This is a genomic window from Streptomyces sp. NPDC051976, from assembly GCF_040680795.1.
Taxonomy (GTDB): Bacteria; Actinomycetota; Actinomycetes; order Streptomycetales; family Streptomycetaceae; genus Actinacidiphila.
Genome location: NZ_JBFAXL010000014.1, coordinates 112,228 through 168,717, shown reverse-complemented (window position 1 = coordinate 168,717; position 56,490 = coordinate 112,228). Strand labels below are relative to the sequence as shown.

General features: G+C 73.5%; 51 protein-coding genes (1 of these 51 only partly in view). 38 read left to right on the top strand and 13 right to left on the bottom strand.

The window, feature by feature from the left end; all coding sequences use genetic code 11:
• Positions 1-914 carry the 5' portion of a sugar diacid recognition domain-containing protein gene (locus AB0M29_RS17455; RefSeq protein ID WP_365383378.1) on the bottom strand. The gene continues 271 nt to the left of window position 1, outside the view, so 914 of the gene's 1,185 nt are visible here — the first part of the coding sequence; the start codon lies at positions 912-914; its stop codon lies off the left edge, out of view.
• A gap of 271 nt (positions 915-1,185) precedes the next feature.
• On the opposite strand from AB0M29_RS17455, the gene AB0M29_RS17450 reads away from it, so the two are divergent.
• The 8 genes from AB0M29_RS17450 to AB0M29_RS17415 all read left to right on the top strand — a co-directional run bounded on the left by AB0M29_RS17450 (position 1,186) and on the right by AB0M29_RS17415 (position 12,992).
• Positions 1,186-2,133 (top strand): transporter substrate-binding domain-containing protein, encoded by a 948-nt coding sequence (locus AB0M29_RS17450; protein ID WP_365383376.1) that lies wholly within the window; start codon positions 1,186-1,188, stop codon positions 2,131-2,133.
• A 33-nt stretch (positions 2,134-2,166) separates the two neighbouring features.
• Entirely contained in the window at positions 2,167-2,895 is a 729-nt protein-coding gene (locus AB0M29_RS17445; protein ID WP_365383374.1) for an amino acid ABC transporter permease, read from the top strand.
• Positions 2,892-3,701: an amino acid ABC transporter ATP-binding protein gene (locus AB0M29_RS17440; protein ID WP_365383372.1), complete on the top strand. Its 810-nt coding sequence runs from the start codon at positions 2,892-2,894 to the stop codon at positions 3,699-3,701. The genes AB0M29_RS17445 and AB0M29_RS17440 overlap by 4 nt, the downstream gene beginning before the upstream one ends.
• 11 nt (positions 3,702-3,712) lie before the next feature.
• Positions 3,713-5,020, top strand: coding sequence for an FAD-dependent oxidoreductase (locus tag AB0M29_RS17435; RefSeq protein WP_365383370.1), 1,308 nt, complete (start codon positions 3,713-3,715; stop codon positions 5,018-5,020).
• A 25-nt stretch (positions 5,021-5,045) separates the two neighbouring features.
• The gene (locus AB0M29_RS17430; protein WP_365383368.1) at positions 5,046-5,279 is read left to right on the top strand and encodes a hypothetical protein; all 234 of its coding nucleotides are present in this window, start codon (positions 5,046-5,048) and stop codon (positions 5,277-5,279) included.
• Positions 5,280-5,627: 348 nt separating this feature from the next.
• Positions 5,628-7,640 carry a fatty acyl-AMP ligase gene (locus tag AB0M29_RS17425; protein ID WP_365383366.1) on the top strand — a complete coding sequence of 671 codons (2,013 nt, stop codon included), beginning with the start codon at positions 5,628-5,630 and terminating at the stop codon, positions 7,638-7,640.
• Positions 7,637-11,935 (top strand): beta-ketoacyl synthase N-terminal-like domain-containing protein, encoded by a 4,299-nt coding sequence (locus AB0M29_RS17420; protein ID WP_365383364.1) that lies wholly within the window; start codon positions 7,637-7,639, stop codon positions 11,933-11,935. The genes AB0M29_RS17425 and AB0M29_RS17420 overlap by 4 nt, the downstream gene beginning before the upstream one ends.
• Positions 11,936-11,948: 13 nt before the next feature.
• Positions 11,949-12,992, top strand: coding sequence for an alpha/beta hydrolase-fold protein (locus tag AB0M29_RS17415; RefSeq protein ID WP_365383362.1), 1,044 nt, complete (start codon positions 11,949-11,951; stop codon positions 12,990-12,992).
• A 40-nt stretch (positions 12,993-13,032) separates the two neighbouring features.
• On the opposite strand, the gene AB0M29_RS17410 is transcribed toward AB0M29_RS17415, so the two are convergent.
• The 4 genes from AB0M29_RS17410 to AB0M29_RS17395 all read right to left on the bottom strand — a co-directional run bounded on the left by AB0M29_RS17410 (position 13,033) and on the right by AB0M29_RS17395 (position 15,878).
• Positions 13,033-13,692 (bottom strand): alpha-ketoglutarate-dependent dioxygenase AlkB, encoded by a 660-nt coding sequence (locus AB0M29_RS17410; RefSeq protein WP_365383360.1) that lies wholly within the window; start codon positions 13,690-13,692, stop codon positions 13,033-13,035.
• Entirely contained in the window at positions 13,689-14,186 is a 498-nt protein-coding gene (locus AB0M29_RS17405) for a methylated-DNA--[protein]-cysteine S-methyltransferase (protein ID WP_365383394.1), read from the bottom strand. Before AB0M29_RS17405 ends, AB0M29_RS17410 begins: the two co-directional genes overlap by 4 nt.
• Before the next feature lie 100 nt (positions 14,187-14,286).
• Positions 14,287-14,994 carry an FCD domain-containing protein gene (locus tag AB0M29_RS17400; RefSeq protein ID WP_365383358.1) on the bottom strand — a complete coding sequence of 236 codons (708 nt, stop codon included), beginning with the start codon at positions 14,992-14,994 and terminating at the stop codon, positions 14,287-14,289.
• A gap of 71 nt (positions 14,995-15,065) precedes the next feature.
• The gene (locus AB0M29_RS17395) at positions 15,066-15,878 is read right to left on the bottom strand and encodes a polysaccharide deacetylase family protein (RefSeq protein ID WP_365383357.1); all 813 of its coding nucleotides are present in this window, start codon (positions 15,876-15,878) and stop codon (positions 15,066-15,068) included.
• Positions 15,879-16,324: 446 nt separating this feature from the next.
• On the opposite strand from AB0M29_RS17395, the gene AB0M29_RS17390 reads away from it, so the two are divergent.
• From AB0M29_RS17390 to AB0M29_RS17365, 6 genes are all read left to right on the top strand, one after another.
• Positions 16,325-17,917, top strand: coding sequence for an ATP-binding protein (locus AB0M29_RS17390; RefSeq protein WP_365383355.1), 1,593 nt, complete (start codon positions 16,325-16,327; stop codon positions 17,915-17,917).
• Positions 17,914-18,336 carry a roadblock/LC7 domain-containing protein gene (locus tag AB0M29_RS17385; protein WP_365383353.1) on the top strand — a complete coding sequence of 141 codons (423 nt, stop codon included), beginning with the start codon at positions 17,914-17,916 and terminating at the stop codon, positions 18,334-18,336. The genes AB0M29_RS17390 and AB0M29_RS17385 overlap by 4 nt, the downstream gene beginning before the upstream one ends.
• Positions 18,333-18,692 carry a DUF742 domain-containing protein gene (locus AB0M29_RS17380; RefSeq protein WP_365383351.1) on the top strand — a complete coding sequence of 120 codons (360 nt, stop codon included), beginning with the start codon at positions 18,333-18,335 and terminating at the stop codon, positions 18,690-18,692. The genes AB0M29_RS17385 and AB0M29_RS17380 overlap by 4 nt, the downstream gene beginning before the upstream one ends.
• Entirely contained in the window at positions 18,667-19,278 is a 612-nt protein-coding gene (locus AB0M29_RS17375) for an ATP/GTP-binding protein (protein ID WP_365383349.1), read from the top strand. Before AB0M29_RS17380 ends, AB0M29_RS17375 begins: the two co-directional genes overlap by 26 nt.
• 109 nt (positions 19,279-19,387) lie before the next feature.
• Positions 19,388-20,590 (top strand): cytochrome P450, encoded by a 1,203-nt coding sequence (locus AB0M29_RS17370; RefSeq protein WP_365383392.1) that lies wholly within the window; start codon positions 19,388-19,390, stop codon positions 20,588-20,590.
• Complete coding sequence (locus tag AB0M29_RS17365; protein ID WP_365383348.1) at positions 20,587-21,831, top strand: cytochrome P450; 1,245 nt, start codon at positions 20,587-20,589, stop codon at positions 21,829-21,831. Before AB0M29_RS17370 ends, AB0M29_RS17365 begins: the two co-directional genes overlap by 4 nt.
• 82 nt (positions 21,832-21,913) lie before the next feature.
• Here the strand turns inward: AB0M29_RS17365 and AB0M29_RS17360 are convergent, their stop codons facing one another.
• A complete protein-coding gene (locus AB0M29_RS17360) occupies positions 21,914-22,402 on the bottom strand; it encodes a helix-turn-helix domain-containing protein (RefSeq protein WP_365383346.1) in 489 nt (162 codons plus the stop codon).
• A 112-nt stretch (positions 22,403-22,514) separates the two neighbouring features.
• Between AB0M29_RS17360 and AB0M29_RS17355 the strand changes: the two genes are divergently transcribed.
• Positions 22,515-24,107 (top strand): MFS transporter, encoded by a 1,593-nt coding sequence (locus AB0M29_RS17355; protein ID WP_365383344.1) that lies wholly within the window; start codon positions 22,515-22,517, stop codon positions 24,105-24,107.
• Here the strand turns inward: AB0M29_RS17355 and AB0M29_RS17350 are convergent.
• A complete protein-coding gene (locus AB0M29_RS17350; RefSeq protein ID WP_365383342.1) occupies positions 24,027-24,908 on the bottom strand; it encodes a helix-turn-helix transcriptional regulator in 882 nt (293 codons plus the stop codon). The two genes, AB0M29_RS17355 and AB0M29_RS17350, sit on opposite strands and share 81 nt — an antisense overlap.
• A 170-nt stretch (positions 24,909-25,078) precedes the next feature.
• On the opposite strand from AB0M29_RS17350, the gene AB0M29_RS17345 reads away from it, so the two are divergent.
• Positions 25,079-26,059 carry an SDR family NAD(P)-dependent oxidoreductase gene (locus AB0M29_RS17345; RefSeq protein ID WP_365383341.1) on the top strand — a complete coding sequence of 327 codons (981 nt, stop codon included), beginning with the start codon at positions 25,079-25,081 and terminating at the stop codon, positions 26,057-26,059.
• A 13-nt stretch (positions 26,060-26,072) separates the two neighbouring features.
• On the opposite strand, the gene AB0M29_RS17340 is transcribed toward AB0M29_RS17345, so the two are convergent.
• Complete coding sequence (locus tag AB0M29_RS17340; RefSeq protein WP_365383390.1) at positions 26,073-26,987, bottom strand: 5'-3' exonuclease H3TH domain-containing protein; 915 nt, start codon at positions 26,985-26,987, stop codon at positions 26,073-26,075.
• A gap of 105 nt (positions 26,988-27,092) precedes the next feature.
• On the opposite strand from AB0M29_RS17340, the gene AB0M29_RS17335 reads away from it, so the two are divergent.
• On the top strand, positions 27,093-27,836 hold the full coding sequence (locus tag AB0M29_RS17335; protein WP_365383339.1) for a helical backbone metal receptor: 744 nt from the start codon (positions 27,093-27,095) through the stop codon (positions 27,834-27,836).
• Here AB0M29_RS17335 and AB0M29_RS17330 read toward each other — a convergent pair.
• Entirely contained in the window at positions 27,802-28,956 is a 1,155-nt protein-coding gene (locus AB0M29_RS17330) for a TDT family transporter (RefSeq protein WP_365383337.1), read from the bottom strand. The two genes, AB0M29_RS17335 and AB0M29_RS17330, sit on opposite strands and share 35 nt — an antisense overlap.
• Positions 28,957-29,026: 70 nt before the next feature.
• On the opposite strand from AB0M29_RS17330, the gene AB0M29_RS17325 reads away from it, so the two are divergent.
• Positions 29,027-29,965, top strand: a complete 939-nt coding sequence (locus AB0M29_RS17325) for a LysR family transcriptional regulator (RefSeq protein ID WP_365383336.1) — start codon at positions 29,027-29,029, stop codon at positions 29,963-29,965.
• Between the two features lie 435 nt (positions 29,966-30,400).
• Positions 30,401-31,354, top strand: a complete 954-nt coding sequence (locus AB0M29_RS17320) for a DUF2510 domain-containing protein (RefSeq protein WP_365383334.1) — start codon at positions 30,401-30,403, stop codon at positions 31,352-31,354.
• Between the two features lie 67 nt (positions 31,355-31,421).
• Here AB0M29_RS17320 and AB0M29_RS17315 read toward each other — a convergent pair whose 3' ends face one another.
• A complete protein-coding gene (locus AB0M29_RS17315; protein ID WP_365383332.1) occupies positions 31,422-32,624 on the bottom strand; it encodes an amino acid deaminase/aldolase in 1,203 nt (400 codons plus the stop codon).
• 562 nt (positions 32,625-33,186) lie between these two features.
• Here AB0M29_RS17315 and AB0M29_RS17310 point away from each other — a divergent pair.
• The 4 genes from AB0M29_RS17310 to AB0M29_RS17295 all read left to right on the top strand — a co-directional run bounded on the left by AB0M29_RS17310 (position 33,187) and on the right by AB0M29_RS17295 (position 37,346).
• Positions 33,187-34,200 (top strand): hypothetical protein, encoded by a 1,014-nt coding sequence (locus AB0M29_RS17310; RefSeq protein ID WP_365383330.1) that lies wholly within the window; start codon positions 33,187-33,189, stop codon positions 34,198-34,200.
• A complete protein-coding gene (gene mycP, locus AB0M29_RS17305) occupies positions 34,197-35,423 on the top strand; it encodes a type VII secretion-associated serine protease mycosin (protein WP_365383328.1) in 1,227 nt (408 codons plus the stop codon). The genes AB0M29_RS17310 and mycP overlap by 4 nt, the downstream gene beginning before the upstream one ends.
• A gap of 292 nt (positions 35,424-35,715) precedes the next feature.
• On the top strand, positions 35,716-36,450 hold the full coding sequence (locus AB0M29_RS17300; RefSeq protein WP_365383326.1) for an SseB family protein: 735 nt from the start codon (positions 35,716-35,718) through the stop codon (positions 36,448-36,450).
• 149 nt (positions 36,451-36,599) lie between these two features.
• Entirely contained in the window at positions 36,600-37,346 is a 747-nt protein-coding gene (locus AB0M29_RS17295) for an aquaporin (RefSeq protein ID WP_365383324.1), read from the top strand.
• Positions 37,347-37,375: 29 nt separating this feature from the next.
• Here the strand turns inward: AB0M29_RS17295 and AB0M29_RS17290 are convergent, their stop codons facing one another.
• Positions 37,376-37,783 (bottom strand): DUF1844 domain-containing protein, encoded by a 408-nt coding sequence (locus tag AB0M29_RS17290; RefSeq protein WP_365383322.1) that lies wholly within the window; start codon positions 37,781-37,783, stop codon positions 37,376-37,378.
• Positions 37,784-38,139: 356 nt separating this feature from the next.
• On the opposite strand from AB0M29_RS17290, the gene infC reads away from it, so the two are divergent.
• The 9 genes from infC to AB0M29_RS17245 all read left to right on the top strand — a co-directional run bounded on the left by infC (position 38,140) and on the right by AB0M29_RS17245 (position 47,915).
• The gene (infC, locus tag AB0M29_RS17285) at positions 38,140-38,799 is read left to right on the top strand and encodes a translation initiation factor IF-3 (protein ID WP_365383388.1); all 660 of its coding nucleotides are present in this window, start codon (positions 38,140-38,142) and stop codon (positions 38,797-38,799) included.
• 108 nt (positions 38,800-38,907) lie between these two features.
• Positions 38,908-39,102 (top strand): 50S ribosomal protein L35, encoded by a 195-nt coding sequence (gene rpmI, locus AB0M29_RS17280; RefSeq protein ID WP_093712998.1) that lies wholly within the window; start codon positions 38,908-38,910, stop codon positions 39,100-39,102.
• 98 nt (positions 39,103-39,200) lie between these two features.
• Positions 39,201-39,584, top strand: a complete 384-nt coding sequence (gene rplT / locus AB0M29_RS17275) for a 50S ribosomal protein L20 (RefSeq protein ID WP_018564305.1) — start codon at positions 39,201-39,203, stop codon at positions 39,582-39,584.
• A gap of 106 nt (positions 39,585-39,690) precedes the next feature.
• Complete coding sequence (locus tag AB0M29_RS17270; protein WP_365383319.1) at positions 39,691-40,512, top strand: RNA methyltransferase; 822 nt, start codon at positions 39,691-39,693, stop codon at positions 40,510-40,512.
• Positions 40,513-40,634: 122 nt separating this feature from the next.
• Positions 40,635-41,786, top strand: coding sequence for an ATP-binding protein (locus AB0M29_RS17265; protein WP_365383317.1), 1,152 nt, complete (start codon positions 40,635-40,637; stop codon positions 41,784-41,786).
• A gap of 197 nt (positions 41,787-41,983) precedes the next feature.
• Positions 41,984-43,105 (top strand): phenylalanine--tRNA ligase subunit alpha, encoded by a 1,122-nt coding sequence (gene pheS, locus AB0M29_RS17260; RefSeq protein ID WP_365383315.1) that lies wholly within the window; start codon positions 41,984-41,986, stop codon positions 43,103-43,105.
• Complete coding sequence (pheT, locus tag AB0M29_RS17255) at positions 43,105-45,630, top strand: phenylalanine--tRNA ligase subunit beta (protein ID WP_365383313.1); 2,526 nt, start codon at positions 43,105-43,107, stop codon at positions 45,628-45,630. The genes pheS and pheT overlap by 1 nt, the downstream gene beginning before the upstream one ends.
• 232 nt (positions 45,631-45,862) lie before the next feature.
• Complete coding sequence (locus tag AB0M29_RS17250; RefSeq protein WP_365383311.1) at positions 45,863-47,050, top strand: PP2C family protein-serine/threonine phosphatase; 1,188 nt, start codon at positions 45,863-45,865, stop codon at positions 47,048-47,050.
• A 58-nt stretch (positions 47,051-47,108) separates the two neighbouring features.
• Complete coding sequence (locus AB0M29_RS17245) at positions 47,109-47,915, top strand: hypothetical protein (RefSeq protein ID WP_365383310.1); 807 nt, start codon at positions 47,109-47,111, stop codon at positions 47,913-47,915.
• Between the two features lie 96 nt (positions 47,916-48,011).
• On the opposite strand, the gene AB0M29_RS17240 is transcribed toward AB0M29_RS17245, so the two are convergent.
• Positions 48,012-48,638 (bottom strand): TetR/AcrR family transcriptional regulator, encoded by a 627-nt coding sequence (locus AB0M29_RS17240; protein WP_365383308.1) that lies wholly within the window; start codon positions 48,636-48,638, stop codon positions 48,012-48,014.
• A 195-nt stretch (positions 48,639-48,833) separates the two neighbouring features.
• Here AB0M29_RS17240 and AB0M29_RS17235 point away from each other — a divergent pair, with 195 nt between their 5' ends.
• Both AB0M29_RS17235 and AB0M29_RS17230 read left to right on the top strand, forming a co-directional pair.
• Positions 48,834-49,760 carry an ABC transporter permease gene (locus AB0M29_RS17235; RefSeq protein WP_365383306.1) on the top strand — a complete coding sequence of 309 codons (927 nt, stop codon included), beginning with the start codon at positions 48,834-48,836 and terminating at the stop codon, positions 49,758-49,760.
• Positions 49,761-49,827: 67 nt separating this feature from the next.
• Complete coding sequence (locus tag AB0M29_RS17230) at positions 49,828-50,598, top strand: ABC transporter ATP-binding protein (RefSeq protein ID WP_365383386.1); 771 nt, start codon at positions 49,828-49,830, stop codon at positions 50,596-50,598.
• 30 nt (positions 50,599-50,628) lie between these two features.
• Here AB0M29_RS17230 and AB0M29_RS17225 read toward each other — a convergent pair whose 3' ends face one another.
• Positions 50,629-51,492, bottom strand: a complete 864-nt coding sequence (locus AB0M29_RS17225) for a 3-hydroxybutyryl-CoA dehydrogenase (protein ID WP_365383304.1) — start codon at positions 51,490-51,492, stop codon at positions 50,629-50,631.
• A gap of 302 nt (positions 51,493-51,794) precedes the next feature.
• On the opposite strand from AB0M29_RS17225, the gene AB0M29_RS17220 reads away from it, so the two are divergent.
• From AB0M29_RS17220 to AB0M29_RS17205, 4 genes are all read left to right on the top strand, one after another.
• Entirely contained in the window at positions 51,795-53,111 is a 1,317-nt protein-coding gene (locus AB0M29_RS17220) for a family 10 glycosylhydrolase (protein ID WP_365383302.1), read from the top strand.
• Positions 53,112-53,485: 374 nt separating this feature from the next.
• Positions 53,486-54,664, top strand: coding sequence for a N(5)-(carboxyethyl)ornithine synthase (locus AB0M29_RS17215; RefSeq protein WP_365383300.1), 1,179 nt, complete (start codon positions 53,486-53,488; stop codon positions 54,662-54,664).
• Between the two features lie 74 nt (positions 54,665-54,738).
• Positions 54,739-55,446 carry a DUF4230 domain-containing protein gene (locus AB0M29_RS17210; RefSeq protein ID WP_365383298.1) on the top strand — a complete coding sequence of 236 codons (708 nt, stop codon included), beginning with the start codon at positions 54,739-54,741 and terminating at the stop codon, positions 55,444-55,446.
• A gap of 112 nt (positions 55,447-55,558) precedes the next feature.
• Positions 55,559-56,293 (top strand): hypothetical protein, encoded by a 735-nt coding sequence (locus AB0M29_RS17205; protein ID WP_365383296.1) that lies wholly within the window; start codon positions 55,559-55,561, stop codon positions 56,291-56,293.
• Positions 56,294-56,490: the final 197 nt, after the last annotated feature.

Genomic DNA, 56,490 nt, shown 5'->3' with positions numbered 1-56,490 from the left:
CTGGCTGACGCCAGCATCTGATGCGCCCTCAGATCGCTGATGGCGTGGACGCTTTCCTCCGGGGCGACGCGCCGTCCCAGCCGCAACGCGTCACAGGCGTCGTGGTAGGCGTCGTGCAGGGCGCCCAGCGAGTCGGCGGGTCCGGTGAGCGCCGCATGAGCGGTCAGCCCGAGGTGCAGCCGCAGTACCTCGACGAGCCGCCGGCAGCGGGCGTCCAGCGCCGTCTCCGCCTCGTACGCGGCCAGGCCCTGCGGGACGTGGTGGAGCACCGCGAACCGCCCGGAGGCCACCATGCTGGTGGCCATGTCCTGCGGGTCCCCGAACACCTCGCGGATGATGCGCAGGATCTCCGGGCGCAGGACGGGGATCTCCTGGGTGAGCGGGCCGCCCGCCGTCGGCCCCTGCAGTTCGAGGACGACGACGGCGCGTCGCAGGGTGAGGTCGCAGCCGAGTTCCGCGCCCCGGAACAGCACCAGGTCGGGCTCGACGAGGTCGGCGTCGTATGACGCGACGTCAGCGAGCAGATCCTCCAGGGCACGCTCGCGCAGGACCCGGGAGCGCAGCGTGACGGACTCGCGCAGCAGGATCTCGATCTGCCGTTTGACGACCAGTCCGAAACGGCGCACCTCGCCGGGGGAGCCGGTGATCCCCACGGTGCCCACCCCCTGGCCGTCGAGGATCAGCGGCAGGGTCACGCCGGGCCGCACACCGCGCAGCGCGGCCGCCTGCGCCGCGTTGTGCACCGTGGGCTCCTGGTCGCGGATCACGGCGACCGACGCCTCGTGGAAGCTGTCGATGCGTGAGGTGTCGCCGCTTCCGATGACGACGCCCTCACTGTCGGTGATCAGGACGTTGTGCCCGATGACGGCGGTCGTGTCCCGGGCGATCTCCTGTGCGAGCGATGGCGAGAGCATGGTCCCCAACCCCTTGATCGTTGTGCATATTGTACGAGCATCCCACGTCGATTGAGGGCAGAGCCGTGCATCATGCCCAATGACCAGCCCTCCCGGCGGATCTACGATGAAGCACAGGAAAACCCCCGGGGACGGCTCCCTCCCCGGACCCGTTCCCGGGGTTGCCCTGCTCGCACACGCCCTCGGCGCCACAAGCGATCATCCGGCGAATCGGCAGCCGCACATCCGGCATACCACGCGAACCTCTCCCTTCGTCCCGGAAGGCTCCACGATGTTCCGCTCACACTCCGTCACCAGCCGTCGCTCCAGATCGCGCGTCCGCCCCTGGATGGGCGTGCTCGCCGCGGGGATGCTCGCCCTCGCGGCCTGCGGCACCGCCAAGAGCCAGGAAACCGCGGCGTCGAAGTCCGCCCCGGGACTGGACACGATCAAGCCCGGTGTACTGAAGGTCGCGATCCAGCCCTACGCCCCGTACACGTCGGTGAAGAACGGCAAGATCGTCGGCCTCGACGCCGACATCCTGAACACCGCGGCCGCCAAGCTCGGCCTCACCGTCGAGCCGGTCGTCACGGACTTCGCCGGCATGCTCGCCTCGGTCCAGTCCCACCGGGTGGACGTCGCCATCGGCGGCATCGCCTGGACCGCGGAGCGGCAGAAGCAGGGGCTGTTCACCGACCCGCCGTACTACTCGCCCCCCGCCATGGCGGTGGCCCCGGGCAAGAAGTTCGAGACCGTCGACGACCTGCGCAACCAGCCGCTCGGCACGGTCGAGGGCTACGTCTGGGCCAAGTCGATCCAGGCGGTGCCGGGAGCCAAGCTCCACGCCTACCCCGACGCCACCGGGGTCTTCGACGACCTGTCAGCCGGCCGGATCAGCGCCGGCTTCCTGGACCCGCTGATCATCATCGACGCGCAGCAGCACGGCCAGAAGATCAACACCCAGTACCTGACCCCGCCGACCGAGGCGCAGGTCAAGGCACACCCGTCGTACTCCTACTTCGAGCCGTACCAGACCGGCTTCTACCTGCCCAAGCAGGAAGCCAAGGTGGAGGCGGCCCTCTCGCGGCAGATCCGCGCGCTGTACCAGAACGGCAAGATGACGTGGCTGATCGCCAAGTACGGCGGCGACCCCCAGCAGTTCCTCAAGCCCGACCCGAGTGTCGCCACCTCCCGCCGCGGCGTCGACCGGCCCGCCGACTGGACGCCTCCCGCGATCTAGCCGCGCACCGGACCCAAGAGAGGAGAAGCGGCGATGAGCGCCATCGAAGTTCCCTGGTCGGACTATCTCCCCGCGTTGTCCGACGCCCTGCAGAAAACCCTGGAGTACACGGTCGTCAGCTTCGCCGGAGCGACCGTCCTCGGCCTCGGCGTCGCCCTGCTCCGGCTGAGTCCCACCCGGCTGCTGCGGTTGCCCGCGGCCGTGTACACCGAGATCTTCAAGAACATCCCCCTGCTGGCGATCATCTTCCTCACCTACTTCGGCCTGGCGTCCGTCAATGTGCGGCTCGACGTCTTCCAGGCCGGCTGCCTGAGCCTGATCGTCTTCTACGCGGCGTACCTGTCGGAGATCTTCCGGGCCGCCATCTCCGGTGTGCACGACGGGCAGCGGGAGGCCGGGGCGGCGCTCGGGATGAGCCGGACCGCCGTCTACACCCGGGTGATCCTGCCCCAGGCCCTGCGGCTGGCGCTGCCCGGCACCAACACCATGCTCGTCGACCTGCTGAAGTCCACCTCGCTGCTGGTCACCATCTCCGCCGCGGAACTCATGTCCGAGGCCCGGCTGATCACCTCGGAGACCTTCCGGGCGCTGGAGGTCTACCTGGTGATCTCCGCCGTGTACTTCGCCCTGTGCTATCCGCTGTCGCAGCTCCTGCTCTGGCTGGAGCGGCGGATCCACGCCGGCAAACCCCTCACCCCCCACCGGCGGCGCCGACTCGCGGCAGCGCGCGCCCTGCTGACCGTGAAGGAGCCCGTCTCATGACTACGGAGGCACGAGACCCCGACATGGACACCGTGAACCCCGGCGTGCACCCGGCGGACCCGCCCGTGGTCCGTATCGAGAACCTCACCAAGTCCTTCGACGGGCGCCCGGTCCTGCGCGGCGTCGACCTGGCGGTGGGCCACGGCTCCATCCTCAGCATCATCGGCCAGAGCGGCGGGGGCAAGACCACCCTGCTGCGCTGCATGAACCTGCTGGAACGGCCCGACGCGGGAACCCTCACCATCGCCGGGCAGACCGTCTTCCGTGACGGCCGGGTGGTCTGCGAGGACCTGGCGTCCCTGCGGCAGCGCGTCGGCATGGTCTTCCAGCGGTTCAACCTCTTCCCCCACCTGACGGCGATCGAGAACGTCATGCTCGCCCAGCGCACCGCCAAGGTCTCCGAGCGCGAGGCGCTGGAGCGCGCCGCGGCACTGCTCAAGCAGGTCGGCCTGGCCCACCGGGGCCTGGCCTTCCCGGACCAGATGTCCGGCGGCGAGCAGCAGCGCGTCGCGATCGCCCGTGCGCTGGCCCTGCGGCCCGAGGTGCTGCTGTTCGACGAACCGACCTCCTCCCTCGACCCGGAGGCCACCCGCGAGGTGCTGCGCGTGATGCGGCGGCTGGCCGCGGGCGGAATGACGATGGTCCTGGTCACCCATGAGATCTCGTTCGCCCGGGACGTCTCCGACTGGGCCGTCTATGTCGACGACGGCCGCATCGTCGAACAGGGACCGCCGGCCGAGGTGCTCGTCCGGCCCAAGCACCCGCGCACCCGCCAGTTCCTGGCGTCCTTCGACACGCTCGACTAGGGAGAGCCGTGGTGAACAACGTATCGTCCGCGGCGCCCGCGGGACCGCGCCGCCGCGACAACCCCGTGGTGGTCGTGGGCGGCGGCGTCATAGGACTGTGCACCGCCTACTACCTGGCCGCCGAAGGCGTACCGGTGGAGATCGTGGAGCGGCGGAGCATCGGCTCCGGTGCTTCCTGGGGCAACGCCGGCTGGGTGTGCCTGAGCCACTCCGCGCCGGTGCCCTCCCCGGGCGTCATCGGCTACGCCGCCCGCTCCCTGGGCCGTCCCGACTCGCCGCTCTACCTGCGGCCGCGTCCCGACGGGCAGTTCCTGGCCTGGCTGTGGCGCTTCTGGCGCAGCAGCAGTCCGCACCGGTTCCGCGACGGGTACCAGGCGGTGGCCGATCTCAACCGCCCCACGTTCCAGCTCTTCGAGGAGATGGCCGAGGCCGGGATCGAGACCACCCTGCACCGCCCCGGCATGGTGCACGCCTTCCTCACCGCGGGCGCGGCCGGCCATCACCTCGACATCCAGCGGCAGATGGCCGCCGGCCGGTACGAGGTGCCGGAGGAGCCCGTGGTCGGTCCCTCCGCGCACGCGTGCGACCCCGCGCTGTCCCCGGCCGTGAAGGCGGCCTACCTCGTCGAGGGCGAGGGCGTCGTCGATCCGGCCGCGTTCGTGCGGGCGCTGCACGCGGCCCTGGGCCAGGCCGGAGTCAAGGTGCACGAGAACGTAGAGGTCACCGGCTTCGCCGGGTCGTCCGGCCCGGTCGAGGCGGTACTGACCAGCCAGGGCGAGATCGCGTGCTCGGGCGTGGTCGTGGCCGCCGGGATGCGATCGGTGAACCTGCTCGGCGCCATGGGACTGCGGCTGCCGCTGCAGGCGGGCAAGGGCTACAGCTTCACCGTCGACCTCGACCCCGCACCACTGCACTGCCTGTACTTCGGCGAACGCCGCGTCGTCGCGTCCCCCATGGGCGGCGCCACCCGTATCGCCGGAACCATGGAACTGAGCGGCAACAACAACCGCCTGGACTGGCGCCGCATCGTCGCCATCGCCCGCGCCAGCCGCCGCTACCTGGGCCCGTGGTTCGACGAGCCCGACGACCTGATGTCCCTCATCCGCGACCCGTGGGTCGGCGGCAGGCCGTTCCTCCCCGACGGCCTGCCGGTGATCGACCGCGTCCCGGGACGCGAGAACGCCTACGTCGCCAGCGGCCACGGCATGCTCGGCGTCACCCTGGGCCCCGCCACCGGCAGACGGCTCACGGAGTACGTCCTCACCGGCCGCCGCCCGCAGGCCCTCACCCCCTTCCGCTTCGACCGGCTCACGTCCTGACCGTGTTCCCACCCTGGAGGCCGTCATGATCTGGTGGATCGTCACCGCCCACACCGTCCGCGTCGAGGACGGCCAACCGATCCGCGGTACCCACACCTGGTGGATCAAGGCGCGCTTCCCCATCGACGCCGAGCGGCAGGTCCGCAGCCACGCCGGCACCGACACCGCCGTACGGCACCGCCGCGGGGCCGACCTCGACACCGCGGACCTCACCACCACACCACGGCCGACCCCCGGCCTTCTCCTGGGGGGCACATGAGGGGCCGCGCTCACGGACCCCCCGTCCCCCGTGACACCGGCGCACCCGTGCAGGACAAGCGCCCGAGGATATTCGCAACCGGCTGACAATGCGCCGAAAAGGCGTTGTCACTTCACTGACAATGCTATTCGCTGTGATGCACGCCTCAGCGGAAATTGGCCGAGCGATGGGCTCCAATTGCTGGTCACAGGCCCTATGGTGCTGCGCAAGGCGTGAATCCGCGATGTCGCCAATTCCCCCCGACCGGCGGCATCGTGTCACGTCCGACCGCGTCGCGCCGGACCGGAATTCGGCCACTCGCCGTATTCCACCGCGCCAGGATTTCCGCGCCCCGTCATTGGAGCCGCCATGCCCCCCACGCACGCGAGTACGCCCGATTCCCCGCCGCCCGGCGGGGACGTCCCGCTGACCGCGTACCTACGGCACTGGGCGGCGGACCGCGGGCAGCAACGCGCCTTCAGCTTCGTCGACTTCCCCCAGCCGGGATCGCCGGGGCGGCACCGATCGGTCACCTGGGAGCGCCTGCATCTGCGGGCCCTCGCCCTGGCCGGACGGCTCGCGGCCACGGCGGGCCCCGGCGACCGCGCCGCGCTGCTGCTGCCGCAGGGCCTCGACTACGTGACCGCGTTCCTGGGCTGCCTGTACGCCCGGGTGATCGCCGTCCCGCTCTTCGCGCCCGGACTGCCGGGCCACGCGGGCCGGTTACGGGCCGTCCTCGACGACTGCGAGCCCGCGTGCGTCCTCACCGACAGCGCGAACGCCGCCGCCGTCGAGGAGTTCACCGGCGGGTACGGTACGGCCGCGGCGCCGGTGCTGTGCGTCGACCGCCCCGGGACCGCCGAGGAGAGCGCGCCGGTCGGTGAACTCCCCGTGGACCCGGGGGACATCGCGTATCTGCAGTACACCTCGGGCTCCACCCGGACCCCGGCCGGGGTGATGATCAGCCACCGCAACGCCGTGGCCAACGCCCGCCAGGCGCTCACCGCCTTCGGCGTCGACGTGCTGCCCTCCACCCATGTCGGCTGGCTGCCGCTCTTCCACGACATGGGGCTGGTGCTCAGTGTCGCCGCCCCCGTCGTCGTGGGCCGCCCCTCGGTGCTGATGGACCCGGTGTCCTTCCTCGAACAGCCTTTGCGCTGGCTGCGGTTGCTCGGCGCCTACCCCGGCACGGTCAGCGCCGCCCCCAACTTCGCCTACGACTACTGCGCCGAGAGGATCAGCCCGCGGGAGGTGGCGGACCTGCGGCTCGACCGGGTCCGCGTCCTCATCAACGGCAGCGAACCCGTACGCCCCGGCACCGTCGACCGCTTCCAGCGGGCCTTCGCCCCGGCCGGGCTGCGCCCCGAGGCGCAGTGCCCCTCGTACGGCCTCGCCGAGGCGACGGTCTTCGTCGCCGCCGACCCGTACACCGCCCCGCCGACCGTCGTCGACTGCGACCGGGCCGCGCTGGCGGCGGGCCGCGTCGAGGCCGCGGCGGACGGGGCCCTCGGCGTGCGGCTGGTCGCGTGCGGCACCCCGGTGGGCCAGGAGGTGCGGATCGCCGACCCCGAGACCGGCACCCCGCTGCCCGACGGCCAGGTCGGCGAGATCTGGCTGCGCGGCCCCAACACCGGCCTCGGCTACTGGAAGCAGGCCGAACGCACCGAGACCACCTTCGGCGGCCGACTCCCCGGCGAACCCCGCACCGCCCCCCGCTGGCTGCGCAGCGGCGACCTCGGCGCCCAGCACGCGGGCCAACTCCTCGTCACCGGGCGGCTGAAGGACCTGCTGATCGTCGACGGCCGCAACCACTACCCGCAGGACGTCGAGGAGACCGTCCAGTCGGCGGTGCCGGGCATCCGCAGGGACCGCGTCGCGGTGTTCACGGTCCCGGGTGAGGCGGCCCTGCGGGCGGGCGGCACCCGGGTGGCGGGCGGCGCAGGTCGCGCGGGCGCCACCGGCGCGGGTGAGTCTGCCCCCGCGTTCGCCGGGCGGGAGCGTGCCGCGGCGGCGGCCGCCGATGGCGCGGGGCCGCCCGCGGTGGACGGCGCGGATCCGGGCGCCGGGCCGGAGTGGGTGGTGGCCGTCGCCGAGCACGGGCGAGACGCGGTGCCGACGGCGGCGCAGCGCGAAGCCGCCGTGCGGGCCGCGCGGGGCGCGGTCTCCGCCGAACACGGGCTGCGGCTGGCCCGGTTGGTGCTGGTGCCGCCGCGGGCGGTGCCGCGCACGTCGAGCGGGAAGGTGGCGCGCGGCGCGTGCCGGGAGCGGTATCTGGCGGGGGAGTACGCGGAGGGGGACGGGCCCGCCGCCGGGTCCGGCCCCGCGGAGCCGGGGCGGGCGGCCGAGGGGGGCCATGTGGCCGAGGCGGGCGACGGGCGGTGACCGGGGACGGGTGGCGGGCGGACGCCGTGCGGCGGGTCGTGGCGGTGCGGCTGGCGCAGTGGTACGGGCTGGCGGCCGAGGACATCGCCGACGACCGGCCGTTCGCGGAGCTGGGCCTCACCTCGCGGGACGCGGTCGCCCTCGCGGCGGAGGTCGGCGACGCCATCGGTGAGCGGCTGCCCTCGACCCTGCTGTGGGAGGCCCCGACGCTCGGGGCGCTGGCGCAGTGGCTGGACCGCGAGCGGGACGAGGCCGGGGACGGGGACGAGGCGCCGCCGCCGGCTTCCACGGCGCCCGCGGCGGACAGCCCCGTCGCCGTCATCGGCATCGGCTGCCGTCTGCCCGGAGGCGTCACCGGGCCCGCCTCCCTGTGGCGGCTGCTCAGCGACGGCCGTGACGCGGTCGGCACCGTACCCGCCGACCGCTGGGCGGACTTCACGTCCATGGGCGCGCCCGACGAGGTCAGCACGCACGGCGCCTTCCTCCCCGACATCGCGGGATTCGACGCGGAGTTCTTCGGCATCACCCCGCACGAGGCCGCCGTCATGGACCCGCAGCAGCGGCTGCTGCTGGAGGTGACCGCCGAGAGCCTGCACCACGCCGCGCTGCCCGCGGCGGCCCTCGCCGGAAGCAGGACCGGCGTGTTCGTCGGCATCAGCGGCAACGAGTACGCCCGGCTGACCACCGACGCGCTGAGCGCCGTGGACGCCTGGACACCGCCCGGAGCGGCCCTCAGCATCGCCGCGAACCGCCTCTCGTACGTCTTCGACCTGCGAGGGCCGAGCCTTGCCGTCGACACCGCCTGCTCGTCGTCGCTGGTCGCGGTCCACCAGGCGGTACGCAGCCTGGCCTGCGGCGAGAGCGACACCGCGCTGGCGGGCGGCGTCAACCTGCTGCTGTCGCCCGCGCTCACCCTCGCCTTCCAGCGTGCCGGGGCGACGGCGCCGGACGGCCGGTGCAAGACGTTCGACGCGGCGGCCGACGGGATGGTCCGCGGCGAGGGGTGCGCGGTGGTCGTCCTGAAGCGGCTCGCCGACGCCGAGCGCGACGGCGACCGGGTGCTGGCCGTCATCCGCGCCACCGCCGTCAACTCCGACGGCCGCTCCAACGGCCTGCTCGCCCCCAACGGCCGTGCCCAGCAGGCACTTCTGGCCGAGGCGCACCGCGCGCACGGCCCGGTGCCGCCCGCCGAGGTCGACTATGTGGAGGCGCACGGCACCGGCACCGCGCTCGGCGACCCGGTCGAGGCGGGCGCGCTCGGCGCGGTGCTCGGCCGTGGCCGCGACCCCGACCTGCCGCTGCTGATCGGCTCGGCGAAGACCAACTTCGGGCACCTCGAAGCCGCCGCGGGCATCGTCGGACTGGTCAAGACCGTCCTCGCCCTGCACCACGGCGAACTGCCGCCCAGCCTGCACTTCCGCACTCCCAGCCCGCACATCGACTTCGACGCGCTGGCCCTGCGCGTGGTCACCGGGGCCGAGCCGTGGCCCCGCTACTCGGGCACCGCGACGGCCGGGGTGTCCGCCTTCGGCTTCGGCGGGACGAACGCGCACGTGGTGCTCCAGGAGTATCTGCCCGCCGCGCCGCCGCCCCGGGAACGCGCCGCCGACCGTACCCCCGTCGTCGCCGTGCTCGACGCGCCCTCGCCCGACCGGCTGCGCGAGGACGCGGCGGCGGTGGGCGAGTGGCTGGACTCCGCGGCGGGCCGGGCCGCCGCGCCCGCCGACGTGGCCAGGACACTGGCCGGACGTACCGGCCGCGGGCGGCACCGACTGGCCGTGGTCACCGCGGACAGCGCCGAACTCGGCCACGCGTTACGGAGGTTCGGCGCCGGGCGCCCGCACGCGCCGCTGGTCGCCGGAAGCGGCCCGGCGCGGCCCGAGCCCGGACCGGTCTGGGTCTTCTCCGGCTACGGCTCGCAGTGGCCCGGCATGGCCGAGGGCCTGCTCACCGCGGAACCCGCCTTCGCGGCGGCGGTGGAACGCCTCGACCCACTGCTGCTGCGGCACACCGGCCGCTCCCTGCGCGACGGGCTGCGGCCCGACGCCGAACTGTCCCGGCCGTCCGCCGTGCAGCCGGTGCTCTTCGGCGTCCAGGTCGCCCTCGCCGAGCTGTGGCGGTCGTACGGCATCGAGCCCGCCGCCGTCATCGGCCACTCGATGGGCGAGGTGGCGGCCGCCGTGGTGGCCGGTGCGCTGGACGCCGAGACGGGCGCCCGGGTGATCGGGGTGCGCTCCCGGCTGCTCGACGGGCTGTCCGGCGGGGCGATGGCGGTGGTCGACCGCTCGGCGGGTGACATCGCCGATCTGGCCGCGGAGTTGCCGTCGCTGCTGGTCGCCGTGCACGCCTCGCCGGGGCAGAGCGTGGTGACGGGCGCGGGCGCCGACATCGAAGCGCTGATCGCGCGGGTGACGGCGGAGGGCGGCCTCGCCCGCTCGCTGGCGGTGACCGCGGCCGGACACTCACCGGACGTGGACCCGCTGCTCGGGCCGTTCACAAGGGAGTTGGGGGTGGTCGAGGCGGCGGCGCCCCGCTGCCGCTTCTACACCACCGTGGGCTACGCCCCCCGCGACACACCCGACTTCGACACCGCCTACTGGGGAGCCAACCTGCGCAGGCCGGTGCGGTTCACCCAGGCCGTGCGGGCGGCGGCGGAGGACGGCCACCGCACCTTCGTTGAAGTCTCCCCGCACCCCACGCAGTTGCACCCGCTGGCCGACACGCTGCGCGCCGCGGCGGTCCCGGGCCCGCTCGTCCTGTCCACCCTGCGCCGCGCGACCCCCGACGCCCTCACCTTCCGCACCGCCCTGGCGACGCTGCTGACCCGCGACCCCGCGGCCGCCCGCCGCCCCGCCGACCCGTCGGCGCGGGTCCTCGACATCCCGTCCCCGCGCTGGCACCGCCGCCGCCACTGGGTGACCGACGCCCCCGTACCGCGGCCGCCGTCCGCCGGGCCCGAGGCCGTGGCCGCGACCACCGTCGACCGGCTGCTCGCGCTCGCCGCCGACGTCATGGGCTATCCGCCGACCGCGATCGACCCCGACACCCCGCTCACCGACCTCGGCCTGGACTCCCTGATGGCCGCCCGGTTGCTGGCCACCGTCACCCACACCTTCGGCACCGACCTCCCGCCCGCCGCCCTCCTGAACGGCGCCACCCTGACCAGCACGGCGGCAGCGCTCGACGCGCGGACGGGCGGCGACTGCGCCCCACCCCGCACGGGCGGCCCCGTACCGGCAAGGGACGCCGTCGAACGGCTGGTCCTCCAGGCGTGGTCGGACGCCGGCGGTGACGCGGCGGACGGAGTGGAGCGGGAGGTGGACCGCGCGGGAGCGGTGGGACGGCGGTTCGCCGAGCTGCTGGGGGAGCGGGCCGGGCGCCCGCTCACCATGGCCGAACTCGGCCCGGCCGACGGGCCGGTGACCCTCGCGGGAGTCGCGCGGCTGCTCAGGCCGGGCCTCGAAGGGCCCGTCGAGGGCGCGGTACGGGAACTGCGCGCGACCGGCGCACTGCCGCCGCTGTTCCTGTTCCACCCCGCGGGCGGATCGGCGGCGGTCTACCGCGGTCTGGTGCGGCGGCTGCCGGAGCAGCGCCCCTGCTTCGGTCTCGAACGACTGCCAGGACCCAGCGACGTCACCGAACGGGCCGCCGTTTACGCCGAGTTGATCCGCGAGCGTCACCCCGAAGGCCCCTGGGCGCTCGGCGGCTGGTCGTACGGCGGGCTGCTCGCCCAGGAGACCGTGCGGCTGCTGACCGCGCACGGCGATGTGGAGGCCCTGCTGCTGATCGACAGCGTGCTGCCGCTGCCCGGGCCGCCGGTCCCGCCCGCCGACCTGGCCCGGCAGCGCTTCGCGGACTTCGCCGCGTATGTCGAGCGGACGTACGGGAGTCCGCTGCCGCTGCCGTACGGCGAGCTCGCCGCGCTGGACGACGACGAGCAGATCGCCCGGGTCGTGAAGGCGCTGGAGCAGGCGGTGGACCTGCCGCCCGCGGTGCTGGAGCACCAGCGCACCTCCTACCTCGACCTGCGCAGCGGCGAGCGGCACACCCCGCGCCCGTACGACGGCAGGACCCTGCTGTGCCGGGCGACGCTGCCCGCGCCGCACACCGTCAGGGACCCGCGCTACGAGCGGGCCGACGCGGCGCTGGGCTGGGACGCCCACTGCCGCGACCTGACGGTGGCGCCGCTGGCCGCGCACCATCTGGCGCTGCTCGACCCACCGGCCGTGGACACCCTCGCCGCACTGCTCACGGCGTTTCTCACCGAAGGCGCCACCCTCCGCACACCACAGTGAAGGAAGCCCGACCATGCCCGTACCGCACCACAGATCCGGCGCCGCCCGGCTGCCGCGCACGGCCGTCGCAGGCACCGCCGTCCTCGCCGCCGCCGCGGCACTCCTGTGCGGCCCGGCCGCACTGGGCGCCGCGGCCGTACCGTCGCCCGCCGCTGCCGCCGCCGTGCCCACGGCGACCGCCGACGACGGGGCGACCGTCACCGCCGAGCACTGGCTCGACGCCCGCACCGTCGACCTCACCGTGCAGTCCCCGGCCGTCGGCGGGGCCGTGCCGGTGCGGATGATCCTGCCCACGAACTGGGCGGCGCAGCCCAACCGCACCTGGCCGGTGCTCTATCTGCTCCAGGGCGCGCACGACGACTACACCTCGTGGACCCGGGAGACCGGCATCGAGGCGTTCAGCGCCGACAAGGACATGATCACGGTCATGCCGTCGGCGGGTCCCACCGGTATACCGACCCACTGGTCGAACAACGGTCAGCCCGGCGGCGCCGACTACGAGACCTTCCAGGTCACCGAGTTGATGCAGCTGCTGCAGCGCGACTACCGGGCGGGAACCGCCCGCGCGGCGGCGGGCGTGTCCACCGGCGGCTACGGCGCGCTGGCGATGGCAGCCCGGCACCCGGGCGCCTTCAAGGCCGTGGCGTCGTACAGCGGCATCGTGGACACCACCTTCCCCGGCATCCCCACGATCGTGCTGGCGATCGTGACCCGCGAGGGGCTCAACGGGCTGACGCTGTGGGGCGATCCGTACGTCCTCAACCCGACGCTGTGGAAGAACAACAACCCCGCCCTGCAGGCCGCCGGGCTGCGCGGTACCGCGCTCTACATGTCGCAGGGCAGCGGCCTGGTCGGCGGTGGCGGCGACCCGCTCGGCGAGGGACTGGAGAGCACCCTGTGGCCGCAGGCCCAGTCCTTCTCGGTGCGGCTGCTGTTCATGGGCATCCCGGTGACGACCCACTTCTACACCGGCGGTGTGCACAACTGGTCGTCGTGGCAGGGGGAGTTCACCCGCTCCTGGCCGATGCTGGCCCATGGGCTCGGGCTGCCCTCGTAAGGACGCGCCTCGCGCGACCCACCGCCTCACCGGCGGGAGTTCAGCCGGTGAGGCCGGTGGCCCGCAGGGTGATGTTGAGCCTGCCGCCGGTCATCCCGGTGGCCGGATCGCCGGTGCCGGGACGGACCTTGGGCACGCCGTGGAAGGCGAAGCGCGACGGGCCGCCGAAGACGAACAGGTCACCGGAGGCCAACTCGACGTCCGTGTACGGCTTTCCGCGGTTCTCGGTGTTGCCGAACCGGAAGACGCAGGTGTCCCCGACGCTCAGCGACACCACCGGGGCGTCGGACCGCTCGTCCTTGTCCTGGTGCATGCCCATGGTGGCCCGGTCGTCGTAGAAGTTGACCAGCGCGGTGTCCGGCGCGTAGGCGGCGCCCGCCGCGGGGTCGCCGTACGCGTCGGCGAGCGCGCGCCTGCCCCAGTCGCCGAGCCAGCCGGGGAAGTCGGCCACCCGCGCGCCGTTCACATCCGTTGCCACACGGGAGTACGTGTACGGCCGCCAGTGCCACCCCAGACAGACCGTCCGCACCGACATCACCCCGCCGCGCGGCAGCACGGTCCGCCGCATCGGCACCGGGCCGCGCGCCCAGTCGCGGCACGCGGCGACCAGCTCGCGCTGCTCGTCGAGGGTGAGCCAGCCGGGCACGTGCACCGCCCCGGGCGCGGGTTCCGTCCGGGGCAGCGGGATCAGTGCGGTCATCCGACGGCGCCGCTCTCCAGGGTCAGCAGGCGCTGCTTGCTCTCCAGGCCGCCCGCGTAGCCCGTCAGGGTGCCGTCGGCGCCGATCACCCGGTGGCACGGCCTGAGCACCAGCACCGGGTTGCGCCCGATCGCGGTGCCCACAGCCCGCACCGCCGCGCGTGACGCCCCGATCTCCGCGGCGAGCTTGCCGTAGGTGGTCGTGGTCCCGTACGGGATCGCCTCCAGGGCCTGCCAGACCCGCTGCTGGAACGCGGTGCCGCGGACGGTCGTCTCGATGTCGAAGTGGGTACGGGTGCCGCGGAAGTACGCCCGCAGCTGGTCGGCCACCGCCGCGAGCGCGGTGTCGTCCCGCCGCCAGCCGTCCTGGACGACGGCCGCGCCCTTCTGCCCGGGCAGCGAGAGCGAGTCCACGACCACTCCGCCTCCGGGCCGCTCCTCGCCGACCAGCAGCAGTTCGCCCAGCGGGCTGTCGACTGTCGTGTAGACCTTCATCTTCTCGTCCTCTCTCCGGCTCACCCCTCTACTGTGCGGCTTCGCCCCGCGCTGAGCTGGCGGTAATCGGACAGGTAGATCGCGGGCGCGCAAGCGCCGGTCAGCGGTGGGGGAGCGGGGCACTCGCGCGCAGCATCGCGGACGTGCGGTCGAGTTCCTCGCGCACCGCCCGGCCCGCCCCGTCGGGGTCGGCGGCGGCGACGGCGGTCACCATCGCGGCCTGCGAGGCGTCACCGGGGGAGTGGTCGAGGTCGCGCAGGCCCAGCCGCTCGACCAGAGGGATCAGGCCCTCGCGCAGCGCCGGGGTGAACTCGGTGAAGAGATCGGCGAGTACGGGGTTGTGGGCGGCCGCGACGATGGTCGCGTGCAGCGCGATGTCGGCGTCCACGAACGCGCCGGAGTCGACCGCGGCCGCCGCCTGCCGGGCCGCCAGGGCGGCGCGCATGGCGGCGACGTCCGCGTCCGTGCGCCGCTCGGCGGCCAGCCGGGCGGCCTGCACTTCGAGCATCGCCCGCACCTCGTGGACATCGGTGACGGCGGCGCGGCTCAGCTTGGCCGACCAGTCCTCCACGGGCTGTGTCGCGATGACGAACACCCCCGCGCCCTGCCGGGTACGCAGCAGCCCCGCGCCGGCCAGGGCGCGGACCGCCTCGCGGACCGTCGACCGGCCGACGCCGAGCGACGCGGCGAGGGCGGTCTCACCGGGCAGCCGCGTACCGACCGGCCAGTGGCCGTCGGCGATCTGCTCGCGCAGATGCGCGGTGGCCTGTTCGACGAGCGGACTGGGACGCAGCGAACCGAGCGGCATGACGTCATCACCTCTCAGGTTGTCTGAGGAGTCGCTATTGGCCAGTCTACCCGGCATGGCGCGGCGGGGCCTCAGGGCCGGTACACCTTGCCCGGCTCCGGGGTCGCGGGGGCCAGCAGTTCGGGGACGGTGACGAAGGTGTAGCCCTGCGCGTGCAGGGCGTCGATGATCCCCGGCACCGCGGGCACCGTCCCCTGGTAGAGGTCGTGCAGCAGGATGATCCCGTCACGGTCGGCCTTGTCCAGGATCCGCTTCGTGATCAGCGCGGTGTCGGTCGTGGCGTAGTCGCTCGCGGTGTCGTTCCACAGCACCTGCGCCAGCCCCAGCTCCTTGCAGACCTTCGACACCTTCTCGTCGGTACGGCCCTGCGGCGGGCGCATCAGCGTGGGCCGGGTGCCGGTGAGCCGCTCCACCTCGGTGTCCAGGTGGTCGAGTTCGGCGCGGATCTTCTCCGGCGGGAGGTCGGTCAGCCGCGGGTGGGTCCACGAGTGGTTGCCGAGCACGTTGCCGTTCGCGGCCATCTGCTTGACCAGTTCCGGGTACTTGTCGACATGGTTGTGGCCCAGCAGGAAGAAGGTGACGCTGACCTTCTTCTCCTTGAGCACCTTCAGCAGCGCGGGAGTGTGCTCGCTGGGCCCGGCGTCGAAGGTCAGGGCTATGCACTTGGCCTTGCGGCAGTCGACCGCCCCGGCAGGCAGCGGGGAGCCGCCCTTGCCGTTGTCCGCCGCGTCGTACGCCGCGTTCCTGGCGCTCTTGGGCGACTGCGCGTCGTAGCTGGCGCAGCCGCTGAGAGTGAGGGCCAGGGCCGTGGCGGAGACGGCCGCCACGGTCGCGGAGGCCGCCTTCCGCCGGATCGCTGAGGGCTTTCGCGGCGTACGCGGCATGACGAGGTTCCTCCGGGGGCGGTGCGGTGGGGTGCGCGGGGCGCGCTGCGGGCGAAGCGCCGGGTGCGCACCCTGGGGCGCGAGCGGCGACGGGGGTCACTGTACACACCCGCTATACACGCCATGTATAGCGGGTGGGCTGCGGCGGGACCGCGCGCGGTCCCGGTCGGCACCCGTCGGCGCGGGAGCCGACGCGGGAGCCGGTACGGGAGCCGATGTGGGAGCCGGCGCAGGGCGGATGCCAACTCCGTTCACCCGTAAGCACCTTGGACGCACAGACAGACACTTCGGGCAGAACCGGTCGTGACGGATCCACTTGGCAAAGGATCTTCGCGCAAAACAGCGCGCGATCAGTCCGTCTCGGTGTGTACTAGGTCAACCCCGGGCCGCCCACCCCCGCGACCCGCCCTCCCTGCCCGTCCCCGGATCTCCCTGAGGTCGATTCGATGATCGATATACCGGACCTGGCCGTTGTCGGACTGGCCGCCGGGACCCTGTCGGCGTTCGCTCTGGGAGGCGGGTTGCTGCGCTCCGGCCGCCACCGCGCCCGGCAGCGCGAGGAGATCGCCACCCTGCGGTCCAAGCTGGACGAGGAGACCGCCGCACTCCGCTCCGAGCTGGGCGACGCCCAGCGGGAGAGCGGCCGTACCACGCGGGCGCTCACCGCGGAGGTCGTCCACCTGGCGAAGGAGCGCATCCCCGCCGAGGCGACCCGCGCCGCCCACCCACACGTCCGGGTGCCGGGGCCGCTGCACCCCGAACTCACCGGCGCCGACCTCGACTCGGGACTGCGCGACGTGCTCGCCGGGGTGCTCGCGGCCATGGCCCAGGAGCGCAAGCGCGTCGACGCCGCCGCCCGCGCCGGGATGCGCGGCGCCACCCGCGACATCCAAGCGGGCCTGTACCGGCTGCAGGACGTCCTGCGCGGACTCCAACAGCGGTACGACGACCCCGAGTTGGCCCAGACCCTCTTCGCGCTCGACCACGAGAACGAGCAGTCGCTGCGCCGCGCCCAGGTCACCGCCGTGGTGTGCGGCGCGTGGGTCGGCCTGGCCCGCGAGGAGTCGCACCTGGTCGAGGCGGTCACCGGCGGCCAGTCCCGGCTGGTCGGCTACCACCGGGTCCAGGTCAACAACCACCTGGAGGCCGGTACGGCGCTGGTCTCGCACGCCGTGGAGCCCGTCGCCATCATCGTCGCCGAACTCCTCGACAACGCGCTGCGGCACTCGGCCCCCGACACCTCGGTCGTGGTCAACCTCGAACGCGTCCACCACGGTGTGTCGGTGACCGTCGACGACGCCGGGGTCGGCATGGCCGCCGACGAACGGGCGTACGCACAGCGGATGGTGGCGGGCACCGAGCCGATCCTGCTGTCGGAACTCGGCGACCCGCCGCGCATGGGCCTGGCCGCGATCGGCCAGCTCACCCGGCGCTTCGACCTCGCGGTCGACCTGTCCTCACCGTCGCCGTACGGCGGTGTGCGGGCCGTGCTGCTGGTCAAGAGCCATCTGCTCAGCCATATCGACCCGGTGGAGAAGCCGCCCGCGGTGAGCACCCCGCGCTCCACCCGCCAGACCGCGGCCGCCACCGCGGGCCCGGCGTCACCGGCCCCGGCCTCCGACCCCGCCGTGCACGCCCGCGCCAACGGCGCCGCGGCCGACGACGGCGCGCCCGGCGCCGTACGCGGCACCCCGCACACGGCGGAGGGCTCGCCCGGCCGGCACGACGAGGACGGCGAGAACGCACACGGCGCCGCCCAGGACAGCGCCGCCCCGCAGGCCCCGGCCGACGGCGGCGCAAACGCCGACGGAAGCACGGGCGGAAGCGCCGACACTCCCGCCGACGCCGACGTGCTGCCGCAGCGCCGCCGCAGGGCCCGCGCCGCCGCGGGCGAGGCAGGGCCCGGGACCGGAGACGGGACCGCCGCACGCCCGCGCGTCCGCACCCCCGAGGAGGCCGCCGCCGCGCTGGGCGCCCTCCAGTCCGGCACCGCAGCCGCCAGAAACGCCGCCGACACCGAAGGGAACGACCCGCGATGACCAGCCGCGACACCGGCGACACCGCGTGGGTGCTGGATCCGATCCTGGAGATCCCCCACGTCAGAGCCGCCGTCCTGCTCACCAGGGACGGACTGGTCTCCGGATACTCCGAGGGCCTGTCCCAGCCCACCGCGGAGCGCACCGCCGCCATCATCAGCACCGTCCAGGGCGCCTGCCGTACGGCCGCGGCGGCCTTCGCCGACGAGAACGACGCGCAGGTACGGCAGGTGGTCGTCGAGTCCGACCACGGCTACATCCTGGTCGCGCCCACCGAGCACGGCACCTGCGTGGCCGCGTTCGGCGACCCCGAGGTGCGCCTCGACCTGCTCGCCCACCGGGTGCACTCGCAGGTCGCCAGGCTCGGCGAGAAGGCGATGACCGCCGCGCCCCGCGCGGCCGATGGCGGCACCGCGGAATGACCGGCCGCAGGAGCGGCCGTCCCCTGGTCCCCGCCTATCTGTCCACCGGCGGGGTGGCACTACCGACCCGCGACAGCCTGGAGCGGCTGTCGGTGCTCACCGGCACCGACGGGCCCATTCCGGCCGGACTCCCGGCCGCCCAGCACGCGCTGCTGGAGATGCTGGACGGCGGGTCCCTCACGGTGGTGGAGACCGCGGCCCTGCTGGAGCTGCCGTTCTCCGCCGTCCGTGTGCTCGCCGCCGAACTGACCGACCAGGGGCTGGTGACCGCCCGCCCACCGGTGCCCGTCGCCGACCTGCCAGAACCCGATCTGCTGAAGAGAGTGGCCGATGGCCTCCGCGCCCTCAAGCACTAATCGCCACCAGGACGGCGTACACCTGCCCGAGACCGCCCGTGAACTGGTGAAGATCCTGGTGGCGGGTCCGTTCGGGGTCGGCAAGACCACGCTGATCGACGCCGTCTCCGAGATCCGGCCGCTGCACACCGAGGAGCACCTCACCGAGGCCTCCGCGGGCGTCGACGACCTGGCCGGGGTGCGCGACAAGACCACCACGACCGTCGCCATCGACTTCGGCCGGATCAGCCTCAAGGGCGGGGTGGTGCTGTACCTGTTCGGCACCCCCGGGCAGGAACGCTTCCGCTCGCTGTGGGCGGACATCGCCTACGGGGCGCTGGGCGCGCTGGTGCTGGTCGACACCCGCAGGATCGACGACTCCTTCGACGTGCTGGGGCTGGTGGAGGAGACCGGCCTGCCGTACGCCGTCGCGCTCAACACCTTCCCCGACTCGCGCACGTACACCGAGGAGCAGCTGCGTACCGCCCTCGACCTGGAGCCGGGCACCCCGATGGTGAGCTGCGACGCCCGCGACACCCACTCCTCGCTCGACGCCCTGATCGCGCTCGTGCAGCACCTGATCGACCGCAACGAGAACGCCCGCTGACCGTCCCGCTTCCCCTCGCCGTCCGGAGCCCCTGGTGAAACCCTCCTCCGCACCTTCCGCCGCCGCCTCGTCGCCGGCGGCCTACCCCGCGCCCGCCGAGGCGTTCACCCTGTCGGCGCCGGTCCGGCTGTGGGAGGACGGTTTCGCCGCCGACCCGCACCGCTACTACGCGGCGCTCAAGGCCCAGGGCCCGCTCGGCTGGGCCGAACTCGCCCCGGGCGTCCCCGCGTACGTGGTCACCGACCGCCGCGCCGCCCTGGACCTGCTGCACGACCCGGAGACCTGGTCGCACGACCCGCGGCCCTGGGAGACCACGGTCGCCGAGGACGCGCCGATCCTCGGCATGATGCGCTGGCGGCCCAACACCCTCTTCGCCGACGGCGAGGAGCACATCCGCTACCGCCGCGCGCTGGTCGACGCCTTCGACCTCGTCGAGCCGCACGACCTGCGCGAGCGGGTGCACCACGCCGTCGACATCCTGGTCGGCCGCTTCGGGCCGCACGGCCGGGCCGACCTCGTCGCCGACTTCGCCCGGCCGCTGATGGCACTGGTCTTCAACAACCTCTTCGGCCTGCCCGACAGCGAGAGCGGCCGACTGGAGGCCGCGCTCGGCAAGATGATGGAGGGCGGCGCCCAAGCGGCCGAGGGCGAGGGCGAGTTCGGCGCGTACGTGCTCGGGCTGATCGCCGCCAAGAGCGAGACGCGCGGCCCCGACCTGACGAGCTGGCTGCTGGACCACCCGGTGGACCTCACCCCGGAGGAGGTCACCTGGCAGGTCTTCCTCACCCTCGGCGCGGGCCACGAACCGACCGCCAACCTCGTCTCCAACGCCCTGTCCCGGATCCTCGGCAACGCCGACTTCTACTCCACCCTCACCAGCGGCTCCCGCCCGGTCATGGACGCCGTCGTGGAGGTGCTGCGGTACGAGACGCCGCTGTCCAACTACGGCATCCACTTCGCCCGCGAGTCGCTGAGCTTCCACGGTGTGTGGGTGCAGGCCGCCGTCCCCGTCGTCATCTCGTACGGCGCTCTCGGGCACTTCTCCGAGCAGGAGTTCGGCGGCGCCCACCACCCCAACGACGCCTCCCATCTGTCGTGGTCGGCCGGTGACCACGCCTGCCCGGTCAAGCAGCACACCCTGCTGATCGCCACCGAGGCCATCGAGCGGCTCACCCAGTGGCTGCCCGACCTGGAGCCGACCACCGACCGCGCCAGCCTCACCTGGCGGCCGGGCCCGTTCCACCGGTCGCTCACCGCGCTGCCCGTCCACTTCACGCCTCGCACCCCCGACCAGCCTGGAGAGCGCACATGACCGCGTCCGCCCGAGTGGCCATCGACCCCTTCGGCAGCGACATACCGGCCGAGAGCGCCCGGCTGCGCGCCCTGGGCGGTGTGGTGGCCGTCGAACTCCCCGGCGGCATCCCCGCCTGGGCGCCCACCGGTTACGCCACCCTCAAGTCGCTGATCCTCGACCCGCGGGTCAGCAAGGACCCGCGGCAGCACTGGTCGCTCTGGCCGGAGCTGGCCGAGAACCCCGACTGGGTATGGATCCTGAGCTGGGTGGGCGTGGTCAACATGCTCTCCAGCTACGGCCCCGACCACACCCGGCTGCGCAAGCTGGTCGCCCCGAGCTTCACCGCCCGGCGGACCGAGGCGATGCGGCCCAGGGTCGAGGCGATCACCGCCCAACTGCTGGACGAGTTCGGCGAGTCCGCGGCGTCCGCCGCGGAGGCGGGCGGTCCCGTCGACCTGCGGGCCGGTTACGCGTATCCGCTGCCGCTGCGGCTGATCTGCGAACTCTTCGGCGTACCCGACGAGTTGGTGGACGCCACCGGTGTGCTGATCGCCGCCATCATGGACACCTCCGACCCGAGCCCGGAGCACGGGGCGTTCGTCCAGCAGCAGATCTTCAGCGTGCTGCCCGCGCTCATCGCGTACAAGACCGAGCACCCCGGCGACGACATGACGACCGAGCTGATCCGGGTACGGGACGAGGACGGCGACCGGCTCAGCGACGAGGAACTCGTCTACACCCTGCTGCTGGTGATCGGCGCCGGGTTCGAGACCACCGTCAACCTGATCGGCAACGCGGTGGTCGCGCTGCTCACCCACCCCGAGCAGCTCGAAGCGGTCAGGGCGGGGAAGATCGGCTGGGACGCGGTGATCGAGGAGGTGCTGCGGGTGCACCCGTCGATCGCCACTCTCCCGCTGCGGTTCGCGGTCACCGACATCACCGTCGACGGCGTCACCATCCCGGCGGGCGAGGCGATCATCACCACCTACGCCGCCGCGGGCCACGACCCGGCCCACTACGGGCCCGACGCGGACGAGTTCGACGCCGCCCGCGGCGCCGACGACCATCTGGCCTTCGGTATCGGCGTCCACCGCTGCATCGGCGCCCCGCTGGCCCGGATGGAGGCGCTGACCGCGCTGCCCGCGCTCTTCGACCGCTACCCGGGCCTGCGGCTCACCGTCGCACCGGAAGAGCTGCGCCAGGTACCGTCGTTCATCGCCTACGGCTGGCAGGAAGTGCCGGTCAGCCTGGGCGGCTGACGCACGTCATCTGCCGAGGGCCCGCCGGTCGGACACCGACCGGCGGGCCCTCGCGCGTACCGGCGCCCTCCCGTGCCGCACCTCACGCCCGGCGGGACGGGGTCAGCGACTCGCGGGTGACCTCCTCGCCGCACTCGTGGCAGACGTGGTCGATCCGCAGCGCGCTGCCGCAGGAGTGCCGGAGGGCGAGCCGGGGCTTGTCGACGATCCACTTGTCACCCCACTGGAGCAGGGCGAGCGTGACCGGGAGCAGTTCCCGGCCCGCCTGCGTGAGGTGGTACTCGTAGCGCGGCGGGTGCTCGCTGTACTGGCGGCGCTCCACCACGCCCGCGTTCTCCAGCTTGCGCAGCCGGTCCGCGAGGATGTCCCGCGAGGCGCCGGTGAAGCCCGCGATACGGGCGAAGTGATGGACGCCGTAGGTCATCTCGCGGACCGCGAGCATCGACCAGCGCTCACCGAGGACGTCCAGCGCCGCGGCGACCGAGCAGGTCCGCACCGCGACGGGCTGTTCGGCCATGCGGCCGATCGCGTCGTCTCCTTCGTCCGCGGACGTGTCGTTCGAGGTCTCCATACTCCCAGCGTAGACCCGGTCTGTTGTCTTCTCCTACTCACTGCTGGTAGCGTCGCCCGAAGTCGGTTGGAAATCACAACACACTCATCTCACTCCGGCACAGAGGGGCGTCATGACCATCCCCGAGCATGTCTCCGAGCAGCCGCCGGGCAGCACGGCCCCGGCCGACCCCGCGGCCGCCGGGGCCACCGCGGAGCCGGACGACCCGGCCGCGCGCCGGCACGCGCTGCGGGTGCTGGCCCTCGGCAGCCTCGGCGTCTTCGTCGTCTTCCTCGACACCACGATCGTGAACGTCGCCTTCGAGACGATCAGCCACAGCTTCCACACCACCACCGGCAACCTGGCCTGGGTGCTGAACGCCTACAGCCTGGTCTTCGCCGCCATGCTCATCCCGGCCGGACGGCTCGCCGACCGGTACGGCCGCAAGCGGGTCTTCCTGATCGGGATCGGCGGCTTCGCCGTGATGAGCGCCCTGTGCGGCGCCGCGCCGAACGCCGGAGTGCTGATCGCCGGACGCGCCCTGCAGGCCGTTTTCGCGGCGCTGACCGTACCGACCTCGCTGGCCCTGCTGCTGCCCGAGTTCCCGCCCGCCAGGCGGCATGTGGCCGTCGGCACCTGGGGCGCGATGGGCGCGGCCGCCGCCGCGCTCGGCCCCACCCTCGGCGCCGTGCTCACGCAGTACGCCTCCTGGCGCTGGATCTTCCTGCTCAACGTGCCGATCTGCGCGCTGATCATCGCCTTCGGCGTGCGGCTGCTGCGCGAGTCCCGCGACCCGCACGCCGAGGGGCTGCCCGACCCGGCGGGCGTGCTGCTCGTCGCGGCCATGCCCGCGCTGCTGAGCCTCGCCATCATCGAGGGCCCGTCCTGGGGCTGGTCCGACCCGCGGGTGGTCGCCGCGTTCGCGCTGTCCGCCGCGCTGCTGCCGGTCTTCCTGTGGCGCTCGGCCGCCGCCGCGCACCCCGTGATGGACCTGGCGCTGTTCAAGGTGCGGCAGTTCCGGCTGGTGAACGCCGCCACGCTGGTCTTCTCGTCCGCGTTCTACGGCATGCTGCTGAGCAACATCATCTTCCTGCAGACCGAGTGGCACTACTCGGTGCTGCGCGCGGCGCTGGCCAGCACCCCGGGCCCGGTGGTCGTCACCCTCGTCAATCGGCGCCCGTCCCGTGCTGCTCGCGGGAGCGGCGGTGTGGGCCGTCGGCGCCGCCGCCTTCGGGGTGCTCACCACCAGCACCCCGCACTGGGCCACCCACTGGCTGCCCGCGTCCGTGCTGATCGGCCTCGGTATCGGCCTGACGCTCCCGGTCCAGTCCGGCGCCGCCGTGGCGGACCTGCCGCCCGCCCGGCTCGCCGTCGGCTCCGCCATCAACTCCAGCTTCCGGCAACTCGGCGCGGTCCTCGGCATCAGCCTCTTCGTCGCCGTCCTCGGCAGCCCCACCGCGGCCACCGCCCTGCACGGCTTCCACCGCGTCTGGTGGGTCTTCGCCGCCCTCGGCCTCGCCGGCGGAGCCGTGCTGCTGACGCCCCGGCTGCGGCGTACCGAGGACACCCTGGCCGCGGCGTCCAACTGATGGATCCCTCAAGGGGGTTGGGCGGGTTGGGCGCTCCACGGCGCCCGCCGCTGGTGCTACGACGCCGCGGTGTCGCCGCCCGCCTCCTGCGCGTCCGTCTCCTCGGACAGCTTCCGCAGGGCGCGGGCGGAGGGTGAGCCGGGCTCGGCGGTGTAGATGCCCAGGACCTGGTCGGGGTCGCCGGTCGGGGTGAGTGCCTCGTAGTCGAGTTCCAGGTCACCGACCAGCGGGTGGTGGAAGCGCTTGGTGCCCGAGGTGCGGCGCAGCACGTCGTGCGCGGCCCACCAGCGGCGGAAGTCGGTGTCGTGCAGGGAGAGTTCACCGATCAGCTCGGTGAGCCGGGTGTCGTGCGGATGGTTGCCCGCGTAGAGGTGCAGTGCCGCCACGGTGCTGCGCGCGGTGCCGGGCCAGTCGGCGTACAGCTCGCGGGCCGACGGGTCGAGGAAGATGTACCGGGCCATGTTGCGCTCGCGGTGCGGCAGGGCGTCGAAGTCGGTGTAGAGGGCGCGCGCCATCCGGTTGGTGGCCAGCACGTCGGTGCGGTGGCCGACGACCAGCGCCGGGGTGTGCGGCAGCGTCTCCAGTACCCGGTACAGACCCGGCCGCACCCGCTGCGGCGGCTGCGGGTGCTTCCCGGTACGGGCGGGCCTGGCCACCGCGAAGAGATGGCCGCGTTCGGTGTCGTCCAGCCGCAGGGCGCGGGCCAGGGCGTCGAGCACGCTCTCCGAGACATTTGCCGCCCGGCCGCGCTCCAGCCGTACGTAGTAGTCGACGCTCACCCCGGCCAGCCGGGCGACCTCCTCCCGGCGCAGCCCCGGGACCCGCCGCGCGCCCGGCCCCGGGTCGAGCCCCGCCTCCGCCGGGCTGAGCCGCGCCCGGCGCGAGCGCAGGAACTCCCGCAGGTCGCTGTTGCCCTCGGCGCCCGGGGAGTCGTTCATGCTCTCCAGGCTAGGGCCTGGCGTGGGGATCGCCCCGGCGGTGAGGGGTACTGCCGGACCCCCGGTCCCGCGGACCCCGGGCGGAAGGGGGTCCCGCCCGGCCCCGTGCCGGGGGTCCCGCGGTGGTTGCCTGGAAGTACACCCCCGGAGCAGAGCAGAGAGGCAGCCCCATGACCACCCACCCCACACCCGGCACGACACCCGGCACCGCGCCCACCGCCCCCCGTTTCACCACACCCTTCACCGCCCTGTCCACCGCCGCCGAGGTGGTGGCGGGCATCGACCTCGGCGGGCGGCGCGCGGTGGTGACCGGGGCGTCGTCGGGCATCGGCGTGGAGACGGCGCGGGCGCTGGCGGGCGCGGGCGCCGAGGTCACGCTGGCGGTACGCGACACCGAGGCCGGTGAGCGGGCCGCCGCCGACATCCGCGCCGGCGACGGCGCCGCCCAGGTGCGCGTCGCCCCACTGGACCTCGCCGACCAGCGCTCGGTGGCCGCCTTCGTCGCCGGGTGGGAGGGGCCGCTGCACCTCCTGGTCAACAACGCCGGGGTGATGACCCCGCCGGAGACCCGGACACCGGAGGGCTGGGAGCTGCAGTTCGCCACCAACCACCTCGGCCACTTCGCGCTCGCCACCGGTCTGCGTCCCGCGCTCGCCGCGGCGGGCCGGGCACGGGTGGTCTCGCTCAGCTCCGTCGCCCATCTGCGCGGCGGCGTGGACTTCGACGACCCGCACTTCCGTACCCGCCCCTACGACGCGATGCGCGCCTACGAGCAGTCCAAGACGGCCACGGCGCTCTTCGCCGTCGAGGCGCACCGGCGCTGGTCGCCCGACGGCATCACCGTCAACGCGGTGCACCCCGGCGCGATCCTGTCGAACCTCACCCGGCACATGTCCGCGGAGGAACTCGACCGCGCCAAGTCCTCCGGCTATGTCTTCAAGACGCCCGAGCAGGGCGCGGCGACGTCCGTCCTGGTCGCCACCGCGCCGGGGCTCGACGGTGTCGGCGGCCGCTACTTCGAGGACTGCGCCGAGGCGCGCCCCCATGTGGAGGGAACCCCCGGCGGGGTCGCCGCCCACGCGCTCGACCCGGTCGCCGCCGCCCGGCTGTGGCAGCTCTCCCTGGACATGCTCGCCGCCGCGAGACTCTGACGCCCGGCCCCGGCTACCGCACCCCGCCCGAACGCACCGCCAGCGTGTCCAGCAGCCGGGTCAGCGAGCCGCCCAGGCCCCAGCGCTCCGCGAGCGCTTCGAGCACCTCGGGGTCGGCGGGCTCGGCCGGGAGCGCCGGATCGAAGGCGGGCAGCGGCACGTCGGTGGCGACGCGGACGACCTTGGGGGCGACGTCGAGATACGCGGCGGCGTCGGCGATGCCCCTGCGGCGGGCGGGGGTGAGCTTCGACATCGGCTCGGCGGCGGCCTCGCGGACACCGTCCAGGTCGCCGTACGCGGTGACGAGCTGGGCGGCGGTCTTCTCGCCGATGCCCTTCACCCCGGGCAGCCCGTCGCTCGGGTCGCCGCGCAGCGCCGCGAAGTCCGCGTACTGGTCGGCGCGAACGCCGTACCGCTCCAGGATGGCGTCCTCGTCGATCAGGTCGCAGTCGCCGACACCCTTGCGGGGATAGAGCACCCGGACACCCCGGGCGTCGTCCACGAGCTGGAAGAGGTCGCGGTCGCCGGTGACGATCGCGACCGGGCCCGCGGCGGCGGTGGCGAGGGTGCCGATCACGTCGTCGGCCTCGTAACCGGGCACCCCGACGCGGGTGATGCCGACCGCGTCGAGCACCGCCTCGATCACCGGCACCTGCGGGGAGAGGGTGTCCGGCACCTCCTCCACGCCCTCGGTGTCCTCGACGACGCGGTGCGACTTGTACGACGGGATCAGGTCGACCCGCCACTGCGGCCGCCAGTCGGCGTCCATGCAGGCCACCAGCGCGTCGGGGTGGTGGTCGGCGACCAGCCGGGAGATGAAGTCCAGCAGACCCCGTACCGCGTTGACGGGTGTGCCGTCGGGCGCTCTGACCGACTCCGGGACGCCGAAGTAGGCGCGGAAGTACAGGCTCGCGGTGTCGAGCAGCAGCAGGGTGCCGCCGTGCGGGCCGGGCGGGACGGGGGCTTCGGGCGTGTCGTCAGTCACGGCGCCAGCATGGCACGCGGGTCCGACAGCGCGCCGTACGGTGGGCGGGTGACTGGGAGTCGTTTCGCCGTGCGCCGGGTGGTCTCGCTCGTGCCCTCGCTGACCGAGGCGGTCGCCGCCACCGCACCCGGGCTGCTGGTCGGCGCCACCGACTGGTGCAGCCATCCGGCGGACCTCGCCGTGGTGCGGATCGGCGGTACGAAGAACCCCGACGTCCCCGCGATCGCCGCCCTCGCGCCCGACCTGGTGATCGCCAACGAGGAGGAGAACCGCCCGCAGGACCTCGACGCGCTGCGGGCCGCCGGGCTGCGCGTGCTGGTAACCGAAGTACGCACCCTGGACCAGGCGTTCGCCGAGCTGGAGCGGGTGCTCGTGGAGGGCTGCGGGGCGCCGCGGCCCGGCTGGCTCGACGCGGCGCGATCCGCGTGGCGGGAGGTGGCCGCGCCGCCGGTGACCCGGCTGGCCGTGGTGCCGATCTGGCGGCGGCCGTGGATGGTGCTCGGCCGGGACACCTTCGCGGGGGACCTGCTCGCGCGGCTCGGGGTGGCCCACGCCTACGCCGGGCACCAGGAGCGCTATCCGCGCGTCCCCGTCGAGGAGTTGCGGGCCTCGGGCGCCGACCTGGTCGTCCTCCCCGACGAGCCGTACCGCTTCACCGCGGACGACGGCCCCGAGGCGTTCCCCGGGCTGCCCGCGGCCCTGGTCAGCGGCCGCCACCTCACCTGGTACGGCCCCTCGCTGGCCGAGGCGCCCGAGGTCATCGGGCGGGCGCTGCGAGCAGCCCGCCCCTGACCGCGCCGTGCAGCGTACGGGCGCCCGCCGTCGCCCAGGCCACGGCGAGCAGCACGTACAGCCCCACCGCGAGCCAGGTCAGCGCGTGCAGACCGGTGTGCCGGGCCAGGCTCGCCGCGCCGGTCACACAGGTACCGACGGGGAAGGTGAACGCCCACCAGGTCATCGCGAACCCCATCCCGCGCCGCGCCGCCCGCACCACCATCGCGGCCGCCACCGCCAGCCACAGCAGCGCGAAGCCCATCACCGGCACCCCGTAGAGCACCGCGAAACCGCGCAGCGCCTCCGTGTACGGGGCGGGCACCGTGCCGCGGGCCGCGTCCGCGATCTGGCCGACCGCGGTGGTGGACTGCCCGAGCGGGCCCAGGACCAGGAACAGCGCCGGGGTGAGCGCCAGCGGCAGCGGACCGCCGCCGACCAGCCGGGACCACACCAGCGGCAGCATCATCAAGGTGGCCAGCAGGCTCATCCCGAACATCGCGAAGCAGCCCAGCAGCAGCGCCTCGCGGGCCTGCGTGGCGCCCGCCGGGAGGTGGGCGGCCAGCGCGGGGCCGGTCGCCGCCGCGACCATCGGCGCCACCACCGGCAGCAGCCACACCGGCGACGCGTCGCCCGGCGTGACGCGGTGCCGTACGACCATCAGATACGGCACCGCGGCCGCCACCAGCAGCGCGGTGGCGGCGCCGAGGCCCCACAAGGTCGCGTCCACGGCCACCGCGGCGCGCTCACCGATCACCCGCGAGCCCACCGACAGCGTCCCGGCGCCCACCGCCAGCAGCGCCATCGGCATACAGCCCTGGAACGGCGCCACGGCCGGGTCCAGCAGATGCCGCCGCGCCTGGTCGCCGTGGAAGGCCCAGTGCCCGGCCCGCGCCGCCACCACCGCGACCAGCAGCGCCGCCGACAGCGCCCACACCACGGTGCAGGCCGCACGCAGCCAGCCGGGGCAACCGGGCAGCGCCGCCCCCGCGTTCGCCACGATCGCGGTCCCCATCACGGTGGCGTACCAGTTCGGCCCCACCTGCCGGAGCAGGGCGACGGGCCCGCCGCCCGGTGCCACGAGCGGTCGTGCGGACGGCTGGGCGGGCTGCGGCGTGAACGCGGTGGTGGCGGTGGTCATGCACCGACCTTCGCGCGCCGCGCGGGCGCCGGGTAGACGGCGCTCGGCTATGAGGGCATAAGCTGCGGTTATGACCGAGCCCGGCGATCCGTCAGCCCACCCGCCGCTCGCCGGGCGGGTGCCCGAGCTCGGCGCGATGGAACTGCTGCTCGCCGTCGGGCGGTTGGGCAGCCTGGGGCGGGCCGCGCGGGAGCTGGGGATCAGCCAGCCCGCGGCCAGTGGGCGGCTGCGGGCGCTGGAGCGGCAGCTCGGGGTGGCGCTGGTCCGCCGCTCGCCCGGCGGCTCGCGGCTCACCGACGAGGGTGCGCTGGTCAGCGAGTGGGCCCGCAAGGTGCTGGAGGCGGCCGAGGCGTTCGACGCCGGGGCGCGGGCACTGCGCGGCAGACGTGACTCACGGCTGCGGGTCGCGGCCAGCATGACGGTGGCCGAGTACCTGCTGCCCGGCTGGCTGATCGCGCTGCACCACAGGCACCCCGGGACCGCGGTGTCGCTCGCCGCGGGCAACACCGTCGCCGTGGCCCAGCAGGTGGTGGCGGGGGAGGCCGACCTCGGTTTCGTGGAGGGCGTGGACGTGCCCGCGGGGCTCGACGCGGTCGTCATCGGCCACGACCGGCTGCTGGTCGTGGCGGCCCCCGCGCACCCCTGGGCCCGCCGCCGCACCCCGGTGACCGCGGCCGAACTGGCCGCGACCCCGCTCGTGCTGCGCGAGACCGGCTCCGGCACCCGGCAGGTGCTCGACGCGGGCCTCGCCGCGTACGGCGGCGCCGCCGTGCCCGTGCTCGAACTCGCCTCCACCACCGCGGTCAAGGCCGCCACCGTCAGCGGCGCCGGACCCGCCGTCCTCAGCGAACTCGCCGTCGTCGAGGAACTCGCCGCCCACCGCCTCGTGGCCGTCCCCGTCACCGGCCTCGAACTCCGCCGCGCCCTCCGCGCCGTCTGGGCCTCCGGCCACCGCCCTGCGGGACCGGCGCGGGATTTGCTGGCACTGACGGTACGGGCGGAAGGGTGAGGGGGTAGGGGGGCGGGGTATCGGCGCGGGGTTGGGGGAGCGGGACGTGGGAGCTGTCTTCCGTGGGGGGCACCGCCCTTTCCCCTATTTTGCCGCCCTCTCGCCTCCGGCGGCTTAGACCCGGTGTCGACAGTCGATCGTGCTCGATCCCCTCGTTCCTCGGGGAACTCCGCGCGTTCTCCCTTTCGACACCGGCGCCGCCTTTGGCTCGCTGGCTACATCGCGGCAACGCACCTCGTAGAGGCGCCGAACCGGGGTGCCGAACGGGGCGCCGAAGGGGGGCGCCGGGTCGGGCCCCGAAGGGGCGCGGGGAACTGCGCGAGCGACCCGCCACCGGCGGGTGGTCCCGGAAGCGACCGCGAGTGGCAGCCCGGGGGGCAAAAATAGGCAACCCCCTTTACGGGATTCTCATGCACGGGCCATAAGGTGACCGCCGTGACGACGACGACCCCGCCCGGCTGGTATCCAGAACCCGGGAACACAGGCAACGGCCCGGCCATGGAACGCTGGTGGGACGGAAGCGCGTGGACGGAGTACACGAGGACGGCTCCAGGGCTGCCCGCTCCGCAGCAGTATCCGTACCCGTACCCCGGTGGGGATGTGATCGCCTCGCCGGGAGGGGGCGGCGGTCGGCGTACGGGTGCGGTGGTGATCGCCATCGTGGCGGCGCTGGTGCTGATCGGCGGCGTGGTCGCCGGGATCATGGTGCTGGGCAAGAGTGACGACGGCAAGGACAAGGCGAGCAAGCCGGGGCCGAGCGCCAGCACTCCGCAGCACAAGGGGCATGTGCCGGTGTCGCCCGGCGCGCCCACGCCCAGCACGCCGCAGGGCCGGGGCGACGGGAGCAAGGCCGTCGACGCGTACGACGGGATAAGCCTGCCGGTGCTGGCCGACTGGACCGGCACCTCGGGCTCCAACGGCATAGGCGCCAACGTGGTGACCGGCGGCTACCCGTGCCCCGGCGACTCCAGCCAGGACTGCGTGCGCGGCGGCGCGTTCGCCGAGCCCGCGCAGGCGCTGAAGCTCACCGCGACCACCCCGGAGGCGGCCGCCAAGGCGGACATCGCGCCCAACGCGGCCAACTCCTACAGCACCGACATCTACGGGGGGACCACCTCGCACCAGCAGGTGCTGTCCGCTCCCGTCACCGTCGCCGGGCAGCAGGGGTACCTGGTGCGCTGGAAGCTCGCCACCAAGTCCGGCACCAACGGCTACGTCGAGTCGCTGGTCTTCCCGTCGCCCTCCAACGCCAAGCACCTCGTCGTGGTCCGCTTCGGGTTCGACATCGGCCCGCAGGCGCCGGCCGTCGAGGTGATGGACCAGATCACCCAGGGCATCAAGGCCGACTCCAGCGGCGGCACCCCCGGCACCCCGGGCACGGGCGTCTGAGCCCCGGCCGCCGGGACATGTGACGACGGGCGGCACGGCCACGGGGCCGCGCCGCCCGTCGGGCCGGTCACAGATACGTCTTGCCCTCGCCGCGGTACGTCGGCACGGTCGCCGTCACCCGGTCGCCCTCGACCAGGTGCAGTTCGGCGAAGCGCTCGCACAGCTCACCGGCCTTCGCGTGCCGGAACCACACCTTGTCGCCGATCAGCAGGTCGTCGGCGGCCGTCCCGAGCAGCGGGGTCTGCACCTCGCCAGGACCCTCCTGCGGGTCGTAGCGCAGCCCCTCCGGCAGATACGGCACCGGGAGCCGGTCGGCGCCCGGCGCGCCCGAGGCGGGGTAGCCGCCGCCCAGCACGGTCACCACACCCACGCCGGGGCGGCGGACCACCGGCTGCGCGAAGAGCGCGGCCGGACGGCCCGTGAACGACGTGTAGTTGTCGAACAGCCGCGGCACATAGAGCCCGGAGCCCGCCGCGATCTCCGTGACCGCGTCCTCCGCGGCCGTGCTCTGCACGCTGCCGGTGCCGCCACCGTTGACGAACTCCAGGTCCGGCACCACCGCGCGGACCGCGCGTACCGCCTCGGCGCGGCGCGCCGCCAGCTCCTTTCGGGCCGCCGACTGCATCAGCCGTATCGCCCGGGACCGCAGCGGGCGGCCCGCCAGGGTGTCGCCGACACCCGCCACATGCCCCTCGTAGGCCATGATCCCCACCACCCGGAAGCCGGGCCGGGCGCTGACCGTACGGGCCAGGGCGGCCATCCGCTCCGGGGAGTGCAGCGGGGAGCGCAGTGCGCCGACGCGCAGCTTTCCGCCGAACTTCCGCAGGGAGGTGTCCAGTTCGAGGCAGACCCGGATCGTCTCGGTGCCCGAGGCGCGGGCCGCGTCGATCAGGTCGAGCTGGGCCACGTCGTCGACCATCACGGTCACGGCGGCGGCCAGCTTGGGGTCCCCGGCCAGCTCGGCGAAGCCGTCCCGGTCCGCGGAGGGGTAGGCCAGCAGCACGTCCGTGAAGCCCGCGCGGGCCAGCCACACCGACTCGGCGAGCGTGAAGGACATCACTCCGGCGAAACCGTCGAAGGCCAGGACGCGTTCGAGCAGGGCGCGGCAGCGCACCGACTTGGAGGCCACCCGTACGGGCTTGCCGCCCGCGCGGCGGACCAGGTCCGCGGCGTTGGCGTCGAAGGCCGCCAGGTCCACGATCGCCACCGGGGCGTCGAGATGGGCGGTGGCCCGGTCGTACCGGGCCCGGTCGGCTGCGCGCTCTGACATGTCGGCAGCTTGCCAGACCCCGGCTACCGAGCGGTAGGGGCCGGGAGGACGGCCCGTGGGGGCAAGGGGGCCGGTCAACACCGTAGAGTGACGCGGAAACCGTGGACGGACAGGTCACAGGGGGGCGTCGGTGAGTACCGGAGTGGACAACGGGGGAGGCTCCGCGTCTCCGTTCCCCTCACTCCAGCCGAGAACCCCCCAGCCACGCCCGTCGGCCCCGCCCCCGCCCGCCGCGCCCCCGATACCGGCCGGGCACGCCGGCCCTCCGCCCCCGCCGGACGAGCCGCCGGCGCGGCCCACCACGCCGCCGCCCCCGCCGCCGGGGATGCCGCCCGTGCCGCTGACCGCCCCGGCCCCGCACGTGGGCCCGCCCCCGACGGCACCCCCGCCGATACCGCAGCCGCCGCGCGCACCGAAGCCCGCCCCGGAGCCCTCGCCCGCGCCCCGGCCGCCGACTCGGACCCCGGAGCAGCCGCCCGCCCCCCAGCCGTCGGCGGCCCCACCGCCGCGTGCTCCTGAGCCGCCTCGGCACACGCCTGACCCGCCGCCGCAGCGATCCGCCGTGCCGCCGTACGCCGGGGAGCGTCCTGCCGCGCAGCCGCCGTACGCACCGCCGCGGCAGCAGGCCGCCGCGCCTCCGCCGTACGCGGCGCAGTGGTCCGCGGCGCCTCCCGGGTCCGGGTACGGGTCCGGGTCCGGGTACGCGTATCCGCACGACCCCTTCGCGGTGTCCTCGCCGTACACGTCCGTGCCGCTCGCCCCGCAGCCTCCGGTGCGGGCGCCGCGTGGCGCCGGGACGCGGGCGGCGGTCGCGCTGTGCGTGGTCCTCGGCCTCGGGCTGATCGGCGGGGCGATCGCGGGCGCGGTGATCAACCACGGGCCGCGCGTCGCGCAGCCGCCCGCGGCCGGGAGCGTGGAGGCGTTCGCGGCGGTCCGGCAGGTGTGGCACAGCACGCCCGTCGACACGCTCTTCCCGCGCACCGAGACCGCGAAGGGCGGCGGCCCCGGTGGCGCCGACCGCACCTGGACGCGGATCGGCGTGGCGGCGCCCGGCGGCTGCACCGGCGCCTTCGACCCGCTGCTGCAGCGGGTGCTGGCACCTGCCGGGTGCCTGAAGCTGCTGCGGGCGACGTACGTGGACAGCACGTCCACGACCGTCACCACGGTGGGCGTGCTCGTCGGCACCGCGGAGTCCCCGGTGATGCGGACGCTCAACGCGCGCTGGACCGCGCAGCGGCTCGGCGAGCGGGCCGACCTGATGCCGCGCCCGGTGGCGTTCCCCGGCACGCCCGCTTCCTCCTTCGGGCCCAGGCAGCGCGGGAGCTGGGACGTGCAGGTCGCCGCCGACCTGCCCTTCGTCGTCTACGCGGTGAGCGGCTTCGCCGACGGCCGCACGCTGACCGCACAGCCCGCCGACAAGGCCGACGCCGACGGCGCCACCACCGTCCCGGCCCAGGCCGGTCTCGGCTATGACGCGACCGGCCTCGCCTCCGCCGTCGACGACCGGCTGCACACCGCGGCGAGCACGCTGCTCAGCCCGGACGGCGGCCGCCCCAGTACGGAGAAGTCCCGATGAGTACCACGCCCGCGCCCGGGGCCCGCGACCGCCGCCCCGGCCGTACCGCGGTCCGCCGCCTGCTGACCGCCCTCGGCGCGGGCGCCGCCGTCGTGGCGCTGTCCACCCCGCCGGCCGCGGCCGACGCCGTACGCAACGCCGACTGGGCGCTCGACGCCCTGCACGCGCAACAGGCGTGGCAGACGACCAAGGGCGCGGGCGTCACCGTCGCGGTGCTGGACACCGGCGTCGACGGCACCCACCCCGACCTCACCGGCCAGGTGCTGCCGGGCAAGGACATGGTCGGCTTCGGCGCGAAGCGCGGCGACGGGGTGTGGGCGAAGCACGGCACCGGGATGGCGGCCATCATCGCCGGTCACGGGCACGGCCCCGGCCACGGCTCCGGGGTGCTCGGTATCGCGCCGCAGGCCCGCATCCTGCCGGTGCGGGTGATCCTGGAGGACAAGGACCCGCAGCGCGCGAAGGCCCGCACCAGCCGCGGCGACGCCCTGCCGCTGGGCATCCGCTGGGCCGTCGACCACGGCGCCGACGTCATCAACCTCTCGCTCGGCGACGACAGCGCGACCGCCTCGCCGGTCGCCGCGGAGGACGACGCCATCAAGTACGCGCTCAGCAAGGGCGTCGTGGTGGTGGCCTCGGCGGGCAACGGCGGCGAGGAGGCCGACCGGTCGTCGTACCCGGCCGCGTATCCCGGCGTCATCGCGGTGGCCGCGGTCGACAAGTACGGAACGCACGCGGGCTTCTCCACCAGCCGGTGGTACGAGTCGGTGTCCGCGCCCGGCGTGGACGTCGTGATCGCCGACCCCGACCGCACGTACTACGAGGGCTGGGGCACCAGCGCGGCCTCGGCCTACGTCTCGGGCGCCGCCGCGCTGCTGCGCTCGGCGGACCCCAAGCTGAGTCCGGCCCAGATCAAGCAGGTGCTGGAGAGCACCACCCGGCACAAGCCCGCGGGCGGCCGCTCCGACGAACTCGGCACCGGGCTCATCGACCCGGCCGCGGCGCTGGCGGCCGCGGCCAAGATGAAGCCCGGGCCGCTGGTTCCCACCGCGGTCCGGTATCCGCACGCCTACTTCGGCTCGGGTCCGGCCCCCGCCGCCCACCCCGCCGACCACGACCAGATCCTCGGCGACGGTCTCGCCACCGCCTTCGCCGCCACCGGCGCCGCCCTGATCGCCGCCGCCGCCCTCCTCTGGTTCCGCCCCCGCCGCCACCCCGCCTGACGGCGGAAGAAGCCGAGCCCCGTAGGGGCGCGGGGACGCGGGCTGCGCTTGCGGGGGACCAGGCACCGGTCGTGCCCCGTAGGGGCGCGGGGAACTGCGCGGCCCGCCCCCACCGGGCCGGTGGTCGGGAGACAACGCGTCTGCCCCATTGGGGCCGGTGGTGACCTGCAGGCCCGCGACGGCTGGTCGCGCAGTTCCCCGCGCCCCTTCGGGGCACAGGGCCTCCGCAAGCGCAGCGTTCGGTGCCTGGCCCAACGCAAGTGCGGGGTGGGGTGGCGGATAGGGTGCGAGCGTGGCGGCCAAGAACATTCCCGATCCCGGTTTCTCCGACGACGACGGCTCCGCGGACGCGGCACTCGCGGACGCGCTGGCCGGATACGCGAAGGATCGCGGGACGGAGGAGTCGGTGATCGCGGCGCTGCACGGTGCCCGGTTGCTGGTGCCGGTGGTGGCGGTGCTCGGGGAGGCCGAGACCGGGCCCGACGGGCTGCGGCGCGAGAAGAGCAGCGACATGGCGGTGCCGACCATCCAGGCGCCCGACGGCCGGCGGGCGCTGCCCGCCTTCACCTCCACCGAGACGCTGGCCCGATGGCGTCCCGACGCGCGGCCGGTGGCCGTACCGCTGCGGCAGGCACTGCAGGCGCTGGCCCACGAGCAGGCCGACACGCTGCTGATCGATCTCGCCGGGCCGGTGACGTACGAACTCACCGGCCCCGCGCTGCGCGCCGCCTCGCTCGGGCCCGGCCGGGCCGACCCGCTGGAGGACCCGGCCGTGCGCGAGGCACTGCGCGTGGCGGTCGCCGCCGAGCAGGGAGTGGTGCGCGCGTACCTGACGCCGGGCGCGGACAGCGACGGCACGCTGGGGCTGGTCCTGGCGCCGGACGCGGACGTCCAGGAGACCGGCGGCAGGATCGCCGCCGCGCTGGCGGCCGACGAGGTGCTGCGCGCCGCGCTGGTACGGGGCCTCGACCTCGCGCTGCTGCCACCGGACCTCACCGTCCCCGGCACCCCGCTCTTCTCGCGCTGAGGCCGCACAGGCCGCCGAGGGGCGCGGCCCGGCGAGGCGGCCGAGCCGCCCGCGTGCCGCACATCCGGGCGATTCACCCCCACATACGGGGGCTTCGCCCCCAAGATCACAATGGCGAATGCGGGCCGCGCCCGTCACGAGGAGGTCCCATGGACAAGCCCACCGTCACCTGCGAATTCCTCGGCACGCTCCTGCTGGTCTTCTTCGCGGTGGGAGCCGCCGTGCTGTCAGGCGAGTACATCGGCACGCTGGGCATCGCCCTGGCGTTCGGCTTCGTGCTGCTCGCGCTCTGCTACGCGATCGGGCCGCTGTCGGGCTCGCACGTCAACCCGGCCGTGACGCTCGGCATGCTGGTAGCCCGGCGGATCGGCTTCCGTACCGCGGTCGAGTACTGGATCGCGCAGTTCCTCGGCGGCATCGCGGGCGCCGCGCTGCTCTTCCTGGTCGCCAAGCAGGTGCCCGGGCTCAAGACGCGCGGCGCGTTCGGCACCAACGGCTACGGGTACCGCTCGGCGGTCGGCATCAACGTCCCCGGCGCCTTCGTCGCCGAGGTGGTGCTGACCTTCCTGCTGGTCTTCGTCTGGCTGGCGGTCACCCACCGGGTCGCCGTGGTGGGCTTCGGCGGCATCCCGATCGGCATGGCGCTGGTCGTGGTGCACCTCGTCGGCATCCCGCTGACCGGCACCTCGGTGAACCCCGCGCGCAGCTTCGGCCCGGCGGTCTTCGCGGGCGGCGCCGCGCTCTCCCAGGTGTGGATGTTCATCGTGGCGCCGCTGGTCGGCGGCGCGATGGCCGCGCTGGTGCACCGGGTGACGCACCCGGCGATCGCCGCGGTCAAGGAGGCGCGTACGGCCGCCGTGGAGGCCGAGCAGGCCGCTGCCGAGGGCGGCGCCTGACTCCAGGGGTCCCTCCGGCGGCCCGACCGCTAGCCGTAGACCGGACCGGTGAACTTCTCCCCGGGGCCCTGGCCCGGCTCGTCCGGCACCAGGGACGCCTCGCGGAAGGCGAGCTGCAGAGACTTCAGGCCGTCCCGCAGCGGGGCGGCGTGGAAGGAGCTGATCTCGGTGGCGCTCGCGGTCACCAGACCGGCCAGCGCCTGGATCAGCTTGCGCGCCTCGTCGAGGTCCTTGTGGTGCGCGCCCTCCTCGGCCAGCCCCAGGTTCACCGCGGCGGAGCTCATCAGGTGGACGGCGACCGTGGTGATCACCTCGACCGCGGGCACGTCCGCGATGTCGCGGGTCAGCGCGTCGAAGTCCGGCGCCCCGCCGGCGCCCTGGGCGGGCTCGGCGGGCAGGTCGGACGGGGTGGCCGGGGGAGTGGTCGGGTCGCTCATGCCGCATACGATATGCCCCGTCCGGCCGATTACGGGCTTCGGGCAGGCGCTGGTATGCTGAGTGAACGACCGGTCGGACATCAGTGTGTCCGGCCATCAAGTGGAGGCTCCGATCTCCCACCTGGTCGGCCCCTCGGGCCGACGGGTCCCCGGTCAGACGGTCTCCGTCGGCAGGTGCCGACAGACTCCGTCCGATGCGCCCCGCGGGAATAACGCGGCGGTGCTCCCCGGTTGTGAGGAGCCCCGCCTGTGTCCCGTACGGGGCGTTTTTTGCGCCTTGGTCACGGGGTCGGACGAATACAGACTCATGCGCGGCTGTCGGCCAGTCAGTCGCGTGGTGCAACCGAGGAGGCCCCATCAGCGCCGAGCCCCGCATCAACGACCGGATTCGCGTTCCCGAGGTGCGACTTGTCGGTCCCAGTGGCGAGCAGGTAGGCATCGTGCCGCTTGCCAAGGCACTGGAACTCGCGCAGGAGTACGACCTCGACCTGGTCGAGGTCGCGGCGAACGCCCGTCCGCCCGTGTGCAAGCTCATGGACTACGGGAAGTTCAAGTACGAGTCGGCCATGAAGGCCCGTGAGGCGCGCAAGAACCAGGCGCACACGGTCATCAAGGAGATGAAGCTCCGGCCGAAGATCGACCCGCACGACTACGACACCAAAAAGGGTCACGTCGTCCGGTTCCTCAAGCAGGGTGACAAGGTCAAGATCACGATCATGTTCCGTGGTCGCGAGCAGTCCCGGCCGGAGCTCGGCTACCGGCTGCTGCAGCGGCTCGCGGAGGACGTCCAGGACCTCGGGTTCATCGAGTCGAACCCGAAGCAGGACGGCCGCAACATGATCATGGTCCTCGGTCCGCACAAGAAGAAGACCGAGGCCATGGCGGAGGCCCGCGAGGCGCAGGCAGCCCGTAAGGCGGGTCGCCTCGGCGACAGCGCCGACGAGGCACCGGCCGACGAGGCCCCGGCCGAGGCCGACGCCGAGCAGCAGGTCGACGCACAGGCCGACGCCGGCTGAGACGAAGAACAACCCGGGGCCACCGCCCCGGGCCGGTAATGCAGGACTGACGCTCTCCGTATGCCTCCGGGCGGACGGGAGGGCCAGCGACGAGGAGACTACGGCGCCATGCCGAAGAACAAGACGCACAGCGGCGCGAGCAAGCGCTTCAAGATCAGCGGCTCCGGCAAGGTGCTGCGCGAGCGCGCCGGTATCCGTCACTACCTGGAGCACAAGCCGAGCTCGAAGACGCGTTCCCTGAGCGGAACCGTTGAGGTCGCCAAGTCCGACGCCAAGAAGATCAAGAAGCTTCTCGGCAAGTGACGTCCGCGCCCCCTCGGGGGCGCATCGTCCCGGACCGGGACCCCCATCGTTTCCGGATCGCGTGAGTTCCCCCGCGGTCCCCTAGAAGGAGTTATCAAGTGGCACGCGTCAAGCGGGCAGTCAACGCCCAGAAGAAGCGCCGGGCAATCCTGGAGCAGGCCAGCGGCTACCGCGGCCAGCGTTCGCGCCTGTACCGCAAGGCCAAGGAGCAGGTCACCCACTCCCTGGTCTACAACTACAACGACCGCAAGAAGCGCAAGGGCGACTTCCGTCAGCTCTGGATCCAGCGGATCAACGCCGCTGCCCGCGCCAACGGCATCACCTACAACCGCTTCATCCAGGGTCTGAAGGCCGCCAACGTCGAGGTCGACCGCAAGATCCTCGCCGAGCTGGCCGTCAACGACGCGAACGCCTTCGCGGCGCTCGTCGAGGTCGCCCAGAAGGCGCTGCCCTCCGACGTGAACGCCCCCAAGGCGGCGTGACGCGGTTCGCCGCGCGTGCGGCGACAGGCAAGTACGGTTCCGGGCCCGCGGGTGGTATGCCCCTGCGGGCCCGTGGCCTGTCCTGACGGAAGCGAGTAACCCCCCCATGGCCACCCCCGAGTTGACCTCGCTGCGCTCCACGCGCGTGACCGCCGCCCACCGGCTGGCCAAGCGCAGCTTCCGCGGCAAGGAGCGCCGCTTCCTCGTCGAGGGCCCGCAGGCCGTCCGGGAGGCCGTGCCGCACCTGATCGAGGTGTACGCCACCGCTGAGGCGGCCGAGCGGCACGCCGACATCGTGGCGGCCGCCCGCGCCGCCGGGGCGCCGGTGCTGACCGCGACACCCGAGGTGATGGCGGAGATCTCCGACACCGTCACCCCGCAGGGCCTGGTCGGCGTCTGCCACTTCCTCGACTCGCCCTTCGAGGAGATCCTCCGGGCCCGGCCCAAGCTGGTCGCGGTCCTCGCCCATGTCCGCGACCCGGGCAACGCCGGTACGGTGCTGCGCTGCGCCGACGCCGCGGGCGCCGACGCGGTGGTGCTCACCGACGCCTCCGTGGACCCGTACAACCCCAAGGCGGTACGCGCCTCCGCCGGCAGCCTCTTCCATCTGCCGGTCGCGATGGGGGTGCCGGTGGAGAAGGCCGTCGCGGGGCTGCGCGCCGCGGGTGTGCGGGTGGTCGCCGCCGACGGCGCCGGGACCCGCGACCTGGACGCGGAACTCGACGAGGGCACCATGAGCGGCCCCACCGCCTGGGTCTTCGGCAACGAGGCGTGGGGCCTGCCGGAGGAGACCCGGGCGCTCGCCGACGAGGTGGTCAGGGTCCCGATCCACGGTCGCGCCGAGAGCCTCAACCTGGCGACCGCCGCCGCGGTGTGCCTGTACGCCTCCGCCCGCGCCCAGCGCGCCCCCGGCGGCTGCCGGCTCTAACGCCCGCGCGGCTTCCGCTCCGGCACGTGCACGCATCGGACGCCGCGCCCCAACCGGCCTAGATCGGGCGGACCGGCCCTAGTAGGGTGGCGGCCCGGGGCCCGGAGAGGGGGGGCGGGGTTATGGACGTGAGGGTGTCCGAGAACGGCACGCGCGCGGTGGGGCGCGCGGTACCGGCCGGATCCGCCGGGGATGCCTCCGGTGATGCCACCGGGCTGGGCATCGACCCCGACGACCTCCCCGACGGCCTGGTGGTCGCCGACGGCACCGGGCAGGTGATCTGCTTCAACGCCGCCGCCGCCCGGATCACCGCACTGCACCCGCGCGACGTCCTCGGCCGCAAGGTCGACCACGCGCTGCCGCTGGAGGACCTGGAGGGCCGCCGCTGGTGGCAGCTCACCGACCCGTACGGCGGCCTCGCCATCCGCGCGGGCCAGCCGGAGCGCAATCTGCTGCTGCCCGGCGGACGCGAGGTCCTGGTGGCCGCCCGCTATGTGCGCGAACACCCCACCGGCCCGATCCGGCGGCTGGTGGTCACCCTGCGTGGCACCGAGGCCCGGCGCCGTACCGAACGCAGCCACGCGGAGCTGATCGCCACCGTCGCCCACGAGCTGCGCTCGCCGCTCACCTCAGTGAAGGGCTTCACCGCCACTCTGCTGGCCAAATGGGAGCGCTTCACCGACGACCAGAAGAAGCTGATGCTGGAGACCGTCGACGCGGACGCCAACCGGGTCACCCGGCTGATCGCCGAGCTGCTCGACATCTCCCGCATCGACTCCGGCCGCCTGGAGGTGCGCCGCCAGCCCGTCGACATCGGGGCCGCCGTGCAGCGGCACGTGGACGCCCACGTCGCCGCCGGTCAGCGGGCCGACCGCTTCACCGTGCAGGTCGGCCGGCCGCTGCCCGCGCTGTGGGCCGACCCCGACAAGGTCGACCAGATCCTCGGCAACCTGCTGGAAAACGCGGTGCGGCACGGCGAGGGGACTGTCACCATCGAGGTGGCACCCGCCCCGGCCACCGGTGGCGACCGTACGACGGAAGGCACGGCAGTCACCGTGAGCGACGAAGGCCCCGGCATCCCCGAGGAGTCGATGGGCCGCGTCTTCACCCGCTTCTGGCGGGGCAGCAAGCGCGGCGGCACCGGCCTGGGCCTGTACATCGTCAAGGGCATCGTCGAGGCGCACGGCGGCACCATCTCCGTCGGCCGCGCCCCCGGCGGCGGCGCCCAGTTCCGATTTATCCTGCCCGTCGGGGCACCCGCCTTCATGGCCTGACCGGCCACGCGGGACGAGCCGTCCCCGCGGCAGCCGCCGCGCGGGACCCCCGACGGGCGCGCGCAGCCCGACCTCGCGGCGCCGGTAGAATCGGGCTTTGGCATGTGTCCGGTCGGGCAGGGCCGCGCCTCCCCCCGGAGTCTCCCCCAGGGTCTGCCACCGGGGAGGACCCACCATCCAATGCGGAACGGGAAATGATGTCGGCACCGAATAAGTCGTACGACCCTGTGGAGGTCGAGGCGTTGAAGCCGGAGGAGATCGAGCGGATGCGCGACGACGCGCTCGCCGCGATCGCCGCCGCCGCCGACCTCGACGGACTCGCCCATGTGAAGACCGCGCACACCGGCGGCACCTCGCCGCTGGCCCTCGCCAACCGCGAGATCGGCGCGCTGCCCCCGCAGGCCAAGGCGGAGGCGGGCAAGCGGGTCGGCCAGGCCCGCGGCGCGGTCAACAAGGCGCTCGCCGCCCGGCAGACCGAGCTGGAGGCGGAGCGGGACGCCCGCGTGCTGGTCGAGGAGGCGGTGGACGTCACCCTGCCCTACGACCGCGTACCGGCCGGCGCCCGCCACCCGCTGACCACCCTGTCGGACCGGATCGAGGACATCTTCGTGGCCATGGGCTACGAGGTCGCCGAGGGCCCCGAGGTCGAGGCCGACTGGTTCAACTTCGACGCGCTGAACTTCCCGCCGGACCACCCGGCGCGCGAGACCCAGGACACCTTCTTCGTGCAGGGCCCCGACGGCCAGGCCGAGTCGGGCGTCGTGCTGCGCACCCACACCTCCCCGGTGCAGGTCCGCTCCATGCTGGACCGCGAGCCGCCGGTCTATGTGATCTGCCCCGGCCGGGTGTACCGCTCCGACGAGCTGGACGCCACCCACACCCCGGTGTTCATGCAGGTCGAGCTGCTGGCCGTGGACGAGGGCCTGACCATGGCCGACCTCAAGGGCACCCTGGACCACATGGTGGTCTCGCTGTTCGGCGAGGGCATGACCACCCGGCTGCGCCCCAACCACTTCCCGTTCACCGAGCCGTCCGCCGAGATGGACATGCTCTGCTACGTGTGCCGCGGCGACTCCGTGGGGAATCCGGACCGCCCCTGCCGTACCTGCTCCTCCGAGGGCTGGATCGAGCTGGGCGGCTGCGGCATGGTCAACCCGAAGGTGCTCACCGCCTGCGGCGTGGACCCCGAGAAGTACAGCGGTTTCGCGTTCGGCTTCGGCATCGAGCGGATGCTGATGTTCCGCCACAGCGTCGAGGACATGCGAGACATCGTCGAGGGTGACGTGCGCTTCACCCTTCCGTTCGGGATGGAGATCTGATGCGGGTCCCGCTTTCTTGGCTGCGGGAGTACGTCGACCTGCCCGCCGGTGAGACCGGTCGCGACGTCCAGGCCAAGCTCATTTCCGCCGGCCTCGAGGTCGAGACCGTCGAGCAGCTCGGCGCCGGGCTCAAGGGCCCGCTGGTCGTCGGCCAGGTGCGCACCATCGAGGAGCTGACCGAGTTCAAGAAGCCGATCCGCTTCTGCACGGTCGACGTCGGCGACGCCAACGGCACCGGTGAACCGCAGGAGATCGTCTGCGGCGCCCGGAACTTCGCCGTCGGCGACAAGGTCGTGGTGATCCTCCCCGGCGGTGTGCTGCCCGGCGACTTCCAGATCTCCGCGCGCAAGACGTACGGCCGCAACTCGCACGGCATGATCTGCTCCGCCCGCGAGCTGGGCATGGGCGACGACCACGACGGCATCATCGTGCTCCCGCCGGAGATGGAGCCGGGCACCGACGCGATCGGGCTGCTCGAACTCGTCGACGAGGTGCTGGACATCGCGGTCACGCCCGACCGCGGCTACTGCCTGTCGCTGCGCGGCGTCGCCCGCGAGACCGCCATCGCGTACGGCGTCTCGCTGCGCGACCCCGCGCTGATCGACGTGCCCGCGCCGAACGCGCTCGGCTACCCGGTCAAGGTCGCCGACCCGGTCGGCTGCGACCGCTTCACCGCCCGTACGGTCACCGGTCTCGACCCCGAGGCCCGGTCGCCGATCTGGCTGGAGCGGCGGCTGCAGAAGGTCGGCATGCGCCCGGTCTCGCTCGCCGTGGACATCGCCAACTACGTGATGTTCGAGCTGGGCCAGCCGCTGCACACCTACGACAGGACCCGTGTCCAGGGGCCGATCGGCGTCCGGCGCGCGCAGCAGGGCGAGAAGCTCACCACCCTCGACGGCGCCGTGCGCACGCTCGACGCCGAGGACCTGGTCATCACCGACGACACCGGGGTGATCGGCCTGGCCGGTGTCATGGGCGGCGCCGACACGGAGATCGCCGACCCGGTCACCGACCCGGCGACCGGCGTGGTGACCGGCACCACCGAGATCGTCATCGAGGCCGCGCACTTCGCGCCGGTCCCGATCGCCCGCACCGCGCGCCGCCACAAGCTGGCCTCCGAGGCGTCCCGCCGCTTCGAGCGGGGCAGCGACCCGCAGGCCACCTCGGCCGCGGCGCAGCGCACCGTGGACCTGCTGGTGCTGCTCGCCGGCGGCACCGCGGAGACCGGCGTCACCGAGGTCGTCGCGCCCACGGCGCCGCGTACCGTCACCATGCCCGCCGACCACCCGGACCGCGTCGCGGGCACCGAGTACGGCCGCGAGACGGTGGTACGCCGGCTGCAGGAGATCGGCTGCGACGTCGAGGGTTCCGACGTACTGGTCGTCACCGTGCCGAGCTGGCGCCCCGACCTGGCGTACCCCAACGACCTCGCCGAGGAGGTCATCCGGCTGGAGGGCTACGAGAACCTGCCCTCGACGCTGCCGAAGCTGCCGTCCGGCCGCGGTCTGACCGAGTCGCAGCTCCTGCGCCGCCAGGTCGGCCGGGCGCTGGCGGGCGCCGGTTACGTGGAGGCGCCCAGCTACCCCTTCGTCGGCGACGAGGTCTTCGACCAGCTCGGGCTCGACGCGGACGACGCCAGGCGCCGTACCGTACGGCTGGCCAACCCGCTGTCCGACGCCGAGCCGGGCCTGCGCACCACCCTGCTGCCCGGTCTGCTGGCCACCCTGCGGCGCAACATCGGCCGCGGCGCGCACGACCTGGCGCTCTTCGAGACCGGCCTGGTCTTCCTGCCGACCGGCGCCGAGACGGTGCCGCCGCGGCTGCCGGTCGACCGGCGCCCGACGGACGAGGAGATCACCGAGCTGCTGGCCGCGCTGCCCGAGCAGCCGCGCCGGGTCGGCGTGGTGCTCGCCGGAGCCCGTGAGCAGTCCGGCTGGTGGGGCAAGGGGTACCCGGCGACCTGGGCCGACGCGGTCGAGGCGGCGCGTACGGTCGCCCGTGAGGCCGGGGTCGAGCTGGTGGTCCGCCAGGACCAGCACGCCCCCTTCCACCCGGGCCGCTGCGCCGCGCTGCTGACCGTGGCGGAGGGCGCCGAGACGTTGGTCGGCCACGCCGGAGAGCTGCACCCGCGGGTCACCAAGGCGCTCGGCCTGCCCGAGCGGACCTGCGCGATGGAGCTCGACCTCGACCGGGTCGAGCGCGCGGCGGGCGACCGGGTGACCGGCCCCCGGGTGTCCACCTTCCCGGTGGCCACCCAGGACGTCGCGCTCGTGGTCGACACCGCGGTCCCGGCCGCCGACGTCGAGCGGGCGCTGCGCGACGGGGCGGGCGAACTGCTGGAGGACCTGCGGCTGTTCGACATCTTCACCGGCGAGCAGATCGGCGAGGGCCGCAAGTCCCTGGCCTACGCGCTGCGCTTCCGTGCCGTCGACCGCACGCTGACGGCCGAGGAGACCACCGCGGCCCGTGACGCCGCGGTGGCCGCCGCCACCGAGCGCACCGGCGCCACCCTCCGCGGCGCCTGACGCCGCACGGCACCGCGCACACCCCGGAAGGGGCCGCCCCGGAACACCGGAGCGGCCCCTTCCGCACGTCCGCGCGCGTGTTCGGCGGTTTCGTCGCTCTTTCGAGTGATTACCCCGGCGGGCAGGTCATCGGGCGGCCGGATGTGGCCAGAATCGGTCGGGACGCGAGAGCCGGGCACACGGGGTGCGGTTCCGACACCCGTACCGTCGGCTTCTAGGGGGAGCCCGCCGGATGATCCTCAATCGTGCAGTGGGCGGCCTTCGCCGGGCGCCGTGGGTGCTGCTGCCCGCCGTGTGGGTGGCCGTCATGGGGCTGCTGACCTGGCAGTGGTCGCAGGGCGCGGACGCGCTGCCCGCCCTGGCCGTGACGCCGGCGCTGACCTCGGCGGCGGGTGCCAGGCGGCGCTGGGTGCTGGGCAGCGGGGTGCTCGTGCTGGCCGTGCTGGCGGGCGACCTGCGGGACGACACGCTCGACGGCGCGGGCCCGGTGCTGGGCGCCGCCGCCACCGTACTGGCCGTGATAGCCGCGGCGATGTGCACCGCGGGCCGCAGCACCCTGCTCACCGCCGAGCTGGACCGCACCCGGGAGATCGCGCTGGCCGCCCAGCAGGTGCTGCTGCGCCCGCTGCCGCGCCGGGCGGGCGGCTGGAAGGTGGCGGGGGAGTACCTGTCGGCGAGCCGCGGCGCCCACGTCGGCGGCGACTTCTACGAGGTGCTGGTCACGCCGTACGGGGTGCGTGCGCTGATCGGCGACGCGCGCGGCCACGGCCTGCCCGCGATCGGCATGGTCGCGGCGCTGCTCGGCAGCTTCCGGGAGGCCGCCTACCAGGAGCCGGACCTGGCCGGGGTGCTGCTGCGGCTGGACGACACGCTCCGCCGCCATCTGCGCGAGCGCACCCTGGGCGAGCATCCGGCGGCTGCGGGCGACGCGCCGCGCGATCCGGTGGCGGAGGAGTTCGCGACCGTGCAGCTCGTCCAGCTCACCGACGACGGCCATGTCCAGGTGGTCAACTGCGGCCACCCGCAGCCGTATCTGCTCGGCGCCGTGGCCGTCCCGCTGCCGCTGGGCGAACCGCTGCCCCCGCTGGGCCTGTTCGAGCCGTCCGCGGAGACGGTCCCGCTGGCGCGCGGCCAGGTCGGCGTCGGCGAGGGGCTGCTGCTGTACACCGACGGCATGCAGGACGCCCGCGACGCGGCGGGCCGCTTCTTCCCGCTCGCCGACGCCCTGGTCGTGACCCGGCCCCGGCCCGGCGCGCCGCTGTGCGGTCCCGTAGTGGCCGCGACGCTGCGTGCGGCCGTCCTGCGGCACACCGGCGGCACCCTCGCCGACGACATGGCCCTGCTGACCCTGGTACGGGACGGCGCCCGGGTTCCCGCCCCGCCGCGTCCCACCGCCCTCTCCGGAGTGCCGCGCCGCTGAACCGCCGCTTCCTTGGTAGAGATATGCCCTAATTGCCCCAATCGGAGAAGAGGGCGGCATGGCCACAGCGACCGGTCACGGCAGTCCCGAAGGCACCCCCGCGACCGCGACCGTCCTTGGCACGGGCACTGTCCCCGGCACGGGCGCTGCCTCCGGCACCGGCACCGGTGGCGTGCCGCGCGGTGCGGACGGTCTCCTCGCCGACGGGGCCGATCCGGCGGTGCCCGCGGGGGAGTTGCTCGCCGTCATCGGCCCGGCCGGACCGGGCCGCACCTCGCTGCTGCTCGCGCTCGGCGGCCGGATGCGGCTGCGCGGCGGCGGCGTCGCCGCGGGTCAGGCCCGGCGGCCCGCCGCCGGCCGGGAGGTACGGCGGCGTGTCGCGGTCGCCCGCGCCCACGGAGCCGCGGCGCCCGACCCGTACGACAGGGTGAGCGAACTCCTCGACCTGGCGGGCGTCCACGTCGGCGGCCGGGCCGGTGTCCACGCGGTCGGCCGGGCCCTGGCGGCCGCCGGGCTGAGCGTGGCCGACCACCCGGGCGCCGGCCTGCCCGGCGTGCTGGCCCGGGGCGCCCGCTTCGAGCACCTGCCCGCCGCCGACCAGTTGCTGCTGGCCGTCGCGCTCGCCCTGGTCGGTGCCCCGGAGGTGCTGCTGGTCGACGCGGTCGACGACGGCCAGGACGACGCGGGCAGCCACCGGGTCTGGACCGCGCTGCGCCGGATCGCCGACGCGGGCACCACGGTGATCGCCGCCTGCGCCGACGCCGCCACGGCGGGCGCCTTCGCCCACCGCACGGTCCTGCTCCCGCACGACGCCGACGACGACACCGCTCACGGCGCCCATGGCGGCCACGGACGCAAGCGCTGAACGCGCTGCGCCCTTGGTGCGGCGACGACGCCGCTCACGGCGGCCACGGCCGCGGACTTCACGGCTGAACGCGCCGCGCCCGCCCCGGTGCCAGGGCTATTCCGGCGCTCGGAGCGCGGCGACGACAGCCGTGGTGAGGGCGTCCAGGTCGGCGGGGGTGAAGGGGGTGCGGAGGACCGCGAGGCGCCAGTAGAGGGGGCCCGCCAGCAGGTCGAGGGCGAGGCGGGGGTCGGTGGTGGCGGGGAGTTCGCCGCGGGCGGCGGCCTGGCGGACGACGGCCGCGGCGATACCGCCCTGGGTGTCGTGCAGGGCGGTCCGCAGGGCGGCGGCCAGTTCGGGGCTTCGGGCGGCCTCGGCCAGCAGGTCGGGGATGATCTGCGCCGCGACCGGGTGGCTCAGCGCCCGGGCGCTCACATCGAGCAGGGCGCGGACGTCGCCGTACAGCGAGCCGGTGTCCGGCACCGGCAGGCCGTCGGCGGCCACGTCGGAGACCATGTCGAGCACCAGTGGCAGCTTGGAGCGCCAGCGGCGGTAGACCGCGGCCTTGCCGACCCCGGCGCGCCGGGCGATCCCCTCGATGGACATCCGGCCGTAGCCGACCGCGGCCAGCTCGGCGAAGACGGCCGCGCGGATCGCCACGGTCACCTCCTCACGCAGCACCGCGGCCCCCGCGGGGGCCCTGCGGGGCGGGGCGCAGTCCTGCCCGGTGGTGTCGTCGGTCATGGGCAACACCCTACGGCACGACGCGACGGAACGGTTGCGTTCCGGCCTTCGGCTGATCTACGGTCGGGACACGACGACGAGACGGCACCGTTCCGTCGCGTCGCGGAGCACTGCTGCTGAGCACTGCTGAGCACCGCTGAGCACCGCTGAGCACCGCAGAACGCCGCCGCCCGTCCGCCCACCCGGAGGCCGCCCATGCCCGTCGCCACCGCTCCCGCACCGGCCGTACGCCCGCCCGTCCCGAGTGCCCGGGCCGCCGACCCCGGCCTCGCCGTACTCGCCGCCGCGCACGGCCTCAGTGTCAGCGGCGCCCGGCCGGGACTCGCGCTCTACACCCGGCGGCTCTGGGCCCGCCGCCACTTCGTCAGCGAACTCGCCCGCGCCCGGCAGGCCGCGCTGTACACCGACGCACGGCTCGGCCAGCTCTGGCAGGTGCTCACCCCGCTGCTCAACGCCGCCGTCTACTTCCTGGTCTTCGGCATGCTGCTCGGCGCGGGCCACGGCGTCACCGACTACATCCCGTTCCTGTGCACCGGCGTCTTCGTCTTCACCTTCACCCAGTCGGCGGTCCTCGGTGGCACCCGCTCGCTCACCGACAACGTCGGCCTGGTCCGCGCCCTGCACTTCCCCCGGGCCTGCCTGCCGCTGGCCGCCACCCTGGCCCAGCTCCAGCAGCTGCTGCTCTCGCTCGCCGTGCTGTCCGTCGTCGTGGTCGCCGACGGCGTCCCGGTCACCGGCCGCTGGCTGCTCGCCGTCCCCGCCCTGGCGCTGCAGACCGTCTTCAACGCGGGACTGGCCCTGGCGCTGGCCAGGATCGGCAGCAGGACCACCGACTTCGCCCAGATCCTGCCCTTCCTTCTGCGTACCTGGATGTACCTGTCCGGGATCTTCTACGACCTCTCCCGGATCACCTCCGGCGCGCCCCACGGTGTCGTCCGGCTGCTCGACATCAATCCCGCCCTGGTATATGTCGGTCTGATGCGTTTCGCACTGATCGACAGCGTCACCCGTGGCCAGCTTCCGCCGCACGTGTGGCCACTGGCCCTGGGCTGGGCGGTAGTCGCCGGGTGTGCGGGGTACGCGTTCTTCTGGTCGTCCGAGGAGGAGTACGGCCGTGGCTGAGCACATCGACGAGCCGGACCCGGCGGCGGGGCTCCCCGAGGACCCGCCGCGGTTCCCCGCGCCCTCACTGGCGCCGGCGCCGCAGGAGCAGGTGCCGACCGTCATCGTCGACGACGTCCACATCGTCTACCGGATCTACGGCGCGGGCACCGGCAAGGGCAACGCGACCTCCGCGCTGCGCCGCATCGTGCTGCGCAAGGGCTCGCCGAACGTCCACACCGTGCACGCGGTCAAGGGCGTGACCTTCACCGCCTACCGCGGCGAGGCGATCGGCATCATCGGCTCGAACGGCTCGGGCAAGTCCACGATCCTGCGGGCCATCGCGGGTCTGCTGCCGCCGGAGAGCGGCAAGATCTACACCGACGGCCAGCCGTCGCTGCTGGGCGTCAACGCGGCGCTGCTCAACGACCTCACCGGCGAGAAGAACGTGATGCTGGGCGGTCTGGCGATGGGCATGTCCCAGCAGGAGATCAGATCCCGCTACCAGGACATCGTCGACTTCTCCGGCATCAACGAGAACGGCGACTTCATCTCGCTGCCCATGCGGACGTACTCCTCCGGCATGGCGGCCCGGCTGCGGTTCTCGATCGCGGCGGCCAAGAACCACGACGTGCTGATGATCGACGAGGCGCTGGCCACCGGCGACCGGGCGTTCCAGAAGCGGTCGGAGGACCGGATCCGGGAGCTCCGCCAGGAGGCGGGCACCGTCTTCCTGGTCAGCCACAACAACAAGTCGATCAGGGACACCTGCGACCGCACCCTGTGGCTGGAGAAAGGCGAACTCCTCATGGACGGGCCGACCGAGGAGGTCGTCGCCGCCTATGAGGAGTTCTCCTGAGCCGGAGGCCCGGGCCCGGTACGTGCCCGGTCAGTCGCCGTACGTGTAGAAGCCCGCGCCGGACTTGCGGCCGAGGCGGCCCGCGTCGACCATCCGCTGCAGGATCGGCGGCGCCGCGTACAGCGGCTCCTTGTACTCGGAATACATCGAGTCGGCGATCGCGGCGATGGTGTCCAGACCGATGAGGTCGGAGAGCTTCAGCGGGCCCATCGGGTGCGCGCAGCCCATCTCCATGCCGTTGTCGATGTCCTCACGGGTGGCGATACCCGACTCGAACATCCGGATCGCCGAGAGCAGATACGGCACCAGCAGGGCGTTCACCACGAAGCCCGAGCGGTCCACGGCGCGGATGGCGTGCTTGCCGAGCACGTCGGTGACCAGCGCCTCGGCGCGCTTGAGGGTGTCGCTGCCGGTGGTGAGCGCCGGGACCAGCTCCACCAGGCGCTGCACGGGCGCGGGGTTGAAGAAGTGGATGCCGATCACCTGATCGGGCCGGGAGGTGGCCACCGCCAGCTTGACCAGCGGGATCGACGAGGTGTTGGAGGCGAGGATGGCGTCCTGCCGGGTCACCACCTGGTCGAGCACCCGGAAGATGTCGATCTTGACCTGCTCGTTCTCCACGACGGCCTCGATGACGAGGTCGCGGTCGGCGAAGTCACCGAGGTCGGTGGTGAAGTTCAGCCTGCCCAGCGTGGCGTCCCGCTCGGCCTCGGTGATCTTGCCGCGCTCGGCGGCCTTCCCGAGTGAGTTGCTGAGCCGGGTGCGGCCCAGCTCCAGTGCCTCACCGGTGGTCTCGGCGACCAGGACGTCGAGTCCGGCCTTGGCGCACACCTCGGCGATCCCGGAACCCATCTGGCCCGCGCCGACCACTCCGACGCGTTCGATGTCACTCACTCGTCAGCCCTTCGCTCCGCCCGCTGCAGCTGACAGCGGCGCCTCGTTTTCCGGACTGACGTTACCCGTGACCGGTACCCGCGGGACCGACCGGGGGGCCGGTCCCGCGGGCGGCCGTGGTCAGCCCGCCGTACGGGTCCGCCGCCCCGCTCGGCGCGGTGTGGAGCGCCTGGCGGCTCGCGCCCGGGGCAGCCCCGCGCCGCCCGGTGGTGGGTATTAGTGGACTAGACCATTTGGCGGTTGCCGCCATGACCGAAGAGGCCCATCATCAGCGGGTCATGACGGAAGATCAGGAGGCAGGCATGGGCAGGGATCGGCTCTCGCGCAGGACCTTCACCGTGGCGGCGACCGGCGTGGTGGCCTCGGCCGCGCTCACCGGAACGGCCGCCGCCTCTTCCCCGGGCGGTACCGCGTCCGGCCCCTCCACGGCGCCCGCCCCCTCCGTCGCGCCGGGCTGCGACCCGCACCGCCGCGAGATGCGCGGCACCTGGATCGCCACCGTCGCCAACACCAACTGGCCCTCGGCCCCCGGGCTCCCGGTCGATCAGCAGCGCCAGGAACTGCTCGACCTGCTCGACACCGCCGTCGAACGGCGGCTGAACGCGGTCATGTTCCAGGTCAGGCCCACCGCCGACGCGCTGTGGCCGTCGCCGTACGAGCCGTGGTCGGCGTATCTCACCGGCACCCAGGGCCAGGACCCCGGCTGGGACCCGCTGGGCACCGCCGTCCACGAGGCGCACAAGCGCGGCCTGGAGCTGCACGCCTGGTGCAACCCGTACCGGGTGTCGCTGGACACCGACGTCAGCAAGCTCGCGCCGACCCACCCGGCCCGGCTGCACCCGGACTGGATCGTGCCCTACGGCGGCAAGCTCTACTACAACCCGGGCCTGCCCGAGGTCCGGCGCTTCGTCCAGGACGCGATGCTCGACGCGGTGCGCCGCTACCCGGTCGACGCCCTGCACTGGGACGACTACTTCTACCCGTACCCCGTCGCGGGCCAGGTCTTCGACGACGACGACGCGTACGCCCGCTACGGTGCCGGATTCCCCGACCGCGACTCCTGGCGGCGCGACAACACCGACCGGCTGGTGCGCGAGACGGCGGCCCGTATCAAGGAGATCCGGCCGCGTACGCGGTTCGGCATCAGCCCGTTCGGCGTCTGGCGGAACGCCGCCACCGACCCGCTCGGCTCCGCCACCACGGCGGGTGTCCAGACCTATGACGATCTGCACGCGGACACCCGCAAGTGGGTCCAGCGCGAGTGGATCGACTACATCGTGCCCCAGGTCTACTGGAACATCGGCTTCGCGGCGGCCGACTACGCGGTGCTGGTCCCGTGGTGGTCCGACGTCGTCTCCGGCACCCGGGTCCGGCTCTACATCGGCGAGGCCCTCTACAAGGTCGGCGTGTCCGGCCAGCCCGCCGCCTGGCAGGACCCCCGAGAACTGCTCCGGCACCTGGATCTCTGCGCCCAGTATCCAGAGGTCCGCGGCAACGTCTACTACTCCGCCCAACAGGTCGTTGCCGACCCCTTGGGTGCCATGACGCTCATCCAGGACCGCTATGCGCAGCGGGGTGGGCAGTGGGCCCGCCGGAGCGAATGGCGGGCCTCCTTCTGATGCGGTTACCCAGCCGTGCGGGCTCCTCGGTTCAGCGGTGGGGGTAGACCAGGATGGGCCCGATGGTCGCGACCCGGAAGAGGGCGACGCCGGCGCCGATCAGGTCGGGTGCGGCGGAGCTGGGTCACGGCGCCGCCGTTGTTCACGCCATCCCCGCCCTGGACACCGGTTCTGGGGGGTGCGCCAGACGCACTCGATGCGGAAACGGCCGGCTTGGGGTGGGAACCGCCGCACGCCGCGAGTGACAGGGTCAGCAGCCCGACGGCCGCTCACGGCCGACAGTCACACGCTCGGAGCTCACAGACTGGGCCGACTACGGATACGGCTGCCGCCCTTCGCCGGTGTGCTAGAAAGGCAATAACCAAAGGGGCATTTTGCAGCAGCTCACGCTCGGAATCATGTCGCAGACCCGCAAGGAAAACGAGCATCGCCTGCCCGTTCACCCCGCTCATTTCGACCGTATCGACGCCGGTCTCCGCAAGCGCATCTACCTCCAGGAAAATTACGGAGAGTATTTCGGCGTCCCGGACGCCCAGCTCGCCCCGCTCGTCGCGGGCTTTCGCACGCGCGAGGAGCTCATCGCCGGCTGCGACGTCATCCTGCTGGCCAAACCGCTCCACGAAGACCTGGCGGAACTGCGCGCGGGCCAGGTCCTGTGGGGCTGGCCGCACTGTGTCCAGGACGAGAAGGTCACCCAGAGCGCCATCGACCGGCGGCTGACCCTGATCGCCTTCGAGGCGATGAACCACTGGACCCGCAGCGGCGCCTTCAACCTGCACGTCTTCCACAAGAACAACGAGCTGGCCGGGTACTCCTCGGTCCTGCACGCCATGCAGCTCACCGGTGTGACAGGCGACTACGGGCGGCGGCAGCGCGCGGTCGTCATCGGCTTCGGCGCGACCGCCCGCGGCGCGGTGACCGCGCTGAGCGCCCTGGGCGTGCACGACGTCGACGTGCTCACCGCGCGTGGCGTCACCGCCGTCAGCTCCCCCATCCACTCCGCGCGGATCGTCCACTTCGACCACGACGAGGCCGACGACACCCTCGACCCGCGGCGCAGTGTCGCCCTCACCGAGGACGGGCCGATGCCGCTGGCCGACTTCCTGGCCGGGCACGACATCATCGTCAACTGCGTGCTCCAGGACACCGACGCGCCACTGATGTTCCTGATAGACGAGGACCTGCCCAAGCTGGCCCCGGGCACCCTGGTCATCGACGTCTCCTGCGACGAGGGCATGGGTTTCGACTGGGCCCGGCCCACCACCTTCACCGATCCGATGTTCACCGTCGGCGACAACGTGAGGTACTACGGGGTGGACCACAGTCCTTCCTACCTGTGGAACTCCGCCACCTGGGAGAACAGCGAGGCCCTCCTGCCGTATCTGGACGCCGTGCTCCAGGGCCCCGACGGCTGGGACGCCGACGACACGATCCGGCGCGCCATCGAGATCCGCCGCGGCGTCGTCCAGAACCCCAAGGTGCTCGCCTTCCAGCACCGAGCCAGGGAGTACCCGCACGCCCATGAGGCGACCCGGACCGCGTCGCTGCCGTAGCGCCCTGGATTCGCGGAACCTCCTCGCCATCTTCCGGCGAACCCGGGGCACACGGACCGGGGAGGAGGTATGTCATGGACACGCGCGACGTGGTGAGCCGCACCCCCTGGTGGGCACGTGCCGTCATCGCACTGGCGGCGCTGATGGTGCTGGTCCTCTTACTCGGCGGGCTGCACCTGCTGCCGGGACTGCCCAATCCGTTCGCCGAACGGACCAACGACCGCAGCGGGCCCGTCCTGCTGAAGTCGATCCAGGACATGAGCCGTTACGAGGGGGCGAGCGGCAACTTCGAGGTCGTCGTGGACCTCCAGAAGGACGCCAAGTACCTGCCGGACATCGTGCACGGCGAGCGGACCCTGTACGTGGGCGCGGGCAGCGTGAACGCATACGTGGACCTCGGCTCGCTGAAGTCCGACGCCGTGGCGCCGAGCGACGACCGCAAGTCCGTCACGATCCGATTGCCGCACGCGGCGCTGGAGCGGACGAACCTCGACCCCGAGCACTCCTACGTCGTCTCGCAGAGCCGCGGCCTGTTCGACCGCGTCGGCGACTTCTTCGGCAGCGACACCGGCAACGCGCAGAAGCTCAGCATCCTGGCCGCCCAGAAGATCCAGGACGCGGCCAGGAAGACGGAGCTGACCACGCGGGCCGAGGCCAACACCCGGTCGATGCTCCAGGGCATGCTCACATCCCTCGGCTTCACCCGGATCAACATCAGTTTCGGTACCCCGCCCACCCCTTCGCGTTCGGCGACCGCTTCCCCGTCCCCGTCCGCGTCATGACGGAGGTCGGCGGCCCGGCGCCTGGAAGGACTGCGGCGGTCCACCGCCAACTCCCTTCCGTACCCGGTTAATCCGGTCGAACGCGTGGACGGGATGCTGTTACGGTCAGGCCGTGGCGAAACTCAATCAGATCATCGCGGTCGAGAAGGGCGTCAAGTCCAAGGCGCAGCAGGAGCTGACCGCGGCTCATCACGACCTGCAGAAGCCCGCGTTGCTGTCCGGCATATCCCGGACCTATCAGCCCAAGGACGAGGAGGGCGAGCAACTGCCGCCCGAGTCGACCAAGGTGCAGATCCAGGCCGAAGCGGTGATGCGGTCCACCGCCGCGACCCTCACCCGGCTGTTCGACGTCACCGCCACCAAGGACTGGGCCAACTGCGAGGCGCACGCCGACGTCACGGTGGACGGCCGTGTGCTGATCCGCGACGTCCCGGTGTCGTATCTGCTCTTCCTGGAGAAGCAGCTCACCGACCTCAACACCTTCGTGCGCAAGCTGCCGGTGCTGGATGCCGCCGAGTCGTGGAATCTGGACGCCTCCACCGACGCGTGGAAGACCGAGCCGGTGCGGACGATCCGTACCAAGAAGGTCCCGCGCAACCATGTGAAGGCCGAGGCCACCGAGAAGCACCCGGCGCAGGTCGAGGTGTACTACGAGGACGTCGCGGTCGGCTACTGGACCACGGTGAAGTTCTCCGGCGCGCTGCCCGCCCGCCGGGTCAACGAACTGCTGGAGCGCGTCGAGAAGTTGCAGCAGGCCGTGAAGTTCGCCCGCGAGGAGGCGAACGGCGCGGAGATCACCGACCAGCGGGTCGGCGACTCCGTTTTCGGGTACCTGTTCGCGCAGTGACCCGCCAAGACCCCCTCCGCCCGAGTGCGGAGGGTGCGCGAGGAGCGCAAAGCTGAAGCTGAGCCTTGTCGTGAACGACGCGGTTCCAGTGGGGGTTCGAGTCCCTCCCCCGGCACAACAACACGCCGGGGTAGCCCAATTGGCAGAGGCAGACCGCGATCAATCTCAGATTATCGCTCCAGACTCAGCAGTTGCCG

What these genes read in the sequence shown, in the direction of transcription:
- AB0M29_RS17450 (WP_365383376.1), top strand. Translation starts at nt 1,186, where the DNA reads ATGTTCCGCTCACACTCCGTCACCAGCCGTCGCTCCAGATCGCGCGTC.
- AB0M29_RS17445 (WP_365383374.1), top strand. Translation starts at nt 2,167, where the DNA reads ATGAGCGCCATCGAAGTTCCCTGGTCGGACTATCTCCCCGCGTTGTCC.
- AB0M29_RS17440 (WP_365383372.1), top strand. Translation starts at nt 2,892, where the DNA reads ATGACTACGGAGGCACGAGACCCCGACATGGACACCGTGAACCCCGGC.
- AB0M29_RS17430 (WP_365383368.1), top strand. Translation starts at nt 5,046, where the DNA reads ATGATCTGGTGGATCGTCACCGCCCACACCGTCCGCGTCGAGGACGGC.
- AB0M29_RS17425 (WP_365383366.1), top strand. Translation starts at nt 5,628, where the DNA reads ATGCCCCCCACGCACGCGAGTACGCCCGATTCCCCGCCGCCCGGCGGG.
- AB0M29_RS17415 (WP_365383362.1), top strand. Translation starts at nt 11,949, where the DNA reads ATGCCCGTACCGCACCACAGATCCGGCGCCGCCCGGCTGCCGCGCACG.
- AB0M29_RS17410 (WP_365383360.1), bottom strand. Translation starts at nt 13,692, where the DNA reads ATGACCGCACTGATCCCGCTGCCCCGGACGGAACCCGCGCCCGGGGCG.
- AB0M29_RS17405 (WP_365383394.1), bottom strand. Translation starts at nt 14,186, where the DNA reads ATGAAGGTCTACACGACAGTCGACAGCCCGCTGGGCGAACTGCTGCTG.
- AB0M29_RS17400 (WP_365383358.1), bottom strand. Translation starts at nt 14,994, where the DNA reads ATGCCGCTCGGTTCGCTGCGTCCCAGTCCGCTCGTCGAACAGGCCACC.
- AB0M29_RS17395 (WP_365383357.1), bottom strand. Translation starts at nt 15,878, where the DNA reads ATGCCGCGTACGCCGCGAAAGCCCTCAGCGATCCGGCGGAAGGCGGCC.
- AB0M29_RS17390 (WP_365383355.1), top strand. Translation starts at nt 16,325, where the DNA reads ATGATCGATATACCGGACCTGGCCGTTGTCGGACTGGCCGCCGGGACC.
- AB0M29_RS17385 (WP_365383353.1), top strand. Translation starts at nt 17,914, where the DNA reads ATGACCAGCCGCGACACCGGCGACACCGCGTGGGTGCTGGATCCGATC.
- AB0M29_RS17380 (WP_365383351.1), top strand. Translation starts at nt 18,333, where the DNA reads ATGACCGGCCGCAGGAGCGGCCGTCCCCTGGTCCCCGCCTATCTGTCC.
- AB0M29_RS17375 (WP_365383349.1), top strand. Translation starts at nt 18,667, where the DNA reads ATGGCCTCCGCGCCCTCAAGCACTAATCGCCACCAGGACGGCGTACAC.
- AB0M29_RS17365 (WP_365383348.1), top strand. Translation starts at nt 20,587, where the DNA reads ATGACCGCGTCCGCCCGAGTGGCCATCGACCCCTTCGGCAGCGACATA.
- AB0M29_RS17360 (WP_365383346.1), bottom strand. Translation starts at nt 22,402, where the DNA reads ATGGAGACCTCGAACGACACGTCCGCGGACGAAGGAGACGACGCGATC.
- AB0M29_RS17355 (WP_365383344.1), top strand. Translation starts at nt 22,515, where the DNA reads ATGACCATCCCCGAGCATGTCTCCGAGCAGCCGCCGGGCAGCACGGCC.
- AB0M29_RS17350 (WP_365383342.1), bottom strand. Translation starts at nt 24,908, where the DNA reads ATGAACGACTCCCCGGGCGCCGAGGGCAACAGCGACCTGCGGGAGTTC.
- AB0M29_RS17345 (WP_365383341.1), top strand. Translation starts at nt 25,079, where the DNA reads ATGACCACCCACCCCACACCCGGCACGACACCCGGCACCGCGCCCACC.
- AB0M29_RS17330 (WP_365383337.1), bottom strand. Translation starts at nt 28,956, where the DNA reads ATGACCACCGCCACCACCGCGTTCACGCCGCAGCCCGCCCAGCCGTCC.
- AB0M29_RS17325 (WP_365383336.1), top strand. Translation starts at nt 29,027, where the DNA reads ATGACCGAGCCCGGCGATCCGTCAGCCCACCCGCCGCTCGCCGGGCGG.
- AB0M29_RS17315 (WP_365383332.1), bottom strand. Translation starts at nt 32,624, where the DNA reads ATGTCAGAGCGCGCAGCCGACCGGGCCCGGTACGACCGGGCCACCGCC.
- mycP (WP_365383328.1), top strand. Translation starts at nt 34,197, where the DNA reads ATGAGTACCACGCCCGCGCCCGGGGCCCGCGACCGCCGCCCCGGCCGT.
- AB0M29_RS17295 (WP_365383324.1), top strand. Translation starts at nt 36,600, where the DNA reads ATGGACAAGCCCACCGTCACCTGCGAATTCCTCGGCACGCTCCTGCTG.
- AB0M29_RS17290 (WP_365383322.1), bottom strand. Translation starts at nt 37,783, where the DNA reads ATGAGCGACCCGACCACTCCCCCGGCCACCCCGTCCGACCTGCCCGCC.
- rpmI (WP_093712998.1), top strand. Translation starts at nt 38,908, where the DNA reads ATGCCGAAGAACAAGACGCACAGCGGCGCGAGCAAGCGCTTCAAGATC.
- AB0M29_RS17270 (WP_365383319.1), top strand. Translation starts at nt 39,691, where the DNA reads ATGGCCACCCCCGAGTTGACCTCGCTGCGCTCCACGCGCGTGACCGCC.
- AB0M29_RS17265 (WP_365383317.1), top strand. Translation starts at nt 40,635, where the DNA reads ATGGACGTGAGGGTGTCCGAGAACGGCACGCGCGCGGTGGGGCGCGCG.
- pheS (WP_365383315.1), top strand. Translation starts at nt 41,984, where the DNA reads ATGTCGGCACCGAATAAGTCGTACGACCCTGTGGAGGTCGAGGCGTTG.
- pheT (WP_365383313.1), top strand. Translation starts at nt 43,105, where the DNA reads ATGCGGGTCCCGCTTTCTTGGCTGCGGGAGTACGTCGACCTGCCCGCC.
- AB0M29_RS17250 (WP_365383311.1), top strand. Translation starts at nt 45,863, where the DNA reads ATGATCCTCAATCGTGCAGTGGGCGGCCTTCGCCGGGCGCCGTGGGTG.
- AB0M29_RS17245 (WP_365383310.1), top strand. Translation starts at nt 47,109, where the DNA reads ATGGCCACAGCGACCGGTCACGGCAGTCCCGAAGGCACCCCCGCGACC.
- AB0M29_RS17240 (WP_365383308.1), bottom strand. Translation starts at nt 48,638, where the DNA reads ATGACCGACGACACCACCGGGCAGGACTGCGCCCCGCCCCGCAGGGCC.
- AB0M29_RS17235 (WP_365383306.1), top strand. Translation starts at nt 48,834, where the DNA reads ATGCCCGTCGCCACCGCTCCCGCACCGGCCGTACGCCCGCCCGTCCCG.
- AB0M29_RS17220 (WP_365383302.1), top strand. Translation starts at nt 51,795, where the DNA reads ATGGGCAGGGATCGGCTCTCGCGCAGGACCTTCACCGTGGCGGCGACC.
- AB0M29_RS17210 (WP_365383298.1), top strand. Translation starts at nt 54,739, where the DNA reads ATGGACACGCGCGACGTGGTGAGCCGCACCCCCTGGTGGGCACGTGCC.